General features: G+C 69.1%; 53 protein-coding genes (1 of these 53 running past the window's edge). 22 read left to right on the forward strand and 31 right to left on the reverse strand.

Annotation, left to right across the window (positions count from 1 at the left end):
• From VFH59_RS08240 to VFH59_RS08270, 7 genes are all read right to left on the reverse strand, one after another.
• A partial coding sequence (locus VFH59_RS08240) for a GDP-mannose 4,6-dehydratase (RefSeq protein ID WP_325164404.1) occupies nucleotides 1–248 on the reverse strand: 248 nt, incomplete at its 3' end.
• Nucleotides 249–459: 211 nt separating this feature from the next.
• Nucleotides 460–2,199, reverse strand: coding sequence for an ABC transporter ATP-binding protein (locus tag VFH59_RS08245; RefSeq protein ID WP_325164405.1), 1,740 nt, complete (start codon nucleotides 2,197–2,199; stop codon nucleotides 460–462).
• Between the two features lie 54 nt (nucleotides 2,200–2,253).
• Nucleotides 2,254–4,218 (reverse strand): hypothetical protein, encoded by a 1,965-nt coding sequence (locus VFH59_RS08250; protein ID WP_325164406.1) that lies wholly within the window; start codon nucleotides 4,216–4,218, stop codon nucleotides 2,254–2,256.
• A complete protein-coding gene (locus tag VFH59_RS08255) occupies nucleotides 4,215–6,293 on the reverse strand; it encodes a tetratricopeptide repeat protein (RefSeq protein ID WP_325164407.1) in 2,079 nt (692 codons plus the stop codon). The genes VFH59_RS08250 and VFH59_RS08255 overlap by 4 nt, the downstream gene beginning before the upstream one ends.
• A gap of 61 nt (nucleotides 6,294–6,354) precedes the next feature.
• Complete coding sequence (locus VFH59_RS08260) at nucleotides 6,355–6,792, reverse strand: pilin (RefSeq protein ID WP_325164408.1); 438 nt, start codon at nucleotides 6,790–6,792, stop codon at nucleotides 6,355–6,357.
• Between the two features lie 335 nt (nucleotides 6,793–7,127).
• Nucleotides 7,128–7,568: a pilin gene (locus tag VFH59_RS08265; protein ID WP_325164409.1), complete on the reverse strand. Its 441-nt coding sequence runs from the start codon at nucleotides 7,566–7,568 to the stop codon at nucleotides 7,128–7,130.
• A 96-nt stretch (nucleotides 7,569–7,664) separates the two neighbouring features.
• The gene (locus VFH59_RS08270; protein ID WP_325164410.1) at nucleotides 7,665–9,026 is read right to left on the reverse strand and encodes a hypothetical protein; all 1,362 of its coding nucleotides are present in this window, start codon (nucleotides 9,024–9,026) and stop codon (nucleotides 7,665–7,667) included.
• Nucleotides 9,027–9,158: 132 nt separating this feature from the next.
• On the opposite strand from VFH59_RS08270, the gene VFH59_RS08275 reads away from it, so the two are divergent.
• Together VFH59_RS08275 and VFH59_RS08280 are read left to right on the forward strand one after the other, a co-directional pair.
• Nucleotides 9,159–11,249 carry a S9 family peptidase gene (locus tag VFH59_RS08275; protein WP_325164411.1) on the forward strand — a complete coding sequence of 697 codons (2,091 nt, stop codon included), beginning with the start codon at nucleotides 9,159–9,161 and terminating at the stop codon, nucleotides 11,247–11,249.
• Nucleotides 11,250–11,449: 200 nt separating this feature from the next.
• Complete coding sequence (locus VFH59_RS08280) at nucleotides 11,450–11,788, forward strand: endonuclease domain-containing protein (protein ID WP_325164412.1); 339 nt, start codon at nucleotides 11,450–11,452, stop codon at nucleotides 11,786–11,788.
• 82 nt (nucleotides 11,789–11,870) lie between these two features.
• Here the strand turns inward: VFH59_RS08280 and VFH59_RS08285 are convergent, their stop codons facing one another.
• The 6 genes from VFH59_RS08285 to miaB form a co-directional block, all read right to left on the reverse strand.
• Nucleotides 11,871–12,890, reverse strand: coding sequence for a magnesium and cobalt transport protein CorA (locus tag VFH59_RS08285; protein WP_325164413.1), 1,020 nt, complete (start codon nucleotides 12,888–12,890; stop codon nucleotides 11,871–11,873).
• Nucleotides 12,891–12,999: 109 nt separating this feature from the next.
• Entirely contained in the window at nucleotides 13,000–14,274 is a 1,275-nt protein-coding gene (locus VFH59_RS08290; protein ID WP_325164414.1) for a DUF4105 domain-containing protein, read from the reverse strand.
• On the reverse strand, nucleotides 14,267–15,121 hold the full coding sequence (locus VFH59_RS08295) for an HlyC/CorC family transporter (RefSeq protein ID WP_325164415.1): 855 nt from the start codon (nucleotides 15,119–15,121) through the stop codon (nucleotides 14,267–14,269). The genes VFH59_RS08290 and VFH59_RS08295 overlap by 8 nt, the downstream gene beginning before the upstream one ends.
• A 198-nt stretch (nucleotides 15,122–15,319) precedes the next feature.
• The gene (ybeY, locus tag VFH59_RS08300) at nucleotides 15,320–15,814 is read right to left on the reverse strand and encodes an rRNA maturation RNase YbeY (protein ID WP_414655867.1); all 495 of its coding nucleotides are present in this window, start codon (nucleotides 15,812–15,814) and stop codon (nucleotides 15,320–15,322) included.
• On the reverse strand, nucleotides 15,811–16,818 hold the full coding sequence (locus VFH59_RS08305) for a PhoH family protein (RefSeq protein ID WP_325164417.1): 1,008 nt from the start codon (nucleotides 16,816–16,818) through the stop codon (nucleotides 15,811–15,813). The genes ybeY and VFH59_RS08305 overlap by 4 nt, the downstream gene beginning before the upstream one ends.
• Nucleotides 16,819–17,017: 199 nt before the next feature.
• Nucleotides 17,018–18,364: a tRNA (N6-isopentenyl adenosine(37)-C2)-methylthiotransferase MiaB gene (gene miaB / locus VFH59_RS08310; RefSeq protein WP_325164418.1), complete on the reverse strand. Its 1,347-nt coding sequence runs from the start codon at nucleotides 18,362–18,364 to the stop codon at nucleotides 17,018–17,020.
• A gap of 445 nt (nucleotides 18,365–18,809) precedes the next feature.
• On the opposite strand from miaB, the gene VFH59_RS08315 reads away from it, so the two are divergent.
• From VFH59_RS08315 to VFH59_RS08330, 4 genes are all read left to right on the forward strand, one after another.
• Nucleotides 18,810–19,685: a lytic transglycosylase domain-containing protein gene (locus VFH59_RS08315; RefSeq protein ID WP_325164419.1), complete on the forward strand. Its 876-nt coding sequence runs from the start codon at nucleotides 18,810–18,812 to the stop codon at nucleotides 19,683–19,685.
• A gap of 92 nt (nucleotides 19,686–19,777) precedes the next feature.
• A complete protein-coding gene (locus VFH59_RS08320; RefSeq protein ID WP_325164420.1) occupies nucleotides 19,778–20,674 on the forward strand; it encodes an SAM-dependent methyltransferase in 897 nt (298 codons plus the stop codon).
• Nucleotides 20,675–20,719: 45 nt separating this feature from the next.
• On the forward strand, nucleotides 20,720–21,013 hold the full coding sequence (locus tag VFH59_RS08325; protein WP_325164421.1) for a hypothetical protein: 294 nt from the start codon (nucleotides 20,720–20,722) through the stop codon (nucleotides 21,011–21,013).
• A gap of 10 nt (nucleotides 21,014–21,023) precedes the next feature.
• Entirely contained in the window at nucleotides 21,024–22,802 is a 1,779-nt protein-coding gene (locus VFH59_RS08330; protein WP_325164422.1) for a GGDEF domain-containing protein, read from the forward strand.
• Nucleotides 22,803–22,839: 37 nt separating this feature from the next.
• On the opposite strand, the gene VFH59_RS08335 is transcribed toward VFH59_RS08330, so the two are convergent.
• From VFH59_RS08335 to ligD, 3 genes are all read right to left on the reverse strand, one after another.
• Nucleotides 22,840–23,727 carry an SAM-dependent methyltransferase gene (locus VFH59_RS08335; protein ID WP_325164423.1) on the reverse strand — a complete coding sequence of 296 codons (888 nt, stop codon included), beginning with the start codon at nucleotides 23,725–23,727 and terminating at the stop codon, nucleotides 22,840–22,842.
• 120 nt (nucleotides 23,728–23,847) lie between these two features.
• The gene (locus tag VFH59_RS08340) at nucleotides 23,848–24,993 is read right to left on the reverse strand and encodes a hypothetical protein (protein WP_325164424.1); all 1,146 of its coding nucleotides are present in this window, start codon (nucleotides 24,991–24,993) and stop codon (nucleotides 23,848–23,850) included.
• Between the two features lie 253 nt (nucleotides 24,994–25,246).
• Nucleotides 25,247–27,802 carry a DNA ligase D gene (gene ligD, locus VFH59_RS08345; protein ID WP_325164425.1) on the reverse strand — a complete coding sequence of 852 codons (2,556 nt, stop codon included), beginning with the start codon at nucleotides 27,800–27,802 and terminating at the stop codon, nucleotides 25,247–25,249.
• 183 nt (nucleotides 27,803–27,985) lie between these two features.
• On the opposite strand from ligD, the gene VFH59_RS08350 reads away from it, so the two are divergent.
• Nucleotides 27,986–29,026 carry an alpha/beta hydrolase gene (locus tag VFH59_RS08350; RefSeq protein WP_325164426.1) on the forward strand — a complete coding sequence of 347 codons (1,041 nt, stop codon included), beginning with the start codon at nucleotides 27,986–27,988 and terminating at the stop codon, nucleotides 29,024–29,026.
• A 94-nt stretch (nucleotides 29,027–29,120) separates the two neighbouring features.
• On the forward strand, nucleotides 29,121–29,300 hold the full coding sequence (locus VFH59_RS08355; protein ID WP_325164427.1) for a hypothetical protein: 180 nt from the start codon (nucleotides 29,121–29,123) through the stop codon (nucleotides 29,298–29,300).
• A gap of 30 nt (nucleotides 29,301–29,330) precedes the next feature.
• Here VFH59_RS08355 and VFH59_RS08360 read toward each other — a convergent pair whose 3' ends face one another.
• The 4 genes from VFH59_RS08360 to VFH59_RS08375 form a co-directional block, all read right to left on the reverse strand.
• Entirely contained in the window at nucleotides 29,331–29,993 is a 663-nt protein-coding gene (locus tag VFH59_RS08360) for a glutathione S-transferase family protein (protein ID WP_325164428.1), read from the reverse strand.
• A 76-nt stretch (nucleotides 29,994–30,069) separates the two neighbouring features.
• Nucleotides 30,070–30,618, reverse strand: a complete 549-nt coding sequence (locus VFH59_RS08365; protein ID WP_325164429.1) for a sugar O-acetyltransferase — start codon at nucleotides 30,616–30,618, stop codon at nucleotides 30,070–30,072.
• A gap of 7 nt (nucleotides 30,619–30,625) precedes the next feature.
• Nucleotides 30,626–30,922, reverse strand: coding sequence for a hypothetical protein (locus tag VFH59_RS08370; RefSeq protein WP_325164430.1), 297 nt, complete (start codon nucleotides 30,920–30,922; stop codon nucleotides 30,626–30,628).
• A 65-nt stretch (nucleotides 30,923–30,987) separates the two neighbouring features.
• Entirely contained in the window at nucleotides 30,988–31,494 is a 507-nt protein-coding gene (locus VFH59_RS08375) for a hypothetical protein (RefSeq protein WP_325164431.1), read from the reverse strand.
• A gap of 130 nt (nucleotides 31,495–31,624) precedes the next feature.
• Here VFH59_RS08375 and VFH59_RS08380 point away from each other — a divergent pair, with 130 nt between their 5' ends.
• From VFH59_RS08380 to VFH59_RS08410, 7 genes are all read left to right on the forward strand, one after another.
• Nucleotides 31,625–32,899: a nucleotide sugar dehydrogenase gene (locus VFH59_RS08380; protein ID WP_325164432.1), complete on the forward strand. Its 1,275-nt coding sequence runs from the start codon at nucleotides 31,625–31,627 to the stop codon at nucleotides 32,897–32,899.
• 115 nt (nucleotides 32,900–33,014) lie between these two features.
• Nucleotides 33,015–33,470: an SUF system Fe-S cluster assembly regulator gene (locus tag VFH59_RS08385; protein ID WP_325164433.1), complete on the forward strand. Its 456-nt coding sequence runs from the start codon at nucleotides 33,015–33,017 to the stop codon at nucleotides 33,468–33,470.
• Between the two features lie 38 nt (nucleotides 33,471–33,508).
• On the forward strand, nucleotides 33,509–34,945 hold the full coding sequence (gene sufB / locus VFH59_RS08390; RefSeq protein ID WP_325164475.1) for a Fe-S cluster assembly protein SufB: 1,437 nt from the start codon (nucleotides 33,509–33,511) through the stop codon (nucleotides 34,943–34,945).
• Nucleotides 34,942–35,361 (forward strand): ACT domain-containing protein, encoded by a 420-nt coding sequence (locus tag VFH59_RS08395; protein WP_325164434.1) that lies wholly within the window; start codon nucleotides 34,942–34,944, stop codon nucleotides 35,359–35,361. Before sufB ends, VFH59_RS08395 begins: the two co-directional genes overlap by 4 nt.
• A 10-nt stretch (nucleotides 35,362–35,371) precedes the next feature.
• On the forward strand, nucleotides 35,372–36,139 hold the full coding sequence (gene sufC, locus VFH59_RS08400; protein WP_325164435.1) for a Fe-S cluster assembly ATPase SufC: 768 nt from the start codon (nucleotides 35,372–35,374) through the stop codon (nucleotides 36,137–36,139).
• Nucleotides 36,136–37,437 (forward strand): Fe-S cluster assembly protein SufD, encoded by a 1,302-nt coding sequence (sufD, locus tag VFH59_RS08405; protein ID WP_325164436.1) that lies wholly within the window; start codon nucleotides 36,136–36,138, stop codon nucleotides 37,435–37,437. Before sufC ends, sufD begins: the two co-directional genes overlap by 4 nt.
• Before the next feature lie 132 nt (nucleotides 37,438–37,569).
• Nucleotides 37,570–38,823 (forward strand): cysteine desulfurase, encoded by a 1,254-nt coding sequence (locus tag VFH59_RS08410; RefSeq protein ID WP_325164437.1) that lies wholly within the window; start codon nucleotides 37,570–37,572, stop codon nucleotides 38,821–38,823.
• A 40-nt stretch (nucleotides 38,824–38,863) separates the two neighbouring features.
• Here VFH59_RS08410 and VFH59_RS08415 read toward each other — a convergent pair whose 3' ends face one another.
• On the reverse strand, nucleotides 38,864–40,195 hold the full coding sequence (locus VFH59_RS08415) for a PQQ-dependent sugar dehydrogenase (protein ID WP_414655869.1): 1,332 nt from the start codon (nucleotides 40,193–40,195) through the stop codon (nucleotides 38,864–38,866).
• A gap of 95 nt (nucleotides 40,196–40,290) precedes the next feature.
• Between VFH59_RS08415 and VFH59_RS08420 the strand changes: the two genes are divergently transcribed.
• Nucleotides 40,291–40,839: a GNAT family N-acetyltransferase gene (locus tag VFH59_RS08420; protein ID WP_325164439.1), complete on the forward strand. Its 549-nt coding sequence runs from the start codon at nucleotides 40,291–40,293 to the stop codon at nucleotides 40,837–40,839.
• A complete protein-coding gene (locus tag VFH59_RS08425) occupies nucleotides 40,836–41,162 on the forward strand; it encodes a non-heme iron oxygenase ferredoxin subunit (RefSeq protein ID WP_325164440.1) in 327 nt (108 codons plus the stop codon). The genes VFH59_RS08420 and VFH59_RS08425 overlap by 4 nt, the downstream gene beginning before the upstream one ends.
• A gap of 139 nt (nucleotides 41,163–41,301) precedes the next feature.
• On the opposite strand, the gene VFH59_RS08430 is transcribed toward VFH59_RS08425, so the two are convergent.
• The 3 genes from VFH59_RS08430 to VFH59_RS08440 form a co-directional block, all read right to left on the reverse strand.
• Nucleotides 41,302–42,738, reverse strand: a complete 1,437-nt coding sequence (locus VFH59_RS08430; RefSeq protein ID WP_325164441.1) for a sensor histidine kinase — start codon at nucleotides 42,736–42,738, stop codon at nucleotides 41,302–41,304.
• Nucleotides 42,739–42,933: 195 nt separating this feature from the next.
• On the reverse strand, nucleotides 42,934–43,644 hold the full coding sequence (murU, locus tag VFH59_RS08435; protein WP_325164442.1) for an N-acetylmuramate alpha-1-phosphate uridylyltransferase MurU: 711 nt from the start codon (nucleotides 43,642–43,644) through the stop codon (nucleotides 42,934–42,936).
• Nucleotides 43,641–44,747: an aminoglycoside phosphotransferase family protein gene (locus VFH59_RS08440; protein ID WP_325164443.1), complete on the reverse strand. Its 1,107-nt coding sequence runs from the start codon at nucleotides 44,745–44,747 to the stop codon at nucleotides 43,641–43,643. The genes murU and VFH59_RS08440 overlap by 4 nt, the downstream gene beginning before the upstream one ends.
• Nucleotides 44,748–44,911: 164 nt before the next feature.
• Here VFH59_RS08440 and VFH59_RS08445 point away from each other — a divergent pair, with 164 nt between their 5' ends.
• On the forward strand, nucleotides 44,912–46,189 hold the full coding sequence (locus tag VFH59_RS08445; protein ID WP_325164444.1) for a DUF763 domain-containing protein: 1,278 nt from the start codon (nucleotides 44,912–44,914) through the stop codon (nucleotides 46,187–46,189).
• Between the two features lie 207 nt (nucleotides 46,190–46,396).
• On the opposite strand, the gene VFH59_RS08450 is transcribed toward VFH59_RS08445, so the two are convergent.
• From VFH59_RS08450 to VFH59_RS08465, 4 genes are all read right to left on the reverse strand, one after another.
• A complete protein-coding gene (locus tag VFH59_RS08450; protein WP_325164445.1) occupies nucleotides 46,397–46,570 on the reverse strand; it encodes a hypothetical protein in 174 nt (57 codons plus the stop codon).
• A 70-nt stretch (nucleotides 46,571–46,640) separates the two neighbouring features.
• Nucleotides 46,641–47,747, reverse strand: a complete 1,107-nt coding sequence (locus VFH59_RS08455) for a DUF1615 domain-containing protein (protein ID WP_325164446.1) — start codon at nucleotides 47,745–47,747, stop codon at nucleotides 46,641–46,643.
• Nucleotides 47,748–47,852: 105 nt separating this feature from the next.
• The gene (locus tag VFH59_RS08460) at nucleotides 47,853–48,173 is read right to left on the reverse strand and encodes a hypothetical protein (protein ID WP_325164447.1); all 321 of its coding nucleotides are present in this window, start codon (nucleotides 48,171–48,173) and stop codon (nucleotides 47,853–47,855) included.
• A 76-nt stretch (nucleotides 48,174–48,249) separates the two neighbouring features.
• The gene (locus VFH59_RS08465) at nucleotides 48,250–48,408 is read right to left on the reverse strand and encodes a hypothetical protein (RefSeq protein WP_325164448.1); all 159 of its coding nucleotides are present in this window, start codon (nucleotides 48,406–48,408) and stop codon (nucleotides 48,250–48,252) included.
• A gap of 200 nt (nucleotides 48,409–48,608) precedes the next feature.
• Here VFH59_RS08465 and VFH59_RS08470 point away from each other — a divergent pair, with 200 nt between their 5' ends.
• Nucleotides 48,609–50,309: an AsmA family protein gene (locus VFH59_RS08470; RefSeq protein WP_325164449.1), complete on the forward strand. Its 1,701-nt coding sequence runs from the start codon at nucleotides 48,609–48,611 to the stop codon at nucleotides 50,307–50,309.
• Between the two features lie 2 nt (nucleotides 50,310–50,311).
• Complete coding sequence (locus VFH59_RS08475; RefSeq protein ID WP_325164450.1) at nucleotides 50,312–51,907, forward strand: GMC family oxidoreductase; 1,596 nt, start codon at nucleotides 50,312–50,314, stop codon at nucleotides 51,905–51,907.
• 404 nt (nucleotides 51,908–52,311) lie between these two features.
• Here VFH59_RS08475 and VFH59_RS08480 read toward each other — a convergent pair whose 3' ends face one another.
• Complete coding sequence (locus VFH59_RS08480; protein WP_325164451.1) at nucleotides 52,312–52,848, reverse strand: DUF4142 domain-containing protein; 537 nt, start codon at nucleotides 52,846–52,848, stop codon at nucleotides 52,312–52,314.
• A 162-nt stretch (nucleotides 52,849–53,010) separates the two neighbouring features.
• On the opposite strand from VFH59_RS08480, the gene VFH59_RS08485 reads away from it, so the two are divergent.
• Both VFH59_RS08485 and VFH59_RS08490 read left to right on the forward strand, forming a co-directional pair.
• Nucleotides 53,011–53,460, forward strand: coding sequence for a GNAT family N-acetyltransferase (locus VFH59_RS08485; protein ID WP_325164452.1), 450 nt, complete (start codon nucleotides 53,011–53,013; stop codon nucleotides 53,458–53,460).
• Nucleotides 53,461–53,465: 5 nt separating this feature from the next.
• The gene (locus VFH59_RS08490) at nucleotides 53,466–54,038 is read left to right on the forward strand and encodes a Maf family protein (RefSeq protein WP_325164453.1); all 573 of its coding nucleotides are present in this window, start codon (nucleotides 53,466–53,468) and stop codon (nucleotides 54,036–54,038) included.
• 6 nt (nucleotides 54,039–54,044) lie between these two features.
• Here VFH59_RS08490 and VFH59_RS08495 read toward each other — a convergent pair whose 3' ends face one another.
• Entirely contained in the window at nucleotides 54,045–54,617 is a 573-nt protein-coding gene (locus tag VFH59_RS08495) for a hypothetical protein (protein ID WP_325164454.1), read from the reverse strand.
• Between the two features lie 14 nt (nucleotides 54,618–54,631).
• A protein-coding gene (locus tag VFH59_RS08500; RefSeq protein WP_325164455.1) for a DUF2235 domain-containing protein crosses the window boundary here: on the reverse strand, nucleotides 54,632–55,391 show its 3' portion. 683 nt of this gene lie beyond the right edge of the window; the window shows 760 of its 1,443 coding nt (coding positions 684–1,443); its start codon lies beyond the right edge, outside the window — the gene reads right to left on this strand; the stop codon is at nucleotides 54,632–54,634.

Here is a 55,391-nt window from a genome sequence, read left to right on the forward strand (position 1 = left end):
GCCGCCAGGTGGAAGACGGTGTCGATACCCCGGCAGGCGCGTTGGCAGAAGTGCGGGTCACGCACGTCGCCGGCGATGATCTCCACCTCGTTCCGGCACTCGATGTCCTCCAGCCATCCCCAATGGCTGAAGGAGTTGTACTGCGCCAGCGCCCTCACGGAATATCCCTCGCGCACCAGCAACTCGGTGAGGTGCGAGCCGATAAAGCCATCGGCTCCAGTGATCAATGCGGTTCTTGTTTGCGTCATGGGATTTTCAAGGGGCCGTCGTTAGGGCTGGGCAACGCCGCTGCGGGTAATGCCGCCTGCGCGCCCATTCCGGACCAGTATGAAGTCAAACGCCGATGTCCGGACAGGCGTACTTCGCACCGGGGAGCGACGAGCCAGACCGTGCTCAAGGAATGGTGCGCCGGTTGGCGGTGAGGCCATGCCACCCCGGCCAGGCTCCCCATGCCAACGCTCACGTGGTCCGTGAAGCCTCGCGTGCGCCGCGGCTCTCGACCACGATGACCCTGTCGCATGCTCGCAAGGACGTTTCCTTGTGTGCGATCACCACGATGGTCTTCTTGCCGGAAAGACGGCCAACGGCTTCGTTGAAGGCCCGTTCGGTCTGGGCATCGAGGGCGCTGGTGGCCTCGTCCATCAACAACACCGGCGGGTCCCGGTAGAGGGCACGTGCGATGCCGATACGCTGGCGCTGCCCGCCGGACAGCCGGATACCCCGGTCTCCGATCGGCGTGCCGTAGCCTTCCTTCAGTTCGCTGACGATGAACTCATGGATCTGTGCCGTGCGGGCGGCGCGTTCCACGGCATGCATGTCGATGTCGCCGGGCGATAGGCCGAAGGCGATGTTTTCCGCCACGGTGGCATCCGCCAGGTAGATGTGTTGCGGTACGTAACCGATGGCCCGCTGCCAGGCAGCAACGTTGGCGCCATCGATGGTCGTATCGTCCACGCGCAGGGCGCCTGCCTGCGGGTGCAGGAGACCAAGCAGAAGGTCCATCAACGTGCTCTTGCCCGCTCCGCTCTTGCCGGTGATGCCGGTGCTGCTGCCCGCCGGTATGACGAGGTCGAATTGATCGAGGACGGGCTCGTCCGGCGTCGAGGGATAGGCGTAACGGAGCTGTTCCAGGCGGATGTCCCGTTGGGGCGCCAGTGCGACGGCGGCCATGGTCCCCTTGTCTTCCGGCAGCAGCAGATCGCGATGGATCGCATCCAGGGCGGCCGAGGAGAACTTCAGCTTGGCGAATCCGCGATACATGATCTGTGCCGAGGGAAGCATCCGGTAGGCGGCGAAGCCGTACAGGCCGAGCGCGGGCAGGACGTGGGCGATGTCGCCACTCTGCAGCATCAGCAGCAGTGCGATGACGATCAGGCCGCTGTAGCCGACGGCTTCCACCAGGTACAGGGGCGACTGGCTGAGGGTGTCGCTGGCGGCGAGGTGGCGCGAATACAGGCGGGAGGCGTCGTTGAATTTCTGCTGGTACGCCGTCGCCGAATGGGTGATCTTGACGTCCTTGATCCCGCCTAGCGCCTCGTTGCAGGACTGGAACCGCTGGCCGTTCGCGATCTGCCGCTCCTTGCCGATGCGCGCGAGGTGCCGGCGCACCAGCCCGTAGATCGCCCCGTACAGGAGCCCGACCACCAGCACGATCGCGAGGGCGGTGAGCGGGTTGTAGAGGAAGATCAGCAACAGCATGGCCAACACCACCGTGCCCTGGGCGATCAGTTGCGACAGCGGCTGGATCAGGTTGAACAGGAGCTGGTCGACTTCCGAGAGCACGTTCTGGCCCAGCACGGACGAGTTGTGGGACAGGAAATACTCGTACGGCTGGTGCAGGTAGCGGGAAAGCAGGCGCGCACTGATGGAGTGGCGCAGCAGATGCACGAACCGGTTCACCAGGTGCAGCGTGACCGCCTTGAACGCCGAAGAGGCAAGCACGATGGCGATCGAGGCAAGCCCCATGGCGGTGATGAACGCGCGCAGGTCGTGGAAGTGCAATGCACTGTAGGTTGCGTGCAGCCAGGGGTTTTCGTGGATGACGGCCGGCCGGCCCAGCACGGACAGGAACGGCATGATCGACAGGACACTCCCGGTCTCGGCCACGGCCATCAGGATCACCAGAACCATCATCCATACGGACCTGCGCCGCTCGGGCCGCGTGAAGATGCCCCAGATTTTCTTCAGGTCACCCAGCATGGTGCGTGCTCGTGGCGGTGGGACGGTGGCTGTCGATACCGGTTGGCCGCGCGGTCACTGGCTTGCCGATGCATCGAGGCCGCCGAGCTGTGCCTGGAGGCGGTGGATCGTGTCGTCCAGCCGCCCGGCCAGGTTCAATATCTGCAGCCCGCCCAGCGCCCGCAGGGCCTCGTGCTTCTGGTCGAGCGCAATCAGCATGCGAACCAGCGTGATGCGGTAGGCGGGCTCGCTCGGGGCGGCCTCGACCGCAGCCTGCGTCATGCGCAGCCCGAGCGCGTGGTCGTCCAGGACGTTCCATGCGTAATTCCCGTAGGACGCCAGCAGCCGCGCGCTCGGATCGGGATGAGACAGCGCGGCGAGGAACGCTTCGACCATCCGGTCCTTGGGCAGGTCGCAGAGCTGCTCACGTGCGCAGTCGGTGAGCGCGCCCAGCGAGCTTTCGTCCTGCACGCCGGGCTTCTTCGCCTTGAGCTTGGCGACCATGGAATCCCACCACGCATCCTTGAGCGGAAGGTGCATGCGGGCGTTCATGAAGATCAGCGCCTGCTGCGGCAGGATCGACGACTTGGGCAACGCCGCCGCGCGTTCAAGCGGCGCGTAGGCCAGGTGGGTGAAGCGCGAGGCCGGGTCGTAGTGCGAGTAGATGATGTAGGTGCGGCCGAGCTCGTACTGGGCACGCGGGGACTGGGGCGCACGGGCCGCAAGTTCCTTGGCCAGGTGCAGCGGATCGCCCCAGGCGATCGCGGTGGTGGCCGTCATTCCGATCCACCAGACCGCAAGGGCGGCCAGCAGCGCCCGGCGGGGCAGGGCGAACATCGGCGCATCGGTGGATCCCAATGCGGCGAGCGGCGGGACGATGGCCAGCAGGAGCCCGAAGCTGGCGAAATAGTTCCGGTGTTCGTACACCAGTTCCAGTCGGAGGATGGTCCCGGTCAGCAGGTGGCAGCCGAGGAATAGCAGGATGCCCAGGGCGACCAGCGGCCTGCGCCGCCTGAGCCACAGCGCCAGCGCAAGCAGCACGGCGAGGGCAAGCAGGCCAGCGAAGGTCGACCAGGGCTGGAACAGTCCCGAGGAGACGACGAAATCGTCGTGGTAGAACGACAGCGCCCCGGGCGTGGGCAGCAGCGTCCAGGCCACGTAGTCGCTGACGATCCTCGCCTCGCTCAGCAAACGGGTGTGCAGAGTGAAATCACGCTGGGCCCAGGTCTCGGGGCGAAGCAACCCCGGCAGCAGCCAGGCCAGCCCCGTGACAAGCGGCAAGACCAGCACGGCCAGGAACAGCCCGATCACGCGCAAGTCGCGCTTTCCCGCACGGGTGCGGAAGCCGAAGAGCACCCATTCGATGGTGGCGGCATACAGCGGCAACATGACCGCCGTTTCCTTCGCCAGCACCCCGACGGCGGTCGGAAGGACCAGGCTCGCGAGGCAGACCAGGAAATACCGGTTGGCCGGCGAGGGCCTGTCCTCCCGCGGATCGGCGAGCATGCGGCAACGGCCCTCGACATAGCCGAGCAGGCCCAGCAGCACGAACAGGTTGGCCATGCTCTCCATGCGCTGGACCACGTACAGCACGGCGGTGAGGTTGATGGGTAGCAGCAGCCAGCCTGCGGCGATCAGCGCGGCGACACGCCCGGCGGTTCCTTCATCGCCGTAGCTGGCCGGCGCTGCCAGCCGCAGGATCCGCTTGGCCAGCAGGAAAAGCACCAGGCCGTTGAGCAGGTGGATGACCAGGTTGGTCAGCTTCATCCAGTAGGGGTCCAGCCCTGAGGCCAGGTAATTGGCGGCGAAGCTCAAGGACGCGAGAGGTCGCTTGAACTCGCTGGAAGGCGAGGACAGCGCGGCGCGTGCCAGCGAGCCCAGGTCGGCGTGTTCCGGCTGTACCCCGTGGTTGTCGACGATGTTGGGGTAGTCGTCGAAGATGTAAGCGCCGGAGAGCCCGGGCCAGTACACCACGCAGGTGACGACCAGGGCGGCGAGCAACCACCACCAGCCATGGGTCCTGCGCGTGGTCTGGTTCATGCGGGATCTGCTCTCTTCGCTCGCTGATCAGCCATGAGTGTATTGCGAAGCCTGGCCAACTCCCTATCCCAGTAATGCTGGTGTCGCATGACCCATGCATGGAGGCGTGGCATGCCGGCGGCAGGGGCTTCTTCCTGCTTGCGGACAAGCTCGTAATGGTCGAGATGGGCCAGCGCCTCGGCAGGGTACCCGGCCGCGCCGAGCAGGGAGGCCTGCTGGAGGGCGGCCGTGGTGCGCGCCTGCTGGTCGAGCGCGCGGTTGAAATCCGCCAGGGCCTCGTCCGGCCTGCCCTGCATCAGGTCGATGCGCCCCTGCAGGTGGTAGATGTCCTGACGGCGCCCGGCGCTGGACATGAGTCGGGGGCTGGTGCGCGCCGTCTCCAGCAGCTTGCCGATCGCTGCCATGGTCATTTCCGGACAGGCGGGGTGTTCGGTCTGTTTCAAGGCGCGTTCGAACCAGTGCTCGAGCAGACTGCCGGGATTCCGGGTGGTGCGCAGCGCCTCTTCCGCCGCCTGCCAGGTCCCTGCACGGATGTGGCCCATCTGGCACTCCGCCCCGACCAGGTTGAAGGCCAGTTGCACCTGCTCCGGCGCAGCGGCGAGGGCCGGCCTCAAGCGCGCCGCGGCCCCGGCCGGGTTGCCCGCATTCATTTCGGCTTGCGCGGCATTGGCCTGCGCACGGGGCGAGGCCGGGTTGAGCTTCGCCCACAGCAGGGCCTGGTCGTGGGTGTTGCCCCACAAGGACGTGCGCGCCAGGGTCAGTCCGGCCAGGCCGGCGAGCAGCACGAGGGCCAGGCTGGCCTTCAGTCGACGCCGGGTTTCCGGCTGGAGGCTGTTCGGCGGCTGCCGGTTGGCGACGGCGCGGACGCCTTGCGGCACGTCGCACAGCCACAAGGCCAGCGGCCAGAACATCATTACTGCGGGAAGGTAATTGCGGTGCTCGAAGTAAAGCTCCAGCGAGATCGTGCTCGACTCGATCGCTTGCCCCACCAGGAAGAACAGGATGGCCAGTGCGACGGCCGGCAGGCGCTTGCGCAAAACAATGGCGGCCCCTACCAGCGCGATGATCGCCACTATCGCCGGCAGCGTGCCCGGCGGCGACCAGAGGCCCGTCGAGACCACGATGTGATCGTTGAACAATCCGGGCGTGAAAGGCCGTGGCAGCCAGAGCAGCCCCAGGTAGTCGACCAGGATGCGTGGCTCGGTGAGCATGCGCTGGGCGAGCGTCCACGGACGTGTTGCGGAAATGTCGTGGGCGAGGCCGTGCCAGCCCCGGTAGATCAGGTAGACGGCCACCAGCACGGAAGGGACCCCTGCAAACACGGCCATCAGGTGACGGAAGCGCAGCCGGGTTTCCTTCCCCGGGAGGGGGCGAACAGGCGCTACCTGGTGCAGGAACGTGAACTCGATGGCGAACGCCAGTGCCGGGAGCAGCACGCCGTTGGCCTTGCTGAGGACGGCCAGTACGGTACAGCCGCCCAACCCCGCTGCCATGTAGAGCGTTCCCGCGCGGGTATTGCCCGACTGGAACGCGCGTCGGCCCCGCAGCCATAGCAACAGGCCGGCCAGCGTCCACAGCAGCGGAAGCATGGCCTCGCGCTGGACGATGTAGAGGGTGGTCGAAACGAAAAGGGGATGCAGCAGCCAGAACGATGCCCCGAGTACGGCGGCCCAGTCGGCGCGCATGGCAGCGCGTTTGCGCATGGCCTCGTCGGCCAGCTCGCCGGGAAGCCAGGCTTGCCCCAACTGGCGCAGCAACAGCGCGAGCAGGGCGCCGTTGAGCAGGTGCAGCAGCAGGTTGGTGCGCTTGAAGGGCCCGGGCGCGGCAGGCCAGTCGTGCGCGTCGACCAGGAACGAGAGCAGCGCGAGCGGCCGGCCGGTCGGATCGGCGGTGCCCGAGGTCACGTAGCGCCAGAACGCGGCGCCATTGTCGATGGGACCCAGCGCCCCCAGCGCGGGGAGGTTCGCGTAGTCGTCGAACAGGAAGCCGCCCTTCAATCCGGGCAGGTAGGCGAACCAGGTCAGGAGCAGGACGGCCAGCATCCCGATCCAGGGCCACCGCGAGGCTTTCGGCATCAGCTACTCCAAAACAAGAAGGGCCGCCCGTGGCGGCCCTTCGATGCAGACGTCGTGCGGATTAGCGGCAGGACGAAGGCATGTACTTGGGGGACAAGGTCGTGCTCTTGCAGCGCCATTCCACGCTGCCCGGATGGGTGATCGGCGACAGCAGCAGGGTCGAGGTGGTCTTGAGGGCCTTGTTCGCCTTCGGGCCACCGTAAGCCGCCGTGATGATACCGCCGGTGCCGACAGTCACGCTGCTGACGTACTGACCCCTGATGTCGGTGTTGGTGGCAAGACCTGCCGACCCGTTGGACTCCGGCAGCCTGCCCGTGGTGGTGTAGAACTCGCCGACGGCCGTCTTGGAGCCATCAGCCAGGGCCAGGCCCTCGGACACCTGCGAGCGGATGGTGTAGTCCTGGTAGGCCGGGATGGCGATGGCCGCCAGGATCGCGATGATCGCGACCACGATCATCAGCTCGATCAGGGTGAAGCCCTTCTGCAGATTCTTGTTCATGGTGGTTCCTCTTTGCTGGTTAGCTAACCGTTTTTGATGCCCCCTGAGCCCCGGTCCCGGATCCCCCTAGGCGGAATCGGACCCCACATGCTGCGGTCAGGAACGACCAGGAAGCTCGCGGTGTTCGAAGCAGTTTGCGTGCCACGCCCACTGCCTCTTTATTGCCGCATAGCTGCAGGCCGGGCGATTGTGCACGTCGTCACGAATGTCTACAACCTGTGTTCCAGCCGTGGAGCCCGGTTGGGGAAGCGTGATCCCTGCAACATCCTGCCGGCATGCCGCAAGGGGGCAGCTACTGCCCAAGTTTGTCAGTGCCGCCCCAATAAGGCCGTGCGTCAGCGGCAGGTCGAGGGCAGGTACTTGTCGGGCAGCGTCGTGCTGGAACCGTTGCAGGTCCATGCGATGCTGCCGCTGTGGGTAATCGGCGAAAGGGCGAGCGTGACGTCGTGGATCTGGACGTTCGCCTTCGGGCCCTTGAAGGCGACCAGGACCTTGCCGCCCGACACGTCCACGCTCGAGACATAGCTGCCCTTGATATCGTTGGCGTCGGCCAGTCCGGCGGACTGGTTGTTGGAGGGAAAGTGACCGTTGTTCGACACGTAGTCCCACACGGCCGCCTTGGCGCCAGTCGACAGACTCATGCCTTCGATGACCTGGCCGCGTATGGCGTAATCCTGGTAGGCAGGGATGGCGATGGCCGCCAGGATGGCGATGATCGCCACCACGATCATCAGTTCGATAAGCGTGAAGCCCTTACTGGCGTACTTGGCGCACATGGGAAGGTCCGGTTAGGTAAATGGCATGGGTAGGCAAGCACGTCCCGTACCGTCCAGGTCGGTTTTTAACGCCACATCTTGCCCGCGTGATGAGGGTCACACCGGATCCATTCCGCTTGGGCGGGGTGGCAAGGCACGCCGGGTCGCGACCCAGTGCGCCACTCGCTGTAGCGCGTGCCACGCGAGCAGAATTTCCTGGCCGCGGAACGGAATTGAATACCGGGGTTCTGCTTGCAGGGTCGAATAGAGCAGGGTGACGTACAAGAACAGCAGGCCGGCGATCGGCGCAATGTGGGCATTCGGCGCCCGCCACAACACCCCAATGCAGCCCGCGAAGGCCAGCAGCATCAGCAGCGGATTGAACCCATGGCAAACCGAGACCCACGCGCGTAGCAGTAGTTCCTGGTCGAGGGGGGAGTGGATCGTGGGGTAGACGTAGATATCGCCCTGTCCCATGCGGATGCTCCAGCCCCAGAGTAAGGCTGGTTTGCTTATGTACCACGCGAGGTAATGAAGAGGGGCGGCGGCCATGCGTTTGGCCATGAGACGAATCCCGCCGCGCGGATGGCTCAACATCACCCTCGATTCGGCTCCTATCGCATGCAGCGTGCGGGCAGCCTCGGGATTGCCTTGTACTGACTGTAGGTACGCAGCGTGGTATTCGGGCCACGACCCCTGGACCAGATTGAGTAATGCTCGCCCGCTCGACGAAGCACCGGAAGTCAGCTGGGCATTGCGCACGCCCCAGGCAAGCGGCAAGACAAGGGCGCTTATGGCAAGTATGACCGCGAGGCGCGGTGGGACGCGGCGTCTGAGGTAGAGGACGGCGGCGAGCAGCGCGGCGAAAGGAACGAGGACCGCGTTGGTCAGCGACGACATGCCGAAAATAAGTCCCGCTGCCGCGGTCCACGCCGCCTTTCCGCGTGCGAAAGCCTCGCGTGCGAGGTACAACGCCACAGCGCACAGAAAGCCAAAAAGTGTCTCGGTAAGCAGGAAACTGTCGATAGTGATGCTATGAGGCCAGGCCGCCATGAGCAGGCCGGCGCCGATCAACCACTTGTCGGGAATCCAGCCACGCGCGGCCAGCATCGAGAACGTAACGGTAAGCGAACCGAGCAAGGCCTGCGCCAGTAGCACCGCTGCGTACCAGCGGGGAAAGCTGTCGAACAGCTTCATCCAGAACGCGAGGAAAATGGGATAACCGGGATCCCTGAAGCTGTCGCCGACCACCTGCCCGCTGCCTGGGCCGGCCTTGGAGAAGACGCCGTGGTGGACGAGGTTCCAAGCATATGCATGATACTGGACAGCGTCGCCACGCACCGGTTGGTAGACTTGGGCGTGGCACAGGTAGTACCAACGCAGCCCGAAGGCCGTGACCGTAATTGCGGTGAGTACGAATATCCACGGCAATCGCCCAAACTTCCCATTGCTTGGGACGGTTCTTGCCTCAAGTTCCATCGACCTTCCCCCCTAACTTGGCTGGTCGGAAGATACGCGCTCCGCCTTCGGTTGACGAGGACGCGACCTGGCTTGCGCCGGCGCGGTGACACCGCGTACCGTCACCGGCTACGTCAGCGTTCGAGGGAACCCATGAAAGCTTTGCTCGCAGCACTTGCCGTGGCTCTGGTTTCGATGCCGGCCGTGGCGGTCGACCTGGAAACCCATACCCCCCACCCGTTCAACGTGCGCGACCTGGTGATGATGGACCGGGTCAGCGACCCGCAGCTGTCGCCCGACGGCCGTTACGCCGCGTTCGGCGTGCGCAGCACCGACTACGCCGCCAACAAGGGCGTCAATGCGATCTACGTGCTGGACCTGAAGAAGGGCGGCGACCCGGTGAAGGTGGTGGAGAAGGGCGGTTCGGCGCGCTGGGCGCCCGACGGGCACGCGCTCTATTACGTGGCCCCGGCCGATGGCGTGGCGCAGTTGTGGCGGGTGGACCTGGGCAGCGGCGGCAGCCTGGACCTGGCCGGGCACCCGGCCGCGGTGCAGGTCAGCCACGGCGTGCTTGACCTGGGTGGCTACAAGCTCTCGCCGGACGGCAAGAGCGCGCTGCTCTCCTACGAGGTCTACACCGATTGCGCGGACCTGGCCTGCACCAAGGAGCGCATCGATGGCCGCGAGAAGAACAAGGCGACCGGCACGGTCTACCACAAGCTGTTCGTGCGCCACTGGGACACCTGGGCCAATGGCCGCCGCAACCAGCTGTTCGTCGCCCGCTTCGACGGCCAGGGCATGCTGCCGGCCGAGCCGACCCTGCTCAGCCGCGGCATCGACGGCGACATCCCGAGCAAGCCTTTCGGGGATGAAAGCGAGTTCGCGTTCTCGCCCGACGGCCGCACGGTCTACTTCGACGTGCGCATCGCCGGCACCAGCGAGCCCTGGTCGACCAACTTCGACCTCTACCGCGTGCCGGCCGACGGCTCGGCCGCGCCGCAGAACCTGACCGCGGCGAACAAGGCCTGGGACGCCTATCCGGTGCCCTCGCCGGACGGCCGTACGCTCTACTACCTGGCGATGAAGGAACCTGGCTTCGAGGCCGACCGCTTCGCCATCATGGCGATGGACCTGCAGAGCGGATCGACGCGCGAGATCGATCCGCAGTGGGACCGTTCACCGGGCGCGCTCACCATCGCGCAGGACGGCAAGACCCTCTATGCCACCGCCGACGACGAAGGCCAGCACCCGCTGTTCGCCATCGATGCCGCCAGCGGCAAGGTCACCAAGCTGGTCGGCGACGGTGCGGTGGGCGGCTACTCGCTCCAGGACGGCAAGCTGCTGCTGGCGCGCGATGATCTCAGGCACCCGGTCGACCTGTACCTGGCCAATGCCCGTGGCCGCGGCCTGAAGCAGGTCACCCACTTCAACGCCGAGCGGCTGAAGAACGCGAAGACTGGTGATTTCGAGTTCTTCACCTTCAAGGGCTGGAACAACGACACGGTGCAGGGTTACGTGGTCAAGCCGGTCGGCTACAAGCGCGGCCAGAAGTACCCGGTCGCCTTCATCATCCACGGTGGTCCGCAGGGCGCGATGACCAACGACTGGAGCTACCGCTGGAACCCGCAGACCTACGCGGGCCAGGGCTTCGCGGTGGTGACCATCAACTTCCATGGCTCGACCGGATACGGCCAGGCCTTCACCGACTCGATCTCTGGCGACTGGGGCGGCAAGCCGCTGGAGGATCTCAAGGCCGGCTGGAAAGCCGCGCTGGACAAGTACAGCTTCCTCGACGGCGACAATGCCTGCGCGCTGGGCGCCAGCTACGGCGGCTACATGACCTACTGGATCGCCGGCGTGTGGAACCAGCCCTGGAAGTGCCTGGTCGACCACGACGGCGTGTTCGACGCACGCATGATGTACTACGCCACCGAGGAGCTCTGGTTCGAGGAGAAGGAGAACGGCGGCACGCAGTTCGATCATCCGGAAAACTACGAGCGCTTCAACCCGATCGACCACGTCAAGGACTGGCGCGTGCCGATGCTGGTGGTGCACAGCGGGAACGATTTCCGCATCCCCATCACCCAGGGCCTGGGCGCGTTCACCGCGCTGCAGCGCCGCGGGATTCCCAGCGAGTTCCTCACTTTCCCGGAAGAGAACCACTGGGTGCTCAAGCCGCAGAACAGCGTGATGTGGCATGAGACGGTGAATGCGTGGTTGAAGCGGTGGACGTCCAGGCACTGAAGAGCACCCCCCCAGCCCTCCCCTGCAAGCAGGGGAGGGAGTACGTGACTTGGCCCATCCCCGCATTTGCCTCCCCTGCAAGCAGGGGCGGGAGTACGTGGTGACCAGCTTCGGCCTGCCGGAGGTTGCTCCTCCCCCTGCTCGCAGGGGGAGGTTGGGAGGGGGTAGCTTTTCCTCTCCCCAGGATGTGGAAGTCGGGCGTGGAGCTCAGATGGGAACGTGCGCGCAAGTTGCGCAACCATGCCACCGATGCCGAGCGCCGCTTGTGGCATTACCTGCGGCGCGAGCAACTGGCTGGCTGGAAGTTCCGCCGCCAGTATCCGGTCGCCAGGTTCATCGTGGATTTCGCCTGCGTGCCTCCCCGCCTGGCCATCGAGCTCGATGGCGGACAACACGCCGACAAGTGCCGCTACGACGCCAGCCGCACCCGCCTGATCGAGGCCGAGGGCTATCGGGTGTTGCGCTTCTGGAACGACGACGTGCTGTTGCGGGTGGATACCGTGCTGGAGGAGATCCTGCGGTATCTCGGCGAGGTGTAACCGAGGCTCCAAAGGGGAGGTCGTTCACTCGTCTGGCTTCCGGCTCCTCCGCCTGTTTGCAGGCAGGGTGAGAGGGTATGCCCTACAGCCACTTCACCCGCTTGAGCCAGGTGTAGATGCCCCCCACCACACCCGCCACCACCACGATCACCAGCGGATACGCCCAGGGCCGGTCCAGCTCGGGCATGTGGGTGAAGTTCATGCCGTACCAGCTGGTGATCAGCGTGGGTGCGGCCAGCAGCGCGGCGTAGCCTGCCAGGCGCTTCATCACCTCGTTCTGCCCGAAGGTGACCAGCGAAAGGTTCACGTTGATCGCCGCAGCGAGCATCTCGCGCATGGCGGCGATCGATTCATTGACGCGGAACACATGGTCGTAGACGTCGCGGAAGTAGGGGCGCAGGTCGTCCGGGATCAGCTGCGGGTGCATGCGCACCAGCTGGTTGGTGATGTCCTGCAGAGGCGCGACGGCCAGGCGCAAGGTGGTCAGGTCGCGTTGCATGTCGTACAGCCGGCGCACCGTGCTGCGCTTGAAGGTCTCGGCGAAGATGTCCGCCTCGAGCCGGTGCAGCTCCTCACGGAAGTCGCGGACGATCGGCAACATGTTGTCGACGATGAAGTCCAGCACGCCGTACAGCCCGTAGCTGGGACCGTTGCGCATCAGCTCGTGTGCCTGCTCGCAGCTGCGCCGCGCCGGCGCGTAGGACAGCGAGGCGCCGTGGCGGACGGTCACCAGGTAGCGCTCGCCGAAGAAGATCTGCGTCTCGCCGAAGGCCAGGTTGCCGTCGACCACCTGCGCCGTCTGCACCACCAGGAACAGCGAGTCGCCATAGGCCTCCAGCTTGGTGCGCTGGTGTGCCTTGTGCGCGTCCTCCACGGCCAGGTCGTGCAGGTCGAACTCCTCCTGCAGCTTCAGCAGCAAGGGGGCGTCCGGCTCGTGCAGGCCGACCCAAACGAAGGTGCCGGGCTCCCGCAGGACGTCGCTGATCGCGTCAAGGCTGACGTCGCCGATGCGGGTGCCGTCGCCACGGTAGGCGATGCAGTTGACGACCATGCCGTTGGCCGGTGTCGGCGAGTCCGGTCCGTGCGAGCTGGCGGATGTCATCGGCGCATGATGCGCGGCAGCCGGGCGCGAGGCAATCGGTAGCAGGAGCGCACCGTCTGCGCGACCGGCATGGCTCGCGCGCAGCCCGCGGTCGCGCTCCGGTGCGTGTCTACAGGGAATGCCTCGCGCGCATGCCCCAGGCCAGCGCCAGCCACACCGGCATCGCGAACAGCAGCCAGGGCTGGTTCTGTTGCACGGTGCCGGGGAGCAGGTGCAGCAGCACCGCGGCCAGCAGGGCGAACAGCTGCAGCAGGAGCACGGCATCGGCAAGGCGCGAGGCGGGCAACCGGCGCCTGGCGCGCCACGCGGAGGGAAGCAGCGCGAGCGCGAGCGGATTGAACAAGAGCAGGTTGGCGTTGGCCCAGGCGGCGTGGTGGGTTGTCAGCAGCCACAGGATGAGCAGGCCGATGCCGGCCAGTCCCGCGAACAGCAGGTAGAAGCTGCCGAGGAGGGCGAAGCCGCTGGGCCAGAAGCGGCGGGCGAGCAGCAATACCGCAGCCGCGGCCAGCCCGGCCAGGGCGAGCGGAAGGCGCAGGTCGGGAGGCGTGGCCGGGGGCGTTTCCAGGCGGTTGGGCGAGACCAGCTCGGTGCCGGTCACCAGGGGATGCATGCCCTGCGGGCCGGCCACGCGTGCGGTCGACAGTTCCCGCGCCAGCACGGCGGGCAGGAAGCTCTCCTGCCATGCGTCGAGCGGCTGGTCCGCGTAGGGTCCCAGCCCGAGGTCGAGCAGCAGCATCAGCCACGGCTGCGCGCTCATCAGGCGGACGGTCTGCTGGCGGTAGGTCATGCCGCCCGGGCGGGCGGTGAGCTGGGCCTGGAGCACCCCGCCGAGCGCGCGGTCCAGTGCGTCGCGCACGCGCGTGGTGCAGTTGTCGACGTAGTAGTCGTAATCGTAGCGCGCGTTTTCCGGGCGCAGGTTCCACAGCAGGAAGTCGCGCAGTGCGGCGGCCTGTGCCGGCGTGAAATCGAGCCGTTGGCGGGTGACGGAACGGCCGGCCTGGATGTACCAGTCCTCGTCCAGCGTCGCGGGCGCGGCATCCATCAGGTAGTGCATGCGCCCGCGCGCAAAGTTGAGCAGGAACCCGCGCTCGTCGAAGTCGAACACGCCGTAGTTGAAGTTGTAGGCCTCGCCACTGACCGTGTCGCGCACCTCGATGGCGTCGTGGCCGAACCGTTCCCAGTAGGTCTCGCCGGGTCCGTAGGTGATCAGCGAGACCTCGAGGTTTGCCCCCGGGGCATTGGCGACGCCGGCGTGGGCGCGCGGGACCAGGACGAGCGCGAGGAGCAGGCAAAGCCAGGCGCGCCCCAGGCAGGAGCGCACCTTGTGTGCGACGGGGCTGGCGGGACGATGGCGGCCACCGCGCACGAGGTGTGCTTCAGGCATCGAGCGCCTGCCGGGTCACGTGGAACTGCTGCACGCGTCGGTCGTCGGCTTCGGTGACGATGAACAGGTAGCCGCCGAACACCACTTCCTCGCCCGCCTCGGGCAGGTGGCCGAACTCGGCGGTCGCCATGCCGCCCACGGTGTCGAACTCCTCGTCGGAGAAGGTCGCGCCGGTCTGCTCGTTGAAGTCGGCGATGGGGGTCAGCGCGCTGACCATCCAGCCGCCGCCGGGCAGTTCGTGCATCAGGCTCGGCTCGTCCTCGTCGTCGTGCTCGTCGTCGATTTCGCCGACGATCTGCTCCAGCACATCCTCGATGGTGATCAGGCCGGCAACGCCGCCGTACTCGTCCACCACCAGCGCCATGTGGTTGCGCGAGCGGCGGAATTCCGCCAGCAGCACGTTCAGGCGCATCGATTCGGGAATCAGGACCGCCGGGCGCAGCAACAGGCCCAGGTCGAAGCCCTCGCCGTCGCCGAAATACTTGAGCAGGTCCTTGGCCAGCAGGATCCCGACGATCTCGTCCTTGTCCTCGCCATGCACGGGAAAGCGCGAGTGGCCCGATTCGACCACCTTGGCGAGGATTTCCGGCAGCGAGGCATCCGCCGCGATCATCACGATCTGCGCGCGCGGGACCATGACGTCGTCCACGCTGAGCTCGGTGACCTTGAGCGCACCCTCCACCATGGTGAGGGTGTCGTTGGACAACAGGCCGTTGGCCTGGGCGGCGCGCAATTCCTCGATCAGTTCGTCGCGGTTGCGCGGTTCGCCGGAAAACAGGTGGCCCAGACGATCCCACCAGGAGCGGTGGGGGGCCGGGCCGTTGGTACTGCCAGGGTCGTCGTTCATCAACTCGGGAGGGAGCGCCCCGTGGAAGGGCGGAAAGCCGGAGTCTAACGGAAAAAACGTGGAGATTCAGGGCACAAGCGGGTCTCTCCCCAGCCCTCCCCTGCAAGCAGGGGAGGGCGCCGATGCAAGCGGGGGCGATCGCGCAAGGTGCCGGGCTCCTCCCCCTGCCTGCAGCGGGAGGCCGGGAAGGGGTAGTTCTCAGGCGTAGGGATCGGCGATGCCCAGCCCGGCCAGGATGCGCCGTTCCAGCGCTTCCATCGCCTCGGCGTCGGCCTCCTCGATATGGTCATAGCCAAGCAGGTGCAGCGTGCCGTGCACGGTCAGGTGCGCCCAGTGGTCGCGTGGCTTCTTGCCCTGTTCGGCCGCTTCGCGGGCGACCACCGGCGCGCAGATGGCCAGATCGCCGATCAGCGGCAGGTCGACGCCAGGCGGCAGCTCGGCAGGAAAGGAAAGCACGTTGGTGGCGTAGTCCTTGCCGCGGTAGTCGCGGTTGAGCGCCCGGCCTTCCTCGGCGTCGACGATACGGACGGCGACCTCGGCCGGCTTGCGCCGCCGGGCTCCCCGCAGCGCCGCCGCCACCCACTGGCGGAAGCTGGCCGGTGCGGGCACGCCTGTGCGGGGGACCGCATAGCTCACGGCAGTCTGGGGAGCGGGCGGCGTTTCCGCCTGGGCGCGCCGGGCCTTGCCAGTCACGCGGGGCCGCCCTTCTTTCCCGCGCCGGGCTCCTCGCTCGCCTGCTCGAATGCCTCGTACGCCCGCACGATCTTGGCGACCAGCGGATGGCGCACCACGTCGCGCGAGGTGAAGAAGGTGAAGCTGATGCCGTCGACGCCCCGCAGCACCTCGATCGCGTGGCGCAGGCCCGAACGGATGTGCCGCGGCAGGTCGATCTGGCTGACGTCGCCGGTGATCACCGCCACCGAGCCGAAGCCGATGCGGGTCAGGAACATCTTCATCTGCTCGACCGTGGTGTTCTGGGCTTCGTCGAGGATCACGTAGGAATCGTTGAGCGTGCGTCCGCGCATGTAGGCCAGCGGCGCGATCTCGATGACGTTGCGCTCGATCAGCTTGGCGACCTTCTCGAAGCCGAGCATTTCGTAGAGCGCGTCGTACAGCGGACGCAGATAGGGATCGACCTTCTGGCTCAGGTCGCCGGGCAGGAAACCGAGCTTCTCGCCGGCCTCCACCGCCGGGCGCACCAGCAACAGGCGCTGCACGCGGTTGGCTTCCAGCGCCTCGACCGCGCTGGCCACCGCCAGGTAGGTCTTGCCGGTACCGGCCGGGCCCACGCCGAAATTGATGTCATGGGTGGCGATCGCGTGCAGGTAACGCGCCTGGCTGGGACCGCGGCCCTTGATCACGCCGCGCTTGACCTTGATCACCACGTCCTGCGCGCCCTCGGCGGCCTCGTCGACCATCGCGTCGATGCCCGACTCGGCCAGCTGCAGGTTGATTTGGGCGCCGGTGAGCGTTTCGCTTTCGGTGGCGGCGTAGAGCGCGCGCAACACCCGCTCGGCGGCACGGGCGGGCACTTCTTCGCCGATCACCTTGAACAGGTTGCCGCGATGGTCGATCTCCACGCCCAGGCGCAACTCGACCTGGCGCAGGTGTTCGTCGAACGGCCCGCACAGGTTCGCCAGCCGAGCGTTGTCTTCCGGGTCGAGGGTGAAGTCGCGTTCGTTGAGGCCGTTGGTCATGGGGCTCCGTGAGTTGGCTCCTCTCCCTGCTTGCAGGGGGAGGCCGGGAGGGGGCTCTGATGTCGCCAAGGGCGACCCCTCCCCAGCCCTCCCCTGCAAGCAGGGGAGGGGGTTGAATCTCTAGAGCCCTCCCCTGCAAGCAGGGGAGGGGGTTGAATCTCTAGAACCCTCCCTGCAAGCAGGGGAGGGGGTTGAGTCTCTAGGCGACGACGGCTTCCTCGGCCAGGTGCACCCGCCCGCGCAGCGAGTTGGTCATGGCCTCGGTGATTTCGACGTCGATGAACTGGCCGATCAAACGTGCGTTGCCGGGGAAGTTCACGAAGCGCATGTTTTCGGTGCGACCGGTGAGCTCGTCCGGGTTCTTGCGGCTGGGCTTCTCCACCAGCACGCGCTGTACGGTGCCGACCATCGCTTCATTGATGATCCGCGCGTTGTCGTTGATCTTCGCCTGCAGCTGCGACAGGCGTGCGTGCTTGACCTCGGAGGGCGTGTCGTCGGCGAGGTTCGCCGCCGGCGTGCCGGGGCGGGCGGAGAAGATGAAGGAGAAGCTCTGGTCGAAACCGACGTCCTCGATCAGCTTCATCGTCTTCTGGAAATCGTCCTCGGTCTCGCCGGGAAAGCCGACGATGAAGTCCGAGCTGATGCAGATGTCCGGGCGCACCGTGCGCAGCTTGCGGATCTTCTGCTTGAACTCGAGCGTGGTGTAGCCGCGCTTCATCGCCGCCAGGATGCGGTCGGAGCCGGCCTGCACCGGCAGGTGCAGGAAGTTGGCGAGCTTGGGCACGCTGGCGTAGGCCTCGATCAGCGAGTCGGAAAACTCCAGCGGGTGCGAGGTGGTGAAGCGGATGCGGCCGATCGGCTCGATCTGGGCGATCGCATGGATCAGCACGGCCAGGTCCGCGGTGCCGCCGTCATGCGTCGGGCCCTGGTAGGCATTGACGTTCTGCCCCAGCAGGGTGACCTCGCGCACGCCCTGCTCGGCCAGCTGCGCCACTTCCACCAGCACGTCGTCGAACGGGCGGCTGATCTCGGTGCCGCGCGTATAGGGCACCACGCAATAGCTGCAGTATTTGGAGCACCCTTCCATGATCGAGACGAAGGCGGTGGGGCCTTCGGCGCGCGGCTCGGGCAGGCGATCGAACTTCTCGATCTCGGGGAAGGAGATGTCCACCTGCGGCTTGCCGCTCTCGCGCTTGGCGTCGATCAGCTCGGGCAGGCGGTGCAGCGTCTGCGGGCCGAACACGAGGTCCACGAACGGCGCGCGCTTGATGATCGCCTCGCCCTCCTGGCTGGCCACGCAGCCGCCGACCCCGATCAGCACCGGCTTGCCGCCCTGCTTGAACTCCTTCCAGCGGCCGAGCTGGCTGAACACCTTCTCCTGCGCCTTTTCGCGGATCGAGCAGGTGTTGATCAGGATCACGTCCGCCTCGGACTCGTCCTGGGTCAGTTCCAGGCCGTGCGAGGCCTTGAGCACGTCGGCCATCTTGGCCGAGTCGTACTCGTTCATCTGGCAGCCGTGGGTCTTGATGAAGAGTTTGCCGCTCATGGGCTGGGGTACCGTTTGCCTGAGGCGCCAGCGGATGGGCGCCGAACCGCACAGTTTACGCGGGTGGGTGAGCGGGTTCCAGTTTCCGGGGTGAATCAGGCACTTGCGGTCGGGGCGGCGGTCTCCGGCCGTCCGGTCACGACCGGACGGCTCCCGCTGCGCTTCTGCGCCTTTGCGCGAGGCCTCGGAAGTCCAGACCAAAGCTTGCCATTGCGCACGGAACCGCGGGGCGGTGCTGGCTTCCGCCCCGCCATGGGGGCAAACTCCGCGCATGTTTGCCGCCGCACGCCATGGGGAGAGCGCCGGCGCGGTTTCCGCTGCTTTCCCAGGTCGCACGATCCTGCGAAGGATCGCGCTCGCATGTGTGCTGTCGGCGGGTTTGCTCTGGTTGCCCAGGGCCCATGCCGGTGCGCTGTACCAGTGCACTGGGTCCGGCGGGGAAACGGTGTACAGCAGCACCACCGCCGGCTACGGCGGCTGCCGCAAGGTGGCGTCCTTCGCCGACGCGCCGCGCCGCAGGCCCCGGGCGCCCGCACGCAAGCGGGTCGCCTCGCTGGCGGGCGTGCACGGCTGGGTACAGACCACGGCGCGGCCGGTATCGCTGGCCGAGGTCGAGGGCTCGGTGCAGACCACGGCGCGGACCGTCGACCCCGGCAAGTGGACCTATCGCGAGGATGCCGACCGCATGGCCGCCGCGCCGGCACCCGCGAACCGGGTGCTGCGCGGCGCGGTGTACCGGGTGGAGAAGGCCGACGGCTCGGTCGAGTACACCAACCTCCGGCCGGGCGGCGGCAAGGGCCGCGCGGTCACCACGCTGTTCACGTACATCGCCACCTGCGTTGCCTGCAACCTGCACTCGACCATCGACTGGAGCCGGGTGCGGCTGAACCTCACCGCGTACGCCGCGGCCATCCGCGCGGCCAGCGCGGAATCGGGTGTGAACGAGGCCTTCCTGCGCGCCGTGATCCACGCCGAGAGCGCATTCAACCCCAACGCGCTCTCGCTCAAGGGCGCGCAGGGCCTGATGCAGCTGATGCCCGCCACTGCCAGTGACATGGGCGTGCTCGATGCCTTCGATGCCGCCCAGAACATCCGCGGCGGCGCCCGCTACCTTGCGCAGCTGCTGCGGACCTTCGGCGGTGACGAGCAGCTCGCCGCGGCGGCCTACAATGCCGGACCGGGGGCCGTGCAGCGTTACAACGGCGTGCCGCCCTTCGCGGAGACCCGGGTCTACGTGAAACGCGTCGGCGAGCTGCGCCGGCGCTATGGCACGGCGCTGCATGGGCCGATGGCCGCGATGCGCAGCAGCGGCGCGCCCTGATCCGTTTCCCTTAGGATGGTGCCACCCGTGTGCCATCCGGACCGGGCGTTTGCGCGCGGCCATCCGTCCCAACCACGGGCCAGTCATCGACCATGGACCTACCGTCTCTTCCGCTGCCCGAAGGTGCGCGGCGCGGCAGCCTCGCCTGCGTCGGCCTGGGCATGACCCTGGGCTCCCACCTCACGCCGCTGGCGCGCAGCCACATCGAGCAGGCGGATGTCGTGTTCGCCGGGCTCTCCGACGGCATCGTGGAGCTGTGGTTGCAGCGCATGCACCCGGACGTGCGCAGCCTCCAGCCGTACTACGCGGAAGGCAAGTCGCGCCTGGAAACCTACCGGGAATGGGTCGGGCTGATGATGGCCCAGGTGCGTGCGGGCAAGCGGGTCTGCGGTGTGTTCTACGGCCACCCGGGCATCTTTGCCTGGTCGCCCCACAAGGCTGTCGCCACGGCGCGGGCGGAGGGGTTCGAGGCACACATGGAGCCGGGGGTTTCGGCGGAGGATTGCCTTTACGCGGACCTGGGCATCGACCCGGGGCGCTTCGGTTGCCAACACTACGAGGCCAGCCAGCTGCTGCTGTTCGAGCGGCGCATCGATCCGACGGCCTACCTGGTGCTGTGGCAGGTCGGGCTGGTCGGGGATCGCTCGCTGACCCGCTTCCAGACCGGACCGGCCTATCGCCAGGTGCTGGTCGACCTGCTGAGCCGGGACTACCCGCTGGACCACCGGCTGATCGTCTACCGGGCCGCCACGCTGCCGATCGAGAAGCCGCGCATCCGCCGACTGGCCCTGCGCGACCTGCCGCGGGTGCCATTGACCGCCGAGGAGACGGTGGTGCTGCCGCCGCTGCGGCCGATGCAGCCGAACCTGGCGATTCGGGAGCGCCTGGCCGAGCTGGATCGGGCAAGCCTGCTGGACCGGAACGCCGCGGAGGCGTCCTTCGGCGCCCAGGCGGCGGCGAGGCCAGCCACCGACCCGGCAAATGGCTAGACTAGCCGCGGCGCGGCAGCCAGGCAGCGCAGGGAAGGGGGACCGATGTCAGACACGATTGATCTGCTCGAGGCGATCGGCCGCGACGCCTCGCTTCGTCATGCCCCGGCGCATGAACTCCAGCAACGGCTGCAGGAAGCAGGGGCATCGGGCGCGCTGAAGGCGGCCGCGTCGTCCGGTGACGCCTCGCGGCTGGCCGTCGAGTTCGGCCCCAAGGCCATGTACAGCCCGCAGACGTCGCAGACTTTCCACGAAGACGAAGGGCTGGGGGAAGAGGAGGGGCCGCCGCCCTTGCCGTCGCCCGACCCCGACTCCGATCACGCTCCCCCCCAGCCCTAGCGCCATCGACATGGCCAGGTGGTGGTGCCAGAGTGCGCGACCCGCGCTGGCGGGCCTGTTCCTGTGCACGCTCGCGCATGCCGTCCACGCCGATGCCCCGATCGGCGACCCGTCGGCCTTTCTCCAGCAGACCGAGCAGGTACGCACCCGCGACAACGCGCGTTACGTACGGATGCTCGAACAGATCCACCGCCAGGCTCCGCATCTGACCCCCGCCGAGCAATGGCGGCTGCGTTATCTCGACGCGTGGCAGACGGCTTACCGGGGCGACTACGCCCAGGCCGAGCCGGTGCTCCGGGATGTCATCGCCCACTCCGGCGACCGCGCCCTGGCCGCCAAGGCATCCGCGCTGCTGATGAGCAACCTGGCGATCAACAGTCGCTACGAGGAGGCCTTCGCGCTGGCCAACCGGTTGGCCAGTGAACTTCCCGGGATCACCGACAGGCTGGCCCGTTTCATCGTGCTGGCCAATCTGTCGCAGGCGATGAACCTGGCCGGCGAGCAGGATCTCGCGCTCCGCTACGCCCGCATGATGGAGCAGCGGCTTCCGCCGGGCGAGACGCTGTGCAGTCCGCGCAACATGCAGGCCGCTGCGCTCGACCAGGCCGGGCGACTGCACAGCGCCAGCCCCGAGCTGACGCGGGCGATCGACACCTGCCTGGCCGCCGGCCAGCCGGTGCTGGCCAACACCATGCGACTGGTCAAGGTGCGCCTCTATCGCAACGAGGGCCACCCGCGCGAGGCCCTGGCCTTGCTTATGCGGATCGGTCCGAGCATCCGGGCCAGTCGCTACTTCAGCCACCTTCGCGGCGCGCAGTCGGAACTGGCGCTGACCTACGAGAAGCTGGGCGAGGATGACCAGGCCCGCAAGGCAGCGCTGGCCGTGGTGGCGATGAGTTCACCGGGCGACGCCAACACGTGGCTGCAGGAGGCCTACGAGCTGCTCTATCGGATCGCCAGGAAGAAAGGCGACACCGCCGCGGCGCTGGACTACTACGAGCATGCCGTCGCCCAGGACCGACTCAACCTGAACGACGTCGGTGCGCGGGCGCATGCCTACCAGGTGGTGCAGCAGCACCTCCTGACCCGGAAGCTGGAGACCGAAGCGCTCAGCAGGCAGAACAACATCCTCAGGCTGCAGCAGGCCCTGGCCACCAAGGCCGCCGAGACAGGCCGTCTGTACAACCTGCTGCTGCTGGTGGTGCTCGCCTCGATCGTCTTCTGGCTCTTGCGGCTCAAGCGCTCCCAACTGCGCTTCAAGAAGCTGGCCCAGCGTGACAGTCTCACCGGCATCCTCAACCACCAGCACTTCATCAGGGAAGCCGAGCGCAACCTGCAGCTGCTGGACAAGCGTGTCGGCCATGCCTGCCTGGTCGTGCTCGACCTGGACCACTTCAAGTCGATCAACGACACCCACGGCCATGCGGTGGGCGACATGGTGCTCAAGCGCACGGTCGCCGCCTGCCAGCGACAGTTGCGGCCGGCCGACGTGTTCGGCCGGCTCGGGGGCGAGGAGTTCGGCATTCTGCTGCACGAGTGCTCCCGCGAGCAGGGGATGGACATCGCCAACCGCATCCGCCTGGCCATCGCCGAGGCGCCCGACGGGGAGGAGGGGGGCGATGTCGCGGTGTCGGCCAGCGTCGGCCTGGCATCCACCGCCACCTCCGGCTACGGCGTGCAGCGGCTTTGCAGGGAAGCCGATGCGGCGCTCTATCGCGCCAAGCGCGCGGGGCGCGATTGCGTCATGGGCGATGTCGAGATGGCGAGCGCCCTGGTCCAGGCCCGCTGACTGGGGCCTTCGTCCGGTCTGGCGCGGGACGTGGCGCCTACCGGCGCGTCGCCAGCACCCCATCCAGCGCCAGTCGGGTGTTGAAGCCGGCGTTCTCCAGTCGACGCGCGACTTCGCGCGGCACGTCGCGGCCGCTGGTGAGCTTGTTCGGGCTGCCGGTGTAGTGGAACAGGCGGCCACCCCGGCGCAGCACGCGGGCGAGCTGATCGTAGAACGCCTGCGCATACAGTTCGCCGGCGATGCCGAAGCGCGGCGGGTCGTGCAGCAGGGCATCGACCGAGGCGTCGGCCACCTGCCGGATCGCCGCGGTCACGTCGGCGTGGGTCAGTTGCAGACGGCCACCGGTCGCTGCGGCGTCGGGGTCGGGCGACCACGGGTTGAGGGTGCGCAGCCACAACACGTCGGGGTTCTTCTCGAACGAGTGGATGCGCACCACACCGGCCTCCAGGCAGCAGCCGGCGAAGTAGCCCAGCCCGCCGCAGGTGTCGAGCACCACCTTGCCGCGCGGCTCGATGAGGGCCACCTTGCGCCGCGCGTCCTCGACCGGCGAGTCCTTGGCGGTGGGCAGCATCTTGATGCCGTCGATCTCGAAGGTCGGCGCCCCCCACCCGGTCGGCACCAGCTTGATCAGCGAGCCGGAGAAGCGCGACACCGGTGCGAATGCCTCGCCGTCCCAGTAGTAGACGGTGCGGTCCTTGAGCCGGGCCGGGTACGGGTAGGACCGGTCCTGCCATCGCCATGCATCCGCGAGCAGTGCCACGTCGGCGCGCGAGCGGTCCAGGTCCAGCGACCCGTGCCATGCGCCGCTGCCGGCTTCGCGCGCGGCAGCCAGCGAGTCGGCGACCGGGCGGGTGAGCAGTGGACCGGGGTAGTGCGACACGGAGGGCGATTTCCTTGGTGGGGGCGCGTGCGGGAGCGCGACCATAGCGAATCGGCGCCCGGCCGGCCATTCCCGACGGCCAGCCGTCCGTAGGAGTGCACCTGCGCGCGACCGGGATGCCGCTCCGGGCGACACCGGACATGGCGGTCGCGTTCGGATGAGCTCCTACAGGGGATCGGCGGACGCCTGGCTGGACAGCCATCCGTCCGGCGCGAGGCTCGTCGCCAGCATGACCTCGTTGATGTCCCGATGTGCGGTCCAGGAGAACGCGGCGCGGTTGGCCGGTTCCAGCCAGAACCGGTTGATCGCCGCGCGCAGCGGCACCTGCGCGCGCAGGGCGTCGACCGCCGGTCGCAGGCGCCGGTCGTCGGTGGCCAGGCGCTCGATCGCCGCCAGGCCGATGGCCAGGCCCAGTTCCCTGAATCCCAGGCGCGCGTCGGCGGGTGCGTAGAGCGGCAACTGGCAGTGGGGCAGGCTGGCCGCCGCGCTTTCGAGGATGTGGCCGAGCAACGCCCGGCAGTGCTCCGCGCCCGCGCGCACGAGCCGTTCCAGGCGCAATGCGTCCATCAGCAGGCCGCCCAGGCCAAGCGGGTCGCCGGTGGCCAGCGGGCTGGCTTCCAGCATGGCGGTGTAGTCCGCAACGGCCTCGTTGAGGGGCGGCGCCGGCGCCTGCAGCGAGGCTGCGGTGGCGCGCAGGACCAGGGTGGTGACCAGCCCGTCGAGCGCATCGTGCTGGCCCATCGACGCGACCAGCGGACGCGAGAGGTCGGTGCTCATCTTCCAGTACAGGCGCCGATGGCCGTGCACCGCTGCGTGGGTAAAGGCGCGATGGGCGGTGTCCGCCAGCTCGCATGCCCAGCGGCTTGCTTGAGGTTCGCGGCGGCACCGGGCGGCCAGGTCGAGGGCCTGCATCCAACGGGTCAGGTAGTGGAAGTACTGGCCGTCGCGCTCCCACTCCAGGCGCTCGTCGACGGGTTCGTCCGGACGGCGCTCGGGCAGCGGCTTGCCGATGCGCAGGCCGGCGCGGGTCGGGTGGTCATCGCTGGCCTGTCCGCAGCGGCCGGCGAGCCAGCCGCGGCGACTGTCGTCGGCGCGGAAATGGCCCAGCACCGCGTGCACCTGGTGGATGAGGCGCTGCGCGAGCGCGTCGAATCCGGGCCCCGCGCCGTCCCGCGCCAGGCCGAGGAAATTGCCGACCGCGAAGGCGTCGGTCCACAGGTAGCGCACCGGCGCCATGTCGGCCGCAAGGCCCGTGCGACGCGCGAACTGCGCCATGAGTTCGATCGCGGCGAGGGTGTCCGGGGCGGGCATGGCGCAAGCCTTGTCCCGGCCCCCCGAAGGGGGCGTGAAGCCCGGCGGGTGCCGCGACCGGCTTGCCGGGATGGGACGCACCGCAAGAACCGCCCCTCGCCCGCTGTGCCGCATGCGGGCAAGGGCCCACAGCCTTCAGCTCCCTCTCCCCGTCGAGAGAGGATCGGGGTGTGAGGGGCCGGGGCTCGCCGGGACCCGCAGCGATGTCGGATGCGTGCTCTCCGGCTCCCACGCGCCTCGTCAGGCAGAAGATTCACTCCCCGCCCAGCTTCCCGATCACGTTCTCCAGGCTCTGCCGGACCTCGTCGATGCCCGCCCACGGATCCTTGCGCAACCGTTTCAGCCGCGCCGGCACGCTGCGGATGTCGAACTGCGCGCCGCTCTTGATCCTGCCCAGTTCCTCCCAGCGCAGCGGCACCGCCACCGGCGCGCCTGGCCGCCCGCGCAATGAATAGGACGCCACCGCCGTGGCGCCGCGCCCGTTGCGCAGGTAGTCGACGAAGATCTTCCGGTTGCGTATCGACTTGGTGCTGACCGCCACGAACTCCAGCGGATGGATGCCCGCCAGTGCACCGGCGAAGCCCTGCGCGAACTGCTTGACCGTACCCCAGTCCGACGGCGGATCGAGCGGTACCACCACGTGCAGCCCCTTGCCGCCGGTGGTGCGCAGGAACGACTGGAGATCGAGGTCCGCGAGCAGCTTGCGCACCAGCCGCGCGGCGGCGACCACGCGTGACCATGCCACGTCGGGCCCGGGGTCCAGGTCGAACACCACCCGGTCGGCGAGGTCCGGCGTGTCGACCCTGGCGCCCCAGGGGTGGAATTCCAGCGTGCCGTACTGCACCAGCTCCATCACCGAATCGGCGGATTGCGGGTAGAGGTAGACCGCCGACGCGCCCGTCTCTTCCTTCAACTTCACGCTGCCGACGAACTTCAGGCCGCCGGAGGGAATGTGTTTCTGGAAGAACGAGGGTTTGTCGATCCCCTCGGGGAAACGGATGATCGAGGTCGGCCGGTTGATCACGCCGGGCAGGAACCAGTCCATCACCGCGCGGTAGTAATCGGCCACGTCCTGCTTGGTGTAGCCGTCGGCCGGATAGACCACGCGTTCGGGGTGGGTGAGGGTGATGCCCGTGGACCCGGCGGCCGCGGATTTGCGCGTGGAGGGCCTGCGCCTGGCGGCGGTGGCTGTGGGCGCGGCGCGGTCGCTGTCGCGCAGGTCGGCCGGGCTCTTGTCCGGGCGCATGGCCTTCAGGCTCGGCTGGCGCAGCAGGCCCTGGTTGCCGATGCCGCGGTAGTTCACCTCCGCCACCGCGGTGGGCTCGATCCAGGTGACACCGCGCCCCGCGTCCTCGGGGTTGCGCACGGTCGGCTTGCTGCTCCCGCCGGTGGCCAGCGTGCGGCTCAGGTCGAGCAGTTGCCGATGGCTGAAACCGCTGCCGACCTGGCCCATGAAGTGCCAGCCGCCGTCCGGTGCCGGCCTGGCGAGCAGCAGTGCGCCGAAGCCCTTGCGCCCGCCCTTGGGCGCGGTGTAGCCGACTACCGCGAATTCGTCGGACTCCACGCGCTTGATCTTCAGCCAGTCGTCGCCACGGCCGGCGCGGTAGGGAGAGTCCACGCGCTTGCTGAGGATGCCCTCGAGCTTCTGCGCGCTGGCCATGGTGAACACCTGGTCGCCGTTGCCCACCACGTGGCTGCTGTAGGAAAGGTGCGCCGGCGCATCCTCCAGCAATACCTCGAGGATCGCCTTGCGCACGTGCAACGGCGTGTTGGAGAGGTCGTAGCCCTCCAGGTACGGCAGGTCGAACAGCATGTAGGCCAGTGGCGCGTTGGCCTCGCCCGAGAGGGTTTTCTGCAGGGCATTGAAATCCGCCTGGCCGTCTGCGCTCAGGGCGATCAGCTCACCGTCCAGGCGTGCCGACCCGATACCGAGCGATTCGATCGCCTGGCGGATGTCGGGGATCTTGTCCGACCACGTCAGCCCGTTGCGCGACCACAGCTCGACCCGGCCATCGGCCACGGTGGCGAGAATGCGGTAGCCGTCCCACTTCACCTCGTGCAGCCACTGCTCGCCGGCGGGCGGGTTCTCGCGCAGGATCGCCAGCTCCGGCTTGAAGAACTCACCGCTGGGCCTGGCCTTCCTCGCGCCCTGCGCCGCGGCGGCCAGTTTGCCGGCCTTGCTGGCGCGGTGGCCGGCGGCCGGCACCTGCTTGCGCTTGCGCGTGTCCAGCGTCGCGGCGACCTCCTTCGCGCCGCCGGAGCGGCCGGCGGCGGCGCGGGTGCTGGCGATCATGCGCTCGTCGAGCAGGTCGTCCGCCTCCACGTCGCCGGCGTAGGCGTCCTTGTCGTGCATCAGGAACCACTGCGGCTGCCTGGCCGGCTTGCCGCTGCGCACCAGGTGCCAGCTGCCCTTGAGCCGGGTGCCGAACAGCTCGAAGCGCAGGTGGCCTTTCTCCAGCTGCGCCTCCGGATCGTACGGAGTGGACCACACACCGGTGTCGAAGGTGTCGACGTGGCCACCGCCGTAGGCGCCGGCCGGAATGTCGCCCTGGAACGTGGCGTAGGAAATCGGGTGGTCTTCCACCTCCACAGCCAGGCGCTTGACCTCCGGGTCGTAGCTCGGCCCCTTGGGGCAGGCCCAGGACTTCAGCGTATCGCCCACCTGCAGCCGGAAGTCGTAGTGCCGGCGACTGGCGTGATGCAGTTGCACCACGAAGATGGGTCGCCCGCCCTGCGCCGCCGAGCCCTCCGAACGTGGTTCGGGCGTGGTGTCGAAGCGTCGCTTGCGATCGTATTCCCTGAGGCTCAACCGGTGGCTCCGCGAAGGCTACCGGCTTGTTGTGGCACCGGGATCGTGAACCCCGGGTGGAATGGCCGACGCCGGCCGGGGTGCGCGAGGGGCCGCCGCTGTCCGGCGGGCACGACCAACGGCACTTCTGGCCGGACGCGGAGCGGGACAGAGTGCCGCTCCCTTCATCCAGGTGGATCCGCCATGCGTTCGCTGCTCGTTGCCCTCGCCTTCTTCCTCGGCCTGTCCGTCGTGCCGCTGCGCGCACAGGCCGGCGAGGCCCGGCACGATGCCGTGATCAACGGCGTACGCCTGGCCTACTGGACCTCGCGGCCGATCGGGCGGACCGACGTGCCGGTGCTGTTCCTGCACGGCGGGCCGGGCTACAACTCCTACAGCTTCCGCATGACGGCGGGGCAGGCGCTGGATGCGCGTTACCCGATGGTCTACCTGGACGAACGCGGCAGCGGCGAAAGCGAGCGGCCCTGGCGCGGCGACTATGCACTGCCCACCCTGGTCGAGGACATCGAGGGTCTGCGCCGGCGGCTGGGAGTCCGGCGGATGGTGGTCGCCGGGCACAGCTTTGGAGGCACCCTGGCGGTGGAATACGCGCAGACGCATCCGGAGCACGTGGCACGTTTGATCCTGATCGATGCCGCGGTGGACCTGCCGGGCGCGATGGAAAGCTGGGTGCACACGCTGGCCACGCAGTTCCCCGCGGCGTACGCGGCGGCCGAGCGCTCGGCCGCCGGCAAGGCCTTGCGTGCCGTGCCGCCCGGCGACACCTGTGCGCTGGCACGCGCCCGCATGGCCTTCGTCGGCGCCGGCACGGCCACCCTGCCGCGGGGGCGCGTGTTCCACGATCGCCAGCAGTTCCACGAGCCGGCCGCGAAGGCGGAGCAGGAGCGGCTGGACGCGCAGAGCGGTTTGCGCAACACGGGCGAGATCGGCGCGGCGTTGATGGCCCCGGGCTCGGGCTTCATCTGCTATTCGGTCACCCATCCGGAGCGGCTGCGCATGCCCACGCTGGTCCTGGTAGGCGCGCACGACCGGGCGGTGGGCGTCGCGCCGCAGCGCGCGCTGGCCAATCGCCTGGCGGATGCGACGCTGGTGGTTTTCCCCGACAGCGCGCACTTCCCCTACCAGGAGGAACCGGCGGCGTTCCTGCAGGCGGTGGACCGGTTCATGGGGCGGGGTGCGTCAGTGGCGTCGAAGCCGGATCACGTGCCGATGCGCCGCCGCTAACGCGCACTTTCCTAGCCTGTCGGCGTGGCCTGCGGGACCCACCGGATTCCCGTCCGGCCACGCCACGACCATCCGGTCTGCGACAGGAGAACCCATGCGCCCCGACCACCAGAAATTGAACGCACAGCACAAGGAAGGCCTGAAAAACGACGCCAAGGACATCGAGAACCGTCGCCAGCCCCAGGCGGCCTCCAGGCAGGGCTACCACGAGCAGGGCAGCGGGCAGGGCCTGGTCCGCCGCCACGACGGCGACCGGGACAACAAGCGCGGCTAGCCCCGCGAGACAGCCGGGCCGTTCCGTCGGTCAGTCCCGATCGGGTGCGCCGAGCGGGAAGTAGGCGCGATAGGGGCGGCCTTCGTCCACCGCGCGTGCGACCGACGGGCGGGCCAGCAGGCGCGCGCGGTAGGCGAGCACGTTGGCGAACGCGCGGTCGATCGGATGCGTCCAGTCGGCGTAGAACAGGAAGGGTGCCGCGGCGCAGTCGGCCAGGCTGAAACCGTCGCCGGCGGCCCACTCGCGACCGGCCATGTGCCGGTCCAGCCAGGCGTAGGCCGTCTCCAGCATGGACCTGGCCTCGGTCACGCCGTAGGCGTCGCGGACGCTTTCCGGACGCAGGCTGTCGAACACCACCTTCTGCACCGGCGTGGATACGTAGTTGTCGAACACGCGGTCGAGCATGCGCACCTCCAGCGCCGCTCCGGCGTCCGCGGGAATCAGCCGCACCGGTCCGGGATGGTGCAGCTGGAGGTGTTCGACGATGCAGCTGGCTTCCAGGATCGTCCGGCCATGGTCGACCAGCAGCGGAAAGCGCCGCATCGGCCACAGTGCCGCCAGTTCCTCGTTCGCCTCGGGCTGTTCCAGCGAGCGGTATTCGAATGCGGTGCCGTTCTCGTAGAGGGCGACGAGCACCTTCTGCGAGTAGGAAGAAAACGGGTGGGCGTAGAGGCGGGGCAGGCTCGCGGGCATGGTGGGCTCCAGGTGGTCTGCCTCCACGACGAACCGCCGCCGCGGGATTCGACACGCGGGCGTTGCACCCGATGCGTCAGTCGCGCACGCGTGCCGGGTTGCCGACCACGGTGGCGCCTTCGGGTACGTCACGGGTGACCACGCTGCCCGCGCCAACCAGCGCGTCGTCTCCCACGCTGACCCCGGGCAGGATCAGCGCGCCGGCACCGATCCAGACGTTGCTGCCGATCCGCACCGGCCGGCCGAACTCCAGGCCGGTCGCGCGCCTGGCCGGGTCACGCGGGTGGTCGGCGGCAAGGATCTGCACGCCCGGGCCGATCTGCGTGCGCTCGCCGATCCGCACGTCGACCACGTCCAGGATGACGCAATGGAAGTTCAGGAAGGCGCCGGCCCCCAGGTGGATGTTGAAGCCGTAGTCGCAGTGGAAAGGCGGGCGGATCACCGCCCCGTCGCCCACCGTGGCGAGGCGTTCCCTGAGCAGGGCGTGCCAGCGCACGGGGCCATCGGCCAGCGCGGCGTTGTAGCGGGCCAGCCAGCGGTGGTTGGCGGCCAGTTCCGCCTGCAGCTCCGGTGCGCTGGCGTCATAGAGCTCGCCTGCCAGCATCTTCTGCCTTTCGCTGCGCACGCGCCGGTCAGTCCTTCAGCGCGCCTTCCTTCGGATCGCTCGCGGCGTACACCGAGTCCGGGTACTCGGCGGCGTGCGGGTGTTTCAGGGCCTGGCGCACGGCCTGCGGCAGGTGGTCGACGTCCAGGATCACCTTGCCTTCGTGCACTTCGCGGATGGCGTCAGCCGGCAGCGTGAAGTCGCCGCCGTTCTCGATGTTGACGACCAGTTCCCTGCTGTCGGCATGGACTTCGCGCACGGCGCCCACGCCCAGTTCGCCGTCGGCGACGAACACCATGAAGCCCGGTTCGATCGGTTCTTGCATGAGACTGACCTCGCTGGGGGAGACCACCCCAGTGTGGCGCCCCGGCTGTGCGGGCCGGGTGACGGTCAGGGCGCCACCTCGCGCACCAGCAACGCGGCGAGTGCGCGCCTGTGCGGCACGCCAATGCCGTTGGGCTCGCCGCGCACGTAGTGGGTCACGTGCGGCACGGGGTCGGCGAAGGCCTGGCCCAGCTGGCCGGCAAGTTCGTCGCGGAAGGCGTGCATCGCGGGCAGGTCCAGGTACTCGATCAGCGACCAGCTGTCGGGTGTGCCGGCATCACCGGAGCCGGCCTTGTGCAGCAGGGCATAGCGGCCGCTGCGCCGCGGCCTCCAGGACAGCGATTCGTACAGCGCTCGCAGCCTTGCCACGCCCAGTCCGGCGGCCGCGGCGCGGGACATCTCCTGGCTCAGCACGGTGGCGTGGAATTCGGCCTTGCGTCGAAGCCGCACTCCGTCGAATTCGCAGGCATCCCCGAAGGGCGTGGCCATCCGCGCGGCCGGCAGCGGCAGCACGAACGCACGCTCCGGCGAGAATCCGGGCCAGGGAAGGGCGGGAAGGCGGGCTTCGTCCATGCGGCGCATGCTCGGGTGGCAGGCGTCGAGGATGGGCGAACGCAGGCCCGTTGTCGCCTCGCCGGGGCGGGGACTCAGGCTGCCGGCATCCTGTACGCTCAGCGCATTTCAGGTCGACCTGCCAGGAACCATGGACCCCAACGCCCCCGCGCACATCGGCATCATCGGACTGGGATACGTCGGCCTGCCGCTGGCGGTGGAGTTCGGGCGGCGCTTCGACACGCTCGGCTACGACATCGACGCCGCGCGCGTGGCGGAACTGCGCGACGGCAACGACCACACGCTGGAGACCTCGCCCGACCAGTTGCGCGCCGCCACGCGCCTGTCGTTCACCGGGCGCGCCGCGGACCTCGCGCCGTGCAACGTGTACATCGTCACCGTGCCCACGCCCATCGACGAGGCGCAGCGGCCGGACCTCAAGCCCCTGGAGGCGGCCTGCCGCATGCTCGGCCCGCTGCTGAAGCGCGGCGACCTGGTGGTGTTCGAGTCGACCGTGTACCCGGGCACCACCGAGGAAGTCTGCGTGCCGCTGCTGGCCGAGGGATCGGGCCTGGCCTTCAATAACGACTTCTTCTGCGGCTACAGCCCGGAGCGGATCAACCCGGGCGATCACGCGCGGCGGGTGACCGACATCGTCAAGCTCACCTCCGGCTCGACGCCGGCCGCGGCCGAGCGGGTGGACGCGCTTTACCGCACGATCATCCGCGCGGGCACGCACAAGACCTCATCGATTCGCGTGGCCGAGTCGGCCAAGGTGATCGAGAACGTGCAGCGCGACGTCAACATCGCCCTGGTCAACGAGCTGGCGCTGATCTTCCACCGGCTGGGCATCGATACCGAGGAAGTGCTCGCCGCCGCGGGCACCAAATGGAACTTCCTGCCGTTCCGGCCGGGCCTGGTCGGCGGTCACTGCATCGGCGTGGACCCGTACTACCTGACCCACAAGGCCGAGATCACCGGTTACCACCCCGAGCTGATCCTGGCCGCGCGGCGCATCAACAGCCGCATGGGCAGCTACGTGGCCGACCGGGTGATCCGCCTGATGAGCGAGCGGCGCCTGCACATCGTCGATGCGCGCGTGCTGGTGCTGGGCTTCGCCTTCAAGGAGAACTGCCCGGACCTGCGCAACACGCGGGTGATCGACATCGTGCGCGAGCTGGAATCCTCCGCCGCCCAGGTGGACGTGTACGACCCCTGGGTGGACGCGGCCGAAGCCGAGCGGGCCTACCGCGTGCGGCTGGTGGAACAGCCGGGCGAGGGCTACGACGCGATCATCGTGGCGGTGGCGCACCGGCAGTTCCAGGAGCTTGGCGCCGAACGCATCCGCGCGCTGGGCAAGCCGGGGGCGGTGATCTACGACGTCAAGTCGGTGCTGCCGCAGCAAGCTGTCGACGGCCGGTTGTAAGCCGCCGACCCCGCACCCGGGCCGTTCCGCCGCGGCGAAAGGACCGGTTCAGTCCGGTTGACCTTGAATCGTCTAATCCGTACCATTTTGGTCTGGATTCGACGAGGCTTTCCCCTTGCTTCGCGTCAGTCGCCTCACCGATTACGCCACGGTGGTGATGACCTGCATTGCCGCCCATCCGCACGACGTGCTCAGCACGGCGCAGATCGCCGACGAGACGCGGCTGGAAGGGCCGACCGTGAGCAAGCTGCTGAAGTCGCTGGGCCATGCCGGCCTGGTCGAATCGTTCCGCGGCGTCAACGGCGGCTACCGGCTGGCGCGACCGGCGCGCGAGATCAGCCTGGCGCAGATCGTCGAGGCGATGGAAGGGCCGATCGGCATGACCGAATGCAGCGTCGAAGGGCAGTGTGGCCGCGAGTCGCAATGCGGCGTGCGCGGCAGCTGGCGGCGCATCAGCAGCGTGCTGGACAACGCGCTGCGCGCGGTCAGCCTGGCCGACATGCTGCAACCGCCGCGCCCGGCGGTGGCCACCGTGGCGCTGAGCGAACTGAAGGGCAGGACCCACGCGTGACCGCTGAATCTATCGAAACCCGCACCGACAACACCGCCTTGCGCGACAACGCCGAGGTCGCCGAAGCCCTGGGCCGCAACTACGCGGCCGGCTTCGTCACCGAGATCGAGAGCGAGAGCCTGCCGCCAGGGCTCAACGAGGACATCATCCGCCAGCTCTCGGCGATCAAGCGCGAGCCGGAGTGGATGACCGAGTGGCGCCTGGCCGCCTTCCGCCACTGGCAGACCATGCCGCAGCCCGACTGGGCCAAGCTGAAGATCGATCCGATCGATTACCAGGCGCTGAGCTACTACTCCGCCCCCAAGGCCGGTCCCAAGTCGCTGGACGAAGTCGATCCGAAGCTGCTGGAAACCTACGAGAAGCTGGGCGTGCCGCTGCACGAACGCGCCGCGCTGGCCGGCGTGGCGGTGGACGCGGTGTTCGACTCGGTCTCGGTCGGCACGACCTTCCGCAAGAAACTGGCCGAGGCCGGCGTGATCTTCTGCTCGATGAGCGAGGCGATCCGCGAGCATCCCGAACTGGTGCAGAAGTACCTCGGCAGTGTCGTCCCGCAGGGCGACAACTACTTTGCCGCGCTCAACTCGGCGGTGTTCTCCGACGGCAGCTTCGTGTTCGTGCCCGCGGGCGTGCGCTGCCCGATGGAGCTGTCCACCTATTTCCGCATCAATGCACAGAACACCGGCCAGTTCGAGCGCACGCTGATCGTCTGCGAGGACCGCGCGCAGGTCTCCTACCTGGAAGGCTGCACCGCGCCGCGGCGCGACGAGAACCAGCTGCACGCGGCGGTGGTCGAGCTGGTCGCGCTCGAGGGCGCGGACATCAAGTATTCGACCGTGCAGAACTGGTACCCCGGCGACGAGAACGGCGTCGGCGGCATCTACAACTTCGTGACCAAGCGCGGCGACTGCCGCGGCGCCGACAGCAAGATCAGCTGGACGCAGGTGGAGACCGGCTCGGCGGTGACCTGGAAGTACCCGTCCGTGGTGCTGCGTGGCGACCGTTCGGTCGGCGAGTTTTACTCGGTGGCGTTGACCCACCATTTCCAGCAGGCCGACACCGGCACCAAGATGATCCACCTGGGCAAGGACACCAAGTCCAAGATCGTCTCCAAGGGCATCTCCGCCGGGCGCAGTTCCAACAGCTACCGCGGCCTGGTCAAGGTGGAGAAGGGCGCCGAGCGCGCGCGCAACTACACCCAGTGCGACTCCCTGCTGATCGGCAAGAAGTGCGGCGCGCACACCTTCCCGTACATGGAAGTGAAGAACCCCAGCGCGATCGTCGAGCACGAGGCGACCACCTCGAAGATCTCCGACGACCAGCTGTTCTACTGCCGCAGCCGCGGCATCGGCGAGGAAGACGCCGTGTCGATGATCGTCGACGGGTTCTGCAAGCAGGTCTTCCGCGAGCTGCCGATGGAGTTCGCGGTCGAGGCGAAGAAGCTGCTGGAGGTCTCGCTGGAAGGGGCGGTCGGATGACCACGGCCGCGACCAGCACGCACCCCGGCGGCACCGACCTGCAGGCCTTGCTGGCGGGACTGAACCCGCGCCTGCATCCGATGCCGCGGCGGTTCCTGTTCGTTTCGCACGAGAAGGCCGCCGCGCGCCTGCATGAAGCGCTGATGATGTTCCGCGAGGACGAGGGCGTCACGCTGATCGTCGACCACGACCTGGAAGGCGCCGAAGTGGTCGCCGACCGCCTGCTGTGGGCGCAGATCACGCTCGGCGTCGAATCCAGTCTCGACGCGGTCGGCATGATGGCCGCCGTCTCCGCCGCGCTCGCCGCGCGCGGCATCTCCTGCAACCCGGTTTCCGCGTTCCTGCACGACCACGTGTTCGTGCCCTGGGACCGTCGCGAGGACGCGCTCGACGCGCTCGCGCACCTCTCCGCCTGATGGAAAGACCATGCTGAAGATTGACAACCTGCACGCCCGCGTCGAGGGCAAGGACATCTTGAAAGGCCTCTCGCTCGAGGTGAAGCCGGGCGAGGTGCACGCCATCATGGGCCCCAACGGCGCCGGCAAGTCCACGCTGGGTAACGTGCTGTCCGGCCGCGAAGGCTACGAGGTGACCGAAGGCTCGGTGCTGTTCGAAGGTCGCAACCTGTTCGAGCTCGAGCCCGAGGAGCGCGCCGCTGCCGGCGTGTTCCTCGCCTTCCAGTACCCGGTCGAGATTCCGGGCGTGAACAACACCTATTTCCTGCGCGCGGCCTTCAACGCGCAGCGCAGGGCGCGCGGCGAGGCGGAGCTCGACTCCATGCAGTTCCTCAAGCTGGTGCGCGAGAAGCTCAAGATCATGCAGCTCTCGCCGGATCTGCTGAACCGGGCGGTGAACGAGGGCTTCTCCGGTGGCGAGAAGAAGCGCAACGAGATCTTCCAGATGGCGCTGCTGGAGCCGAAGCTCGCGATCCTGGACGAGACCGATTCGGGCCTGGACATCGACGCGCTCAAGCAGGTGGCCGAGGGCGTCAAGGCGCTGCGCTCGCCGGAGCGCTCGTTCATCGTGGTGACGCACTACCAGCGGCTGCTCGACTACATCGTGCCGGATTTCGTGCACGTGCTGGCCGGCGGGCGCATCGTCGAGAGCGGCGATCGCAGCCTGGCGCTGAAGCTGGAAGAACACGGCTACGCCTGGGTCGCCGAGCACGGCGAACCGGCCGGGGCTTCGGCATGAACCAGCCGGCCCGCCCGCCGTTCGTCGCCGCCCTGGCCGACGCGCCGCTGCCGGCCAGCGGCATCGCCTGGCTGGACCAGGCGCGCCGCGAGAACCTCGACGCTTTTGTCGCCGCCGGCCTGCCGGACACGCGGGTGGAGGCATGGAAGTACACCGCGCTGCGCGCGCTGGCGCAGCGCAGTTTCGTTGCCGGCGATGGGCAGGCGGCCGGGCGTCCGGTCGATCGGGCCGCCCTGGCGCTTCCCGGCGTCGACGGACCCACGCTGGTGTTCGTCAACGGCGCGTTCCGGGCGGATCTTTCAGCACTCGATGCCCTGCCGGAAGGGGTGAGCCTGCTACCGCTGTCGCGTGCGCTGACCGAGGATCCGGAAACGTTGCGCTTCGCCTTGTCGCGGCATTACCGCGAGCCGGGCGACGCGTTCGCGCGGATCAATGGTGCTTTTGCCGCCGACGGTGCGGTGCTGCGCGTTGCCGACCGGGCCAGGATCGCCACGCCGTTGCGCCTGGTGTTCGTCGGCGCCGCAGCCGATCACGACCTGGCCTGGCACGTGCGCAACCTCGTCGAGGTGGGCGAGGGCGCCGAGATCACGCTGGTCGAGCAGCACCTGGATGCCGGCGGGCAAGCGCACCTGGGAACCCAGCTTGCCGAACTCACCCTGCGCGCCGATGCGGTCCTGCACCACGTGGTGCTGCAACAGGCGGGCGCCAGCAGCCTGGTCCGGCGCAGCCACTACCGGCTGGACACGCGCACCCGGGCGCACCTGCACGTGCTGGAGCTCGGTGGTGCATTGGCCCGGCATGACCTGTGGGCGGAGCTGGTCGGTGATGCGGCCGCCTTCCACACGCATGGCGCCTTCCTGCCCGACGGCCGCCAGCACGTGGACACCCAGCTGGCGATCCACCACCGCGCGCGCGACACCGTGTCGTCCTCGACCTGGCGCGGCGTGGCCAGCGGCCGCGGGCGTGGCGTGTTCCGTGGCGCGATCGTGGTGAACGCCGGTGCCGATGGGGCCGACGCCTCGCTCAACAACAAGAACCTGCTGCTCTCGCCACAGGCCGAGATCGACACCAAGCCGGAGCTGGAGATCTACGCCGACGAGGTGAAGGCCGCGCACGGCGCCACGGTCGGCCAGCTCGACGAGCGTGCGCTCTTCTACCTGCGCTCGCGCGGCATTCCCGGCGCGCAGGCGCGCACGTTGCTGACCTCCGCGTTCGCCCGCGCCCCGTTCGAGTCGCTGCCGCACCAGGCGCTGCGCGAGCATATCGACCAGCTGCTGCTGTCCCGGCTTCCCGCGTGACTCTGCCTTCCCCGCCGGGCAGCGGACCGCGTCGCGGGCGGGGCCGGGCATGATCCCCTCGCGGGCAAACCGAACTTTTCTTCACATCCGGCAGGCTAAAACCTCGTGATCCCTTCACAAAACGAGCCACCGATGTCCGCTACCGCCGCCCACGCACATCCGGCGCCTGCCCTCGACCTCGAGCGGATCCGCGCCGACTTCCCGCTGCTCGCCCGCAGCGTGCATGGCAAGCCGCTGGTCTACCTGGACAACGCCAATACCAGCCAGAAGCCCGCGGCCGTGATCGAAGCGGTCGATGCGCACTACCGCCTGCACAACGCCAACGTCTCCCGCGCCGTGCACCAGCTGGGCGAGGAGGCGACCCTCGCCTACGAGGGCGCGCGCGACAAGCTGGCCCGCTTCATCAATGCGCCCTCGCGCAACGAGCTGGTGCTCACCTCCGGCACGACCCAGGCGATCAACCTGGTCGCCTACAGCTACGCGCTGCCGCAGCTGCAGCCCGGCGACGCCATCCTCACCACGCTGATGGAGCATCACGCCAACATCGTGCCGTGGCAGCTGGTGGCCGGGCGCAGTGGCGCCACGGTGAAGTTCGCCCCGATCGACGAACGCGGCCAGCTGGACGTGGAGCGCTACGTCGCGATGCTGACCCCCGAGGTGAAGCTGGCCTGCGTGGCGCACGTGTCGAACGTACTCGGCACCGTGAACCCGGTGCGCGAGATCGCCCGCGAGTGTGCGCGCCGCGGCATCCCGCTGCTGGTCGACGGTTCGCAGGCGGTGCCGCACCGTCCGGTCGACGTGCAGGCGCTGGGCTGCGACTTCTACGCCTTCACCGGGCACAAGATGCTCGGCCCGACCGGCACCGGCGCACTCTGGGCGCGCCGTGCGCACCTGGATGCGATGCCGCCGTTCTTCGGCGGCGGCGACATGATCCGGCAGGTGCGCGTGGATGGCACCACCTTCGCCGATCCGCCGCACAAGTTCGAGGCCGGTACGCCCAACATCGCCGGCTTCGTCGGCCTGGGCGCGGCGGTGGACTACTACCACTCGCTGGACCTGGGTGCGATCCACGCCTGGGAGCAGGAGCTGCTTGCCTACGCCACCGCGCGCCTGCGCGAGGTACCGGGGCTGCGGCTGTTCGGGGAGGCGGCGGAGAAGGAGCCGGTGATCTCGTTCCTGGTCGAGGGGACGCAGTCGACCGATCTGGCCACGCTGCTGGACCTGGAAGGGGTGGCCGTGCGCTCCGGTCACCACTGCGCCCATCCGCTGATGCAGCACTATGGCGTGCCGGCCACGCTGCGCGCCTCGCTGGCCTTCTACAACACCATGGACGAGGTCGACGTGTTCGTCGCGGCGCTGCAGAAGGTGCGCAAGCTGCTGATGTAGGCCGGGCCCATCGTCGGCGTGATCGGCGGTGGGCTCACGTCTATGGATGTGCCGGGGCCACCCGCCAGACGGTATTGCCCACGTCATCGGCGACCAGCAGCGCACCATCCCGCGCCACCGCCACGCCAACCGGACGCCCCTGTGCGTGCCCATCGTGGTCGACGAAGCCCGTCAGCACGTCCTGCGGCGGGCCGGCGGGCCGGCCGTCGGCGAACGGCACGAAGATCACCCGGTATCCGCTCCGCGGCTTGCGGTTCCATGAGCCGTGCTGGCCGACGAAGGCACCGTTGCGGTACCGCGGCATCGACGGGGCGTCGTAGAACGCCAGGCCGAGCGGGGCGGTGTGGGCGCCCAGTGCGTAGTCGGGTACCACGGCCCGGGCGACCCGTGCCGGGTCCTGCGGGCGCACGCGTTCATCCACGTGTGCGCCGTAGTAGCTGTAGGGCCAGCCGTAGAAGGCGCCCCGGCGCACGGCGGTCATGTAGTCGGGCACCAGGTCGCTGCCCAGCTCGTCGCGTTCGTTGACCGCCACCCACAGCGCACCGCTCTGCGGCTGCCAGGCCATGCCGACCGGGTTGCGCAGGCCGGTGGCGTAGGCGCGCGTGGCGCCGGTGGCCGGGTCGATTTCGAGGATGCGCGCGCGATCCCGTTCCACGGCCAGGCCGTTCTCGCCCGCGTTGCTGTTGGAGCCCACGCTGACGTACAGCCGCCTGCCGTCGGGGCTGGCGACCACGTTCTTGGTCCAGTGGTGATTGATCGCTCCGGCGGGCAGGTCGGCGACCTTGGCGCCGGCAGCGCCGATGCGCGTCTGGCCTTCGCGGTAGGGGAAGCGCAGGAGCGCGTCGGTGTCGGCCACGTACAGCACCTTCCCGACCAGTGCCATGCCGAAGGGCGAATGCAGGTGGTCGAGCAGCACGCTGCGGGTCTCGGCCACGCCATCGCCGTCGGCGTCGCGCAGCAGGGTGATGCGGTCGGCGCTGGGCACGCCGGCACCCGCGCGCCGCTGGATCCGGCGCATGGCCCAGCCCTTCAGTCCCCTGGCGTCTTCCGGTCGCGGCGGCGCGTTGGTCTCGGCCACCAGCACGTCGCCGTCGGGCAGCACATAGAGCCAGCGCGGATGGTCCAGGTCGCGCGCGAAGGCCCGCACCGTCAGGCCGGGCGCGGCGATGGGCCGGGCACCCGGTCGCCAGCCCCGGGCCGGAGCGATATTCACCGTGGGAAGCAGCGAACGGGCGGGCGGTGGCAGCACCGGGTCGGGACCGATGCCCGCCGCCAGCGGCAGGCGCGCGCGGACGCCGCAGGCGGTCAGCATCAGCAGGCAGGGAAACAGCCACAGCGGGCGGTGGATCGGTGGCATCCGGGAAACCTCCAGGGAGGCCCAGTGGAAGCATTCCGGGAGCAAGCCGGCGTGAACCGCGGCCTGTCCCAGGTCATCGTCCCTAGCGTGCCCGTCGCTATCATGTACGCATGACCACGTCTTCCCAGCCCACCTACCGCATGGCCACCGCGGCCGACATTCCCGCCATCGTCGCCCTGGTCGAATCGGCCTATCGCGGGGAGTCGGGCCGACGCGGATGGACCACCGAATCGGACCTCCTGGACGGCCAGCGCACCGACGCGGCCGGCGTCGCCGACGCCTTGTCCCGCCCCGGCAGTTGCATCCTGCTGCTGGAGCACGACGGGCAACCGCTCGCCAGTTGCCAGCTCGAGCGCAAGGGCGAGGCCGCGTACTTCGGGATGTTCGCGGTCGATCCCGCACGGCAGGCCGGGGGCTTGGGCAAGCGGCTGCTGGGCGAAGCCGAGCGGCTCGCGCGGGAGGATTGGGGGTGCCGCCTGATGGAAATGACCGTCATCGTGCAGCGCGAGGAACTGATCGCCTGGTATGAACGCCGCGGCTATCGGCGTACCGGCCAGTTCGCGCCGTTCCCCTACGGCGACGAGCGTTTCGGCATCCCGCGTCGCGGCGACCTGCGCTTCGAGGTGCTGGTGAAGCGACTGGCCGGGGAGGCGGCATGAGTCCGGCGGCCGGGGGCTGGGTCCGCGTGTGCCGGCAGGGCGAGTTGCTGCCGGGCGAGTTCAAGCTGGTCTTCGACGGCGACACGCCGATCGCGGTCTACAACATCGATGGGGCTTACTACGCGATCGAGGACACCTGCACCCATGACGGCGGCGACCTCGCCGGTGGCGAGGTGTTCGGCTTCGAGGTCGAATGTCCCCGGCATGGTGCTCGCTTCGACGTGCGCACCGGCGCCGTGACCCGTCCGCCGGCGTACGAACCGATCGCCAGCTTCCCGGTGCGCGAGGACGAAGGCGCCATCTGGACCCGCGACGACCGCTGAAACGCGCCGCGATTCGAACCTCCTTTCCTCCGCAGGGGGGGCGGTTTCACGCCCGGCCGGTAGCGAGGACGGGCCAGCGGGCACGGGGCCGGTGCCGGCCCGCGCCGGTTGCAGGAGCCCCCGGATACCGGTCCGCTGGCTAGTCCTCTTCCACCTCGGGCAGCGGCACGGCGAGGTGGCAGGTCAGGCCGCTTTCGCGGTAGTCGATGCTCACCGCGCCGTTGCGCGACGGATTGAGGCTGCGTTCGATCAGCCGGGTGCCGAAGCCCTTGTGGGTCGGCGGCTGGACCGGCGGGCCGTCGTGTTCGATCCAGTCCAGATGCAGGATGCGCCGGCCGTTCGTCTCGCCGACGCGCCAGTGGATGCGCACGCCGCCGCCGCATTCCCCCAGGGCGCCGTACTTGATCGCGTTGGTGGCCAGTTCGTGCAGCGCCAGCGCGAAGGACAACGCGTTCTGTGGCGACAGCCGCACGGGTGGCCCCTCGATCTCGAAGCGCTCGCTGCCCCGGAAGTTGTGCGACTGGGCCATCTGCTCGACCAGGTCGCCCAGCAGGGCGCTGTGCCAGTGCTCGCGGGTGAGCACGTCGTGCGCATGCGAGAGCGAGATCAGGCGCGCGTTGAACACCTCGGCCGCGGCCTCCACCGAGTCCGCGTTGCTGAACGACTGCGCGGCCAGGGACTGCACGATCGCCAGGGTGTTTTTCACCCGGTGGTTGAGCTCGTTGATCATGATCCGCTGTTGTTGCTCGGCCAGTTTTCGCTCGTGCACGTCCACGATCAGGCCGGCGAAATAGGTCGGTCGGCCGTCCGCCCCGCGTTGGCAGCGCCCGGAGCCTTCCACCCAGAGGTACTCGTCGCCGGATCTTTGAATGCGGTACTGGCAGCGGTAGGGCAGGCCGCGGCTGACCGTCTCGTGCACGCGCACCTCGACCTCAGGCAGGTCATGCGGATGGATGCGCTCGAAGAAGCGCTCGATCGGCAGGCCGGCGGCGGCCTCCACCGGGTCGACTGCGAAGATGCGCGCAAGGCGGTGGTCGACGACGACCCGGTCGTTCGGCACGTCCCACATCCAGGTACCGAGGACGGCGCCGGCGTCCAGCGCCAGCTCGACCTGCTCGCGTGCGCGATGGTAGGCGCGCTCGGCCTTCACGCGCGCGGTGGTTTCCACCACGGTGGCGAGGAACCCGCGCGGCACCCCCGCGGCGTCGCGCAGCGGGGTGTAGTCCAGGTCGAGCCAGACGTCCTCGGCATGGCCGTTGCGGAACAGGACCAGCGGCTGGTCCTTGTAGGACAGCGCCTGCCCCGCCAGGGTGGCGGCCAGCACGTGCTGGTTGAACTCCGCTACTTCCGGCCAGGCCGCCAGCACGTTCAGCCCCAGCAGGTAGGGGTGTCGCCCGCCGGCGAATTCCGCATAGGCGTCGTTGTAGATCAACTGCGCATCCGGGCCCCACACCATCACCATCGGCAGGTTGGACGACAGGATGAGGTCGACCATGGTGCGCAACGGCTGGGGCCAGGTCGCGATCGGGCCCAGTGCGGTGGCGCCCCAGTCATGGAGGCGTACCCGTTCTTTCATGCCTGGTTCGTTCGGCGTCCGTTCGCTTTGCTCTTCCATGGGGTGGCTTTGTTGTTGGTCTTCCACGTAAGGCGCGCCCGATGCATGGCATGGTTGCGGCCGCCCGGGGGCGCCGGCGGAGGGTCCGCACTGCAAAGCTTAGTGCCCCGGCGCGGCCGTGCGGTTCCCCGCTGCCGGGAATGTGATGTGGCCGGCTTATCCCTGTCGGCGCAGGCGTTCGTCCAGCTCGGCCAGGCGCGCGGGCGTGCCCACGTCCGTCCAGGATCCCCGGTGATGGGTGCCGGACACCTGGCCGTCGCCCATGGCCGTGCGAAGCAGCGGGGCGAGCTTGAAGCGCGGCGGCCGCGCCTGCGCTCCGGGCGTGTCGCCGATCGCCGCGCGCCACCCGCGCAGCAGCCCCGGCCGGTAGACGCCGATGCCGCTGAAGGTCAGCCGCGGCGCGCCTTCGGCGTGCAGCACCCCGTGCGCGTCGAGGTTGAAGTCGCCCTCCGGGTGATGCCCGGGGTTGTCGACCATCACCAGCTGCGCGAGGCCCTGCGGTTCGGCCGGCAGCCGCGTGTAGTCCACGTCGCTGTGGATGTCACCGTTGACCGCGATGAACGGCGCGTCGCCCAGCAACGCCAGCGCGTTGAGCATGCCGCCGCCGGTTTCCAGGGGGACCGCGCCCTCGTAGGCGTAGCGGATGCGCAGGCCCCAGCGGCTGCCGTCGCCGAGCAGCTCGGGGAACTGTCCGGCCAGGTGCGAGGTGTTGATCACCACGTAATGCACGCCGGCGCCGGCGAGTTTCTCCAGGTGCCAGGCGATCAGCGGCTTGCCGCCGGCCTCGAGCAACGGCTTGGGGGTGTGATCGGTGAGCGGGCGCATGCGCTCGCCCAGTCCGGCGGCGAAGATCAGCGCGTGCCTCATGCGGCCGCCGGTACGGTGATGTCGCGGCCGGCCACGCAGCGCTCGACCAGTGCGGCCAGGTCGGCCAGTTCCGGATAGCGGCGTGCCACGGTGAGCACGTAGCCGAGCACGCGCGGCAGGTCGGCGAGGTAGCCACGCTTGCCGTCGCGGTACCAGAGCCGGCAGAAGATGCCGAGCACCTTGATGTGGCGCTGCAGGCCGATCAGGTCGAACCAGCGCTGGAAGCGCTCGCGGTCGACCGAGGCATCGAGCAGGCCCGCCTGTTGCGCGCGCCGGCGGTAGTGCTCGACCCACTGGGCGACGCGCGTCTCGTCCCAGGCGATGTAGCAGTCGCGCAGCAGCGAGGCCAGGTCGTAGGCGAGCGGGCCGTGCAGCGCGCCCTGGAAATCGATAATGCCGGGGTTGCGCAACCACGCGCGGGCCTCCGCGTCCGCCGGGCCGGCATCGAGGAAGGGCGTCAGGCAGGGGACGTGGATCGGGCCGGATCGCTCCGTTTGCATCAGGTTGCGGCTGTGGAAATCGCGGTGCACGAACACGCGCGGCTGCTCGGCCGCGTTGCGCAGAAGCACGGTGAATGCCTGCTCGATCACGTCCCATTCCACGCACTCGGGCGTGTAGCCCAGGTGGCGCTGCAGGAACCACTCGGGCATCAGCTCCAGCTCGCGCTGCAGGAAGGCGTGGCTGTAGGGCGGCAGGTCCGAGCCGTCCACCCGGGTCTGGATGCGCAGCAGGGCATCCATCGCCTGTCCGTAGAGCGCGTCCGCCGTGTCCGGCTTCAGGCAGGACAGGTAGTCCTGCCGGCCGAAGTCCTCGATCAACAGGAAGCCCTGCGCCAGATCGTGCGCAAGCACCTTCGGCGCGTGCAGCCCGGCATCGCGCAGGCGCTCCCCGATGGCCAGCCATGGCGCGGGATCTTCCAGCGCGGGCGGCGAGTCCATCACGATCCAGCCGTGCCCTTCCTGTGGCCGCCAGTAGCTGCGGAAGCTGGCATCGGACGAGGCCGGCGCCAGCGTCAGCGTGTCGTCGTGCAGTGTGGCGCGGGCCCAGGCGAGGCGGGCAGCGGCGCGGTCGGAGGCGGTCTGGGGAAGGTCGGGCGAGGGCATCGCACCAGCTTAGCGAGGCGACGCGCGTGCGGTCCATCGGGGTGTGCGGACACGGACTGGCGGCCGTTCATCCCGTGAGACTGGCGTTTGCGATACTCGGAAAGCACCGGGCGGGTGTAAGCCGCCCGTCGTGCTGTCCGTTCTTCCGCTGGAGCCCCACCCGCATGACCCGACGATCCGGAAGCGCCGACCTGCCGCTGCATGGCGGGCGCGTGCCGCGCTGGCTGGCAGACCGGATGACCCGGTTGGGCGCACTGATGGCCGAGGCGATCGTGCGCGAGTACGGCCGCGACGAGTTCCTGCGCCGCCTGGCGCATCCGTTCTGGTTCCAGTCCTTCGGTGCGGTGATGGGAATGGACTGGCATTCCTCCGGCATCACCACCAGCGTGATCGGCGCGCTCAAGCGCGGCCTGGCGCCGCTGGCGAACGAGCTGGGCATCCACGTCTGCGGCGGGCGCGGCAAGCATTCGCGTGCCACGCCGGGCGAGCTGGTGGCGATCGGCGAGAAGGTCGGCTTCGATGGTGCCGCGCTGGCGGGCGCGAGCCGCCTGGTGGCCAAGGTGGACAGCGCCGCGGTGCAGGACGGGTTCGACCTCTACCTGCACGGCTTCGTGGTGACCGACGATGGCCGGTGGGTGGTGATCCAGCAGGGCATGAACGGCGAGCGCCGGCAGGCGCGGCGCTACCACTGGCTGTCGGAGAACCTGAAGAGCTTCGTCGACGACCCGCACGCGGCGGTCGACGGGCCTGCACAGGGGCAGATCGTCAACCTGGCCGACCACCGCGCGCAGGCCTCGCGCCTGGCGCAACTGGAGCTGCTGCAGACGCTCGGACCGGACGGCATCGCACGCGAGTTCGTGCAGATCGAAGGCAAGGCGGCGCCCGTGCCGCCGGTCGAGGCCCCCCTGCAACTCGGCCTGCTGCCGCATCTGTCGATGCCCGACCACCACGACGTGCGCGGCAGCGACGTCGTCGCACGCCGCCTGCATGGTGCGCTCGCCGCCGCGGCCGAAAACGGACCGCGCGATTTCACCGAACTGCTGCAGGTGCCGGGCATCGGCGCGCGCACCGTGCGCGCGCTGGCGATGGTGGCCGAGGTGGTCCACGGCGCGCCCTGCCGTTTCAGCGATCCGGCGCGTTTTTCGCTGGCGCACGGCGGCAAGGACCGCCACCCGTTCCCGGTCCCCACGCGCGTCTACGACCACACCATCGGCGTGCTCAGGTCCGCGGTGGAGAACGCCAGGCTCGGCCGCGACGAACAACTGGCGGCAGTCAAGCGGCTCGACGAGCAGGCGCGGCGGCTGGAGCGGTACGCCAGCGGCCCGTCGGTCGAGCAGTACATCGCCGGGGAACGCCTGCGCTCGCACGAGTATGGCGGGCGCAGCGTGTTCGGTTGGGAGCCTCCCGCGGCAGTGCCGGTCGCCCGGAAAAAGGCATCCTGACGCCTGCGCAGGGCTCGGGGTCGGCCTTGCCGATTCACATGCCCGGCGACATACGCCGGTGGTTCGGCAGCACCGGTGGCCGTGTGGTCATCATGGAGACGGGCACGAGCGAGCGGCTGCCGGCCGCGAGGCCTGCGCGTGCGTCGTTTCGGTACGGCTCCGCCCAGGTCGTGGCGCTGGAGGCGCCGGCCTCCGCGCCGCCGGGCATCAGTCCCGGTTCCTGGGCGCGTCGCTGTCGTAGCGGCGCTGCAGGCGATGCGTTTCCTGATCGAGCTCGGTTTCCACCTCGTCGCCCCGCGCGGTCTTCGCCTGGCCTGTCCGATCGCGATCCAGCTCGCGGCGTGCGTCGGTGTCCCGCGGCGGCTGCTTGTTCTGGCTCATCACGTGTCTCCTCCGGTTGCAGGAAACCGTTGTACCGCCACGTGCGTCGGCCGCCCGTGGAGGCTCGGGCTCAGCCGCGCGGGGATTGCGCCAGGCAGCGCCGGTAGCGCCCGTCGACGCGCCTGGCGAACCATGCGGTGGTGAGCTTGCGGGTGATCTTCGGGCTTTCCAGCCGGATGCGCGGCAGCATGGCGCGCGGCAGCGGCTTGCGCGCGGTGGCTTCAGCCAGGGCGAACACGCGCGCGTACAGGTCCGTGCGGGTGAAGTCCGGGGACTCGCCTTCGGCCAGCGCATCATGGATGTCGCCCGGCTCCAGCTCCAGGCGCCCGGCGAGGGTGCGCGCGGCCCGTTCGGTGGCCCCGAGCCCGCCGTCATAGCGGATCAGGTCGCCGTCGAAATCCAGCGGAATGCCGGAGGCCGTGCTCAGCGCCTGCTGGAACGCCGCGTTGCGGCTGGCATACCAGCCGGCGTTGTAGTCGGCGAAGCGGTAGAGCATCTGCGGGTAATCGGCCGGGTAGGCGAGCAGGTGGGCGATGCCGAAGTACAGACCGCCGCGCCGGCTGAACACCTCGTGGCGGATCGAACCGTCGAGCGCGTAGGGGTAGGGGTGCCGGTTCGCGTAATCCTCGGCGAAGGCCACGCTCACCTGCATCGGACCGCCGGTGTGTATCGGGTTGTCGTCGCCGAGCAGGCGGCGCCCGAGCGGCACCATGCCGATGAAGTCCTCGTACAGGCGGCTCAGTTCGCGTTCGGTGCGGACGGCAGCCAGGCGGTCGCCGTAGCTCCTGCCGTCCGGTGACTTCAGCGCCAGCGCCGCACGGACCAGGAATTGCGGGACGTGGTGCTGCGCGGCGCGGCGGTCGATCTCCTTGCGCGCGATCCGGCCCAGGCCGGGCACCACCGGGTCGGCGTGATAGCCGGATTCCTGCGCGGCGACGGCGAGGGTCGCGCAGAGATTGCTGGCGGTCGGCGGCATGTCCAGCGCGGAAAACGCGGCGTAGATGTCGGTCGCCCAGCCCTGGCGGTCCGCGGTATCGGCGGGCAGCAGGTGCACGATCTGCGCGCGCACCTCGTCGGGGCGGCGCTGCGGTGCCTCCACCCGCGGGCGTGCGCAGCCGGCGAGCAGGGCCAGCAGCGCAAGCAGGACGACGGAGCGGGAGGGGGGTCGCAGTCGCATTCCGGCCATTCTGCGGTAGCGCCCGCCAATGGTGACTGAAGCCCTCGGCGGCGCCCGACCCGTGACGCCGGGCGGACGGCCCTGCACGCATGGCCCGGAGCGACCCTATGATGGCCGGTCGGCCTGGCGCCTGCGTCGTTTCCAGCGCAGCCACTGGCGTTCGAGCGCGACCAGCGACCAGCGCGTCGGGCGGCGCAGGAACGGCAGATCCTGGGCAAGCAGCAGTACGCCCAGCGGCAACATCCACAGTCCCAGCAGCGGCAGGAAGCTGAACAGTCCGGCCACGATCAGCAACAGGCCCACCGGGATGCGCACCCAGCGGGACGAGGGCGCGCGCAACCATCGCAGCGGGCCCGCGATCCAGCGGGGCAGGCGACGCTCGAAGCGATCCAGATGGTGGTTGAGGCGGTCGGCGTCTTTGATCACCCAAGGCTCCGGTGCAGGCTGCCGGCCATTCGACTACGCGCCGGGGGGAAAGGCCAGCGTGGCGGCGGTCGATGGTTCAGCGTCGGCCGCGCATGAGGCGGATCATCCAGCCCATGCCCGCGATGCCCACGACCAGGCCGACGCCGGTGCCCCACAGGGCGCCGGCCGTGCCGTTGACGGCGTAGCCGATACCGAAGCCCAGCAGGAAGAACAGCGGAACGGGAAGGCAGCCCATGGGGTCAAGAGGTGGGCGCGGCCGACGCCGTCTTCAACCGCGCTGATCCTCTCGGGGGGCTGGCCGGACCCGGCCCCCGGGCAGCCCGGCGAGAACCGCCCACGCGGCGGGCATGCCAAACAGTTCACACGGGCGTGGGTGGCGATCCGGGCAGGCGCCCGGTTTGGTTAGTATCGGACTACTTTGCGGGGAGACGTGCCATGAAACGCCTGCTGGTCGGATCGATCGTCGTCGTGCTGGGCCTGATCGTGCTGGCCGTGGCCGCGCTGCTGCTGGTGGACGCCAACCACTTCCGCCCGCAGATCCAGGCCTCGCTCGGCAAGGCGCTGGGGCGCGAGGTGAGCATCGGCCAGTTGCACCTGACGGTGTGGTCGGGGTCGCTGCAGGCCGACCAGCTGCGCATCGGCGAGGACCCTGCCTTCGGCAGGCAGCCCTTCGTCAGCGCCCGGTCGCTGGAAGTCGGGGTCCGGATGTGGCCCTTGCTGCTCCATCGCGAATTGCACATCACCGCCCTCACGCTCGACCAGCCGGTGGTGCGCCTGCTGCAGAACCGCAAGGGTGGCTGGAACTTCGCCGGGCTCGGCGGCGGCGGGGCCTCGCCCCCGGGGCATGAGGCCGCGCCGGCCGGGCTCACCGTCGACCGGTTGCGTATCGACGATGGACGCATCGAGCTCACGCGCGCGGCCGGCGATCGCAAGGTCTACGACCACGTGCAGCTGAGCGCCGACCACGTCGACATGGGGGCGGCGTTCCCGTTCGAGCTGAAGGCGGACATCGCCGGCGGCGGCTCGCTCGCACTGGACGGCACGCTTGGCCCCTGGCACGCCGGTAACGCAGTTCTGACGCCGCTGGACGCGCACCTGGCGATGCGCGACCTGGACCTGGTCGGTGCGGGCCTGATGGCGCACGAAAGCGGTGTCGGCGGGGTGCTCGACCTGGATACGAAGATCGCTTCGGCCCAGGGCGTGCTGCGCTCCAACGGCCGCATCGACGCGCGCAAGCTGCAACTGGTCGCCTCCGGGTCGCCGTCGCCGCAGCCGCTGCGGATCGACTACACGGCGAGCTACCGGCTGGATGCCGGCACCGGCCGGATCGCCGACTCCGTGCTCCATGCGGGCGCCGCCCGGCTGGCCATCGCGGGCAGTTTCGACAACCGGCCCGCCGTGATGCGGCTGGACCTCAAGGTGAAGGGCCAGCGGCAGCCGGTCGACGACCTGCAGCCATTGTTGCCGGTGTTCGGCGTGATCCTGCCGAAGGACTCGCGGTTGGCCGGCGGCGTCGCCAGCATGGACCTCACCGTGCGTGGGCCGCTCGATGCGTTGGTGATCCATGGGCCGGTCTCCCTGGACGACACGCGCCTGGCCGGCTACAGCCTGGGGGCCAAGCTGGGCGGCGCGTTGGCGCTGGCTGGCGTCAGCGCGCCGAAGGACACCGTGATCCGCCATGCCGAGGCCATGCTGACCATCTCGCCCAAGGGCATCGAGGCCGATCCGGCCAAGGCGCAGATCGCGCAGCTGGGCGGTTTCACCGGCAAGGGCCGCATGGCCGCCGACGGCGCGCTCGATTTCCGCATGCTGGTCAAGCTCGACGCGGGTGTGACCGGGGCGGGGCAGGCCGGCCAGGGGATCGCAGGCCTGCTGGGCGGCTCGAAGGCGGGCGGCGCGCTCGGCGGCCTGATCAAGGGCATGAGCACCAACGGGGTAGGTGTGCGCATCGGCGGCACGGCCAGCGCCCCCAGCTTCAAGCTCGACCCGCGCGCGGCGGCCGGCCTGCTGGATGCCGGTACGCAAGGCAACAGCGGCAAACCGGCCACGAAGCAGCCCTCCGGCAACCAGAAGGATGTGCTCAAGAGCCTGTTGCAGGACGCGCTCAAGCCCAAGCAGCCGGCCACCGGCCACTGAGCATGGGCAACGAGGAGAGCGCCGATTTCATCGTGGTCGGCGCCGGCCCCGCCGGCTGCGCCGTGGCGGCCCGGCTGGCCGATGCGCCCGGCCGCCCGGGCGTCGTCCTCGTCGAGACCGGGCCGGCCAAGCCCTCGTGGCTGAGCCGGATGCCGATGGGTATCGCGGCGCTCGTGCCATTCCGCAGCCGCCACAACTACGCCTACCAGACGGTGCCGCAGGCGCAGCTCGGCGGGCGCCGCGGCTACGTGCCGCGCGGGCGCGGCCTCGGCGGCAGCAGCCTGATCAACGCGATGATCTGCACCCGCGGCCAACCCGAGGACTACGACGGCTGGGCCGCGCGCGGCTGCGGCGGCTGGGGCTGGCAGGACGTGCTGCCGGTGTTCCGCCACATCGAGGACAACCAGCGCGGCGCCGATGCCTGGCACGGTACCGGCGGTCCGCTGCCGGTGAGCGACCTGCGCTCGCCCAGCCCCTTGAGCCGCGCCTTCGTGGAGGCCGCGGTGCAATGTGGCTATCCGCGCAACGACGATTTCAACGGCCCGCGCCAGGAGGGCGTGGGCCTGTACCAGGTGTTCCAGCGCGACGGTCAGCGCGTCGATGCGGGCAGCGCCTACCTTGGCGATGGCAAGGCCCGTCCCAACCTGCGCGTGCTGACCGGACGGCCGGTACAGCGCATCCTGTTCGAGGGACGACGTGCGAGCGGGGTGCTGGTCGGCGGGCGGCCTCTGCGGGCGCGCCGGGAGGTGGTCCTCTGTGCCGGCGCGATCGCCTCGCCGCAACTGCTGATGCTCTCCGGCATCGGCCCGGCGGGGCACCTGCAGGCGCTGGACATTCCGGTGCTGCACGACGCTCCCGGCGTGGGCGAAAACCTGCAGGACCATATCGACTACACCGCCAACGTGCGGGTCCGCGCCCCCGGCCTGTTCGGCATGAATCCGGCGACCCTCGCGCGCATGGCCGCGGGGGCGCGGGCCTACCGCCGGCGCGGCGAGGGCATGCTCACCAGCAACGCGGCCGAAGCCGGCGCCTTCCTGCGCAGTCGCCCGGATGTCGAGCGTCCCGACCTTCAGCTGCACTTCTGCATCGGCATGGTGGACGACCACAACCGCCGCATGCATCTGGCGACCGGGCTGGCCCTGCACGTGTGCGTGCTGCGCCCGGCCAGCCGCGGGAGTGTGCGCCTGGCGGGGCCGGAGGTGACGACCCCGCCGCTGATCGATCCGGCCTTCCTGTCCGCCCCGCAGGACATGGAACTGCTGCTCGCAGGGGCGCACATCGTCCGCCGCATCCTGGCCGCGCCCGCCCTGGCGGCCTATGGCGGGCGGCCGCTGTACGGCACGGGCGCCGAGGACGACGAGGGGCTGCGTGGGCTGATCCGCGCCCACGCCGACACCATCTACCACCCGGTCGGCACCTGCCGCATGGGTGCCGATGCGGGCTCGGTGGTCGATCCTCAGTTGCGCGTGCGGGGCACGCAGGGCCTGCGCGTGGCCGACGCGTCGATCATGCCCACGCTGATCAGCGGCAACACCGAGGCGCCCTCGGCGATGATCGGCGAGATGGCCGCCACCTTCGTGCTTGCCGACCAGTCCTAGCGACTTTCCGTGGTACGCGCATCGGCGTCGTGGCTCCGGCGCTCGCGCGTTATCGAGGCGCTACCCTTCCCGCCGGGGCGGGGCCGTTCCGCCATCACGTGCGGCAGCGCACTTGCGCGCACCGCCATCCTCGCCACGAGCAGTGGGCGGCCATTGCGGCAACGCTTCCGCTCCAGCGCCGGGTCGCGCGCAGGCGCGCCGATGCAACGATGCAGAGGGGCAATCCGGGAGCTCGGTGCGACGCGCCGTTGGCGCCTCACGTGGAGGAGCGCACTCGTGTGCGACCCCCATCCGAGGCATGAGCAATGGCTTGATCGCGGCACCGCCTCCACTCCTGCGCCCGGTCGCACGCAGGCGCGCTCCCAGACCCACGCAGGGGGAGCTTGGCAGCTCCGCCGACACTCTCACTTCGCGGTAATCGCCTGTGCCCGCCGCAGGTGCTCGCGCAGCAAGGGCAGGCCTTCCTTCGCCAGTTGACGCAGCTTCGCATCCTGGCTGTCCTTCGCGGCCTGCTCGTACAGCGGAATGATCTTCTGGTGTTCCGCCACCATCATCCCCGCGAAAGCCTGGTCCAGGGCCGCGCCCTGCAATCGCTGCAGGCGCAGCTTGTCTTCGGTGACGTCCTTCGACGGCAGGCCGTGGGCCTGGCCGTGTGCCTTCCTGGCGACCGAGAAGGCCGTGAACTTGCGGTTCAGCGCCTTGTGGTCGTCGATGATGCGCCTGGCCAGTTCACGCACCTGTGGCGAGGTGGATCGCTCGCCCGCGACCTTGGCCAGTTCGATCTGCATCGAGTTGTCGGCGGTGGCCTTCGCGACGAAGGCCTGCTCCTGCTTGTCCAGCGTGGGCGGGATGTCCACGGCGCCGGCGGACAGTGCGGGCAAGGCGAGGCCGAGGCAGAGCAGGCCGCGGGCCAGGAAGGACGGGAGAGAGGGCAGCGTCATGGGCGGATCCGGAACGGTGTGGAAGCCCGACGCTAACCCCGGCGCCGGCAATGGCTGCTCTAGGGCCCGTGAATACGCGGGTAACGGCGGCCCTCGGGGACGGGCTTGTGCGCTTGCCGCCGGAACCGATACGGTCGCGCTTTCCATGTCCCGGAAGCTGCCATGCCCGTCCAGGTTCGCCAGGCCACCGTCCATGACCTCTCCACGCTGGTGCCGCTGTTCGACGGCTACCGGCAGTTTTACGGCCAGCGGTCCGATCCGGAGGGCGTGCGCGCCTTTCTCGGTGCGCGCTTCGCGCACCACCAATCGGTGATCCTGCTGGCGTCGGACGGCCGGGGTGAGGGGCTGGGCTTTACCCAGCTCTACCCGCTGTTCTCGTCGGTGCGGATGGTGCGTACCTACCTGCTCAACGATCTGTTCGTGGCGCCCGAGGCGCGTCGCCACGGCGTGGCGGCGGCGCTGCTGCACGAAGCGGCGGCCCATGCACGTGCGTTGGGCGCGGCCAGCCTGTCGTTGTCTACCGCGCTGGACAACGTGCCGGCGCAGGCGCTGTACGAATCGCTGGGCTGGCAGCGCGACCGCCAGTTCTGCGAATACACGCTTGCCCTGTGACGGCCATGCTCTATCTGGCTTCGCAATCGCCACGACGGCGCGAGCTGCTGCGGCAACTCGGGGTCGAGTACAGGGCGCTGGACGTGGACGTGCCCGAAATGCGCGCCCCCGGCGAACCGCCGGAGGAGTACGTCAGCCGCGTCGCGCTCGAGAAAGCACAGGCTGGCCTCGCTCTGCTGGAAAGCGCGGAGGAAGCTGTCGTGCTCGGCTCGGACACCGAAGTGGTGCTGGACGGCGAGGTGTTCGGCAAGCCGGCCGATGCCGGCCAGGCGAGGGCCATGCTGCAGCGCCTCTCCGGTCGGACCCACACCGTGGTCTCCGCCGTGTGGGCGGCCAGTGCCGCGCACACCGGCCAGGAGGTGTGCGTCTCGAAGGTGCGCTTCGCGCCGCTGGAGGAGGCAGCCATTGCGGCCTACGTCGCCACCGGCGAGCCCTTCGGCAAGGCCGGCGGCTACGCGATCCAGGGGCGTGGCGCCGCCCTGGTGGAACACCTCGAGGGGAGCTATTCGGGGGTGATGGGGCTGCCACTGTTCGAGACGGCGCGGCTTTTGCGGCGCTTCGGCCTCCTGCCGGCGTAGGGCCGCCTACGGCTGCAGTACGAGGTATTCGCCATGACGCCCGGCCCGGCGGGGGGTGGGGCCGATGCGCGCGCACAGCGCCTGGCTGTCCGGACAGCGCACCAGCGCGCCCGAGCCTACGGCTCGGCGCAGGTCGTCGCTCCACGCCGCGCCGCGCAGTCCGTGCCATGCGAGGTAGCCGCTGCCGCACGCTGCCAGTAGCGATCCCAGAAGCAACGCGCGCAGGCTCCTGCGGACCAGCGCACGCTGGGCCGCGGTGAGCAGCTTGCGCTGCTCCGCCAGTGCGTCCGCCGCCCACTTCGCGGCCTCGGCGCTCCGGTGCAGCTGCGCATCCAGCGGCGCGAGAGCCTGGCGGGCCGTGGTGGCGATCCCGTCGCGCGCCTGCGTGCCGAGCATCTCCATCAGCTTGCGCGAGAAGTCCTCCCCACCTTCCGTCCAGTGCCGGGTACTGCGGTCGAGTGACGCCACGCTGGCGTCGATGCGCTGCAAGGCGCCACGGCTACGCGTGTCGAGCTGCTCGGCAATGACCGCGAGCTTCACCAGCAGTTGCTTGACCTCGTCGATGTTGCCGCCGTCCATGGCAGTTCCTCCGGTCAATGCTGCGCGACGGTGGTCAGTGCAGTCGCCGCGGCCTGTTCGTGGTAGGTGAGCGCAGGCGCCGGAACCTGCATCTCCTGGCTGTACTGCTGGACCTCGCGCCACCAGGCGGTGCCCTGGGGTGACTGCAGGTAGTCGCCCGCCACGGCGTCCATGGCGTGGTCGTCCTGGTCGAGCGCGGCGCGGTACAACCGCTCGATCATCGCGTCGACCGGATCCGGCGTGGCGACAGGAGCGGGCACGGGGTGCCGGGCCGTCTCCCGGGCGCCGGGCGCCGGGGCGATCGCCACGGCACGGAAATCAAAGAGGCTGCTCAAGGCCTCGTCGCGCGGTTCGGCGTTGTAGGGATCGCCCACCACGCGATAACCGTGATGGTGGTGCCTGGGGACTTCCAGCGTGTTGTAGCCGTCCGGCTGGAGCCGGTCGACCTTGTGCCAGACGCGATAGAGCAGCAGGCCTTCGGTCGAGCGGTGCACGACGTTGAGGCGCGGGTCGGTGGGCTCGGGCGACTTTTCGAGGAACGGACGGTCGCTGAGCGCATTGAGGTAATCCACCATCAGGTTGCCGCTGCGGATGCTCAGGCCGTCACGCAGGTAGCCGCCCCCCACGTCCGAGTGCGCACCGGGCACCAGCACGCCAAGGAAGCGGCCATCCGGCGTCACGCCCGGATCGATGATGTGGTCGGACTTGAACAGGCCGCGATGTTCGTCCCTGGAGAAGATCTGCAGGCCCGAGATGACCGACGGCGGCAGCCGC

It is taken from the genome of Frateuria sp. (assembly GCF_035695185.1).
Taxonomy (GTDB): Bacteria; Pseudomonadota; Gammaproteobacteria; order Xanthomonadales; family Rhodanobacteraceae; genus Frateuria_A.

What these genes read in the sequence shown, in the direction of transcription:
- miaB (WP_325164418.1), bottom strand. Translation starts at nt 18,364, where the DNA reads ATGAGCGGCAAACTCTTCATCAAGACCCACGGCTGCCAGATGAACGAG.
- VFH59_RS08420 (WP_325164439.1), top strand. Translation starts at nt 40,291, where the DNA reads ATGACCACGTCTTCCCAGCCCACCTACCGCATGGCCACCGCGGCCGAC.
- VFH59_RS08320 (WP_325164420.1), top strand. Translation starts at nt 19,778, where the DNA reads ATGGACCTACCGTCTCTTCCGCTGCCCGAAGGTGCGCGGCGCGGCAGC.
- VFH59_RS08275 (WP_325164411.1), top strand. Translation starts at nt 9,159, where the DNA reads ATGAAAGCTTTGCTCGCAGCACTTGCCGTGGCTCTGGTTTCGATGCCG.
- VFH59_RS08265 (WP_325164409.1), bottom strand. Translation starts at nt 7,568, where the DNA reads ATGTGCGCCAAGTACGCCAGTAAGGGCTTCACGCTTATCGAACTGATG.
- VFH59_RS08335 (WP_325164423.1), bottom strand. Translation starts at nt 23,727, where the DNA reads ATGGTCGCGCTCCCGCACGCGCCCCCACCAAGGAAATCGCCCTCCGTG.
- VFH59_RS08360 (WP_325164428.1), bottom strand. Translation starts at nt 29,993, where the DNA reads ATGCCCGCGAGCCTGCCCCGCCTCTACGCCCACCCGTTTTCTTCCTAC.
- VFH59_RS08290 (WP_325164414.1), bottom strand. Translation starts at nt 14,274, where the DNA reads ATGCCTGAAGCACACCTCGTGCGCGGTGGCCGCCATCGTCCCGCCAGC.
- VFH59_RS08285 (WP_325164413.1), bottom strand. Translation starts at nt 12,890, where the DNA reads ATGACATCCGCCAGCTCGCACGGACCGGACTCGCCGACACCGGCCAAC.
- VFH59_RS08255 (WP_325164407.1), bottom strand. Translation starts at nt 6,293, where the DNA reads ATGCCGAAAGCCTCGCGGTGGCCCTGGATCGGGATGCTGGCCGTCCTG.
- VFH59_RS08250 (WP_325164406.1), bottom strand. Translation starts at nt 4,218, where the DNA reads ATGAACCAGACCACGCGCAGGACCCATGGCTGGTGGTGGTTGCTCGCC.
- VFH59_RS08445 (WP_325164444.1), top strand. Translation starts at nt 44,912, where the DNA reads ATGACCCGACGATCCGGAAGCGCCGACCTGCCGCTGCATGGCGGGCGC.
- sufC (WP_325164435.1), top strand. Translation starts at nt 35,372, where the DNA reads ATGCTGAAGATTGACAACCTGCACGCCCGCGTCGAGGGCAAGGACATC.
- VFH59_RS08395 (WP_325164434.1), top strand. Translation starts at nt 34,942, where the DNA reads ATGACCACGGCCGCGACCAGCACGCACCCCGGCGGCACCGACCTGCAG.
- VFH59_RS08375 (WP_325164431.1), bottom strand. Translation starts at nt 31,494, where the DNA reads ATGGACGAAGCCCGCCTTCCCGCCCTTCCCTGGCCCGGATTCTCGCCG.
- VFH59_RS08330 (WP_325164422.1), top strand. Translation starts at nt 21,024, where the DNA reads ATGGCCAGGTGGTGGTGCCAGAGTGCGCGACCCGCGCTGGCGGGCCTG.
- VFH59_RS08340 (WP_325164424.1), bottom strand. Translation starts at nt 24,993, where the DNA reads ATGCCCGCCCCGGACACCCTCGCCGCGATCGAACTCATGGCGCAGTTC.
- VFH59_RS08350 (WP_325164426.1), top strand. Translation starts at nt 27,986, where the DNA reads ATGCGTTCGCTGCTCGTTGCCCTCGCCTTCTTCCTCGGCCTGTCCGTC.
- VFH59_RS08440 (WP_325164443.1), bottom strand. Translation starts at nt 44,747, where the DNA reads ATGCCCTCGCCCGACCTTCCCCAGACCGCCTCCGACCGCGCCGCTGCC.
- VFH59_RS08305 (WP_325164417.1), bottom strand. Translation starts at nt 16,818, where the DNA reads ATGACCAACGGCCTCAACGAACGCGACTTCACCCTCGACCCGGAAGAC.
- VFH59_RS08245 (WP_325164405.1), bottom strand. Translation starts at nt 2,199, where the DNA reads ATGCTGGGTGACCTGAAGAAAATCTGGGGCATCTTCACGCGGCCCGAG.
- VFH59_RS08490 (WP_325164453.1), top strand. Translation starts at nt 53,466, where the DNA reads ATGCTCTATCTGGCTTCGCAATCGCCACGACGGCGCGAGCTGCTGCGG.
- VFH59_RS08260 (WP_325164408.1), bottom strand. Translation starts at nt 6,792, where the DNA reads ATGAACAAGAATCTGCAGAAGGGCTTCACCCTGATCGAGCTGATGATC.
- VFH59_RS08355 (WP_325164427.1), top strand. Translation starts at nt 29,121, where the DNA reads ATGCGCCCCGACCACCAGAAATTGAACGCACAGCACAAGGAAGGCCTG.
- VFH59_RS08380 (WP_325164432.1), top strand. Translation starts at nt 31,625, where the DNA reads ATGGACCCCAACGCCCCCGCGCACATCGGCATCATCGGACTGGGATAC.
- VFH59_RS08495 (WP_325164454.1), bottom strand. Translation starts at nt 54,617, where the DNA reads ATGGACGGCGGCAACATCGACGAGGTCAAGCAACTGCTGGTGAAGCTC.
- VFH59_RS08450 (WP_325164445.1), bottom strand. Translation starts at nt 46,570, where the DNA reads ATGAGCCAGAACAAGCAGCCGCCGCGGGACACCGACGCACGCCGCGAG.
- murU (WP_325164442.1), bottom strand. Translation starts at nt 43,644, where the DNA reads ATGAGGCACGCGCTGATCTTCGCCGCCGGACTGGGCGAGCGCATGCGC.
- VFH59_RS08475 (WP_325164450.1), top strand. Translation starts at nt 50,312, where the DNA reads ATGGGCAACGAGGAGAGCGCCGATTTCATCGTGGTCGGCGCCGGCCCC.
- VFH59_RS08465 (WP_325164448.1), bottom strand. Translation starts at nt 48,408, where the DNA reads ATGGGCTGCCTTCCCGTTCCGCTGTTCTTCCTGCTGGGCTTCGGTATC.
- VFH59_RS08325 (WP_325164421.1), top strand. Translation starts at nt 20,720, where the DNA reads ATGTCAGACACGATTGATCTGCTCGAGGCGATCGGCCGCGACGCCTCG.
- VFH59_RS08485 (WP_325164452.1), top strand. Translation starts at nt 53,011, where the DNA reads ATGCCCGTCCAGGTTCGCCAGGCCACCGTCCATGACCTCTCCACGCTG.
- VFH59_RS08295 (WP_325164415.1), bottom strand. Translation starts at nt 15,121, where the DNA reads ATGAACGACGACCCTGGCAGTACCAACGGCCCGGCCCCCCACCGCTCC.
- VFH59_RS08410 (WP_325164437.1), top strand. Translation starts at nt 37,570, where the DNA reads ATGTCCGCTACCGCCGCCCACGCACATCCGGCGCCTGCCCTCGACCTC.
- VFH59_RS08425 (WP_325164440.1), top strand. Translation starts at nt 40,836, where the DNA reads ATGAGTCCGGCGGCCGGGGGCTGGGTCCGCGTGTGCCGGCAGGGCGAG.
- sufD (WP_325164436.1), top strand. Translation starts at nt 36,136, where the DNA reads ATGAACCAGCCGGCCCGCCCGCCGTTCGTCGCCGCCCTGGCCGACGCG.
- VFH59_RS08430 (WP_325164441.1), bottom strand. Translation starts at nt 42,738, where the DNA reads ATGAAAGAACGGGTACGCCTCCATGACTGGGGCGCCACCGCACTGGGC.
- VFH59_RS08455 (WP_325164446.1), bottom strand. Translation starts at nt 47,747, where the DNA reads ATGCGACTGCGACCCCCCTCCCGCTCCGTCGTCCTGCTTGCGCTGCTG.
- VFH59_RS08270 (WP_325164410.1), bottom strand. Translation starts at nt 9,026, where the DNA reads ATGGAACTTGAGGCAAGAACCGTCCCAAGCAATGGGAAGTTTGGGCGA.
- VFH59_RS08470 (WP_325164449.1), top strand. Translation starts at nt 48,609, where the DNA reads ATGAAACGCCTGCTGGTCGGATCGATCGTCGTCGTGCTGGGCCTGATC.
- VFH59_RS08370 (WP_325164430.1), bottom strand. Translation starts at nt 30,922, where the DNA reads ATGCAAGAACCGATCGAACCGGGCTTCATGGTGTTCGTCGCCGACGGC.
- VFH59_RS08480 (WP_325164451.1), bottom strand. Translation starts at nt 52,848, where the DNA reads ATGACGCTGCCCTCTCTCCCGTCCTTCCTGGCCCGCGGCCTGCTCTGC.